The sequence below is a fragment of the Hyphomicrobiales bacterium genome (assembly GCA_039973685.1).
Classification (GTDB): Bacteria; Pseudomonadota; Alphaproteobacteria; order Rhizobiales; family JACESI01; genus JACESI01.
The window spans coordinates 1-55,693 of record JBDWKL010000003.1 but is presented as its reverse complement, the minus strand read 5'-3'; the positions used below and the strand labels follow the sequence as shown (position 1 = coordinate 55,693).

Annotated in this window: 49 protein-coding genes and 1 tRNA gene; 16 read left to right on the top strand and 34 right to left on the bottom strand. The window is 49.7% G+C overall.

Annotated elements, in window-relative coordinates:
• Positions 1–60 precede the first annotated feature (60 nt).
• Positions 61–136 (bottom strand) — tRNA-Trp (locus ABJO30_00615).
• Positions 137–519: 383 nt separating this feature from the next.
• Between ABJO30_00615 and ABJO30_00610 the strand changes: the two genes are divergently transcribed.
• The gene (locus tag ABJO30_00610; protein ID MEP3231309.1) at positions 520–1,860 is read left to right on the top strand and encodes a porin; all 1,341 of its coding nucleotides are present in this window, start codon (positions 520–522) and stop codon (positions 1,858–1,860) included.
• A 183-nt stretch (positions 1,861–2,043) separates the two neighbouring features.
• Here ABJO30_00610 and ABJO30_00605 read toward each other — a convergent pair whose 3' ends face one another.
• Positions 2,044–2,691 carry a peptidoglycan-binding protein gene (locus tag ABJO30_00605; GenBank protein ID MEP3231308.1) on the bottom strand — a complete coding sequence of 216 codons (648 nt, stop codon included), beginning with the start codon at positions 2,689–2,691 and terminating at the stop codon, positions 2,044–2,046.
• A 223-nt stretch (positions 2,692–2,914) separates the two neighbouring features.
• Here ABJO30_00605 and ABJO30_00600 point away from each other — a divergent pair, with 223 nt between their 5' ends.
• Positions 2,915–4,141 (top strand): Tm-1-like ATP-binding domain-containing protein, encoded by a 1,227-nt coding sequence (locus tag ABJO30_00600; GenBank protein MEP3231307.1) that lies wholly within the window; start codon positions 2,915–2,917, stop codon positions 4,139–4,141.
• 26 nt (positions 4,142–4,167) lie between these two features.
• Here ABJO30_00600 and ABJO30_00595 read toward each other — a convergent pair whose 3' ends face one another.
• The 7 genes from ABJO30_00595 to ABJO30_00565 all read right to left on the bottom strand — a co-directional run bounded on the left by ABJO30_00595 (position 4,168) and on the right by ABJO30_00565 (position 10,342).
• Entirely contained in the window at positions 4,168–4,836 is a 669-nt protein-coding gene (locus ABJO30_00595; protein ID MEP3231306.1) for a fumarate hydratase C-terminal domain-containing protein, read from the bottom strand.
• Positions 4,833–5,795 (bottom strand): fumarate hydratase, encoded by a 963-nt coding sequence (locus ABJO30_00590; protein ID MEP3231305.1) that lies wholly within the window; start codon positions 5,793–5,795, stop codon positions 4,833–4,835. Before ABJO30_00590 ends, ABJO30_00595 begins: the two co-directional genes overlap by 4 nt.
• Positions 5,792–7,552, bottom strand: coding sequence for an FAD-binding protein (locus ABJO30_00585; GenBank protein ID MEP3231304.1), 1,761 nt, complete (start codon positions 7,550–7,552; stop codon positions 5,792–5,794). Before ABJO30_00585 ends, ABJO30_00590 begins: the two co-directional genes overlap by 4 nt.
• 9 nt (positions 7,553–7,561) lie before the next feature.
• Positions 7,562–7,903 carry a succinate dehydrogenase, cytochrome b556 subunit gene (sdhC, locus tag ABJO30_00580; GenBank protein MEP3231303.1) on the bottom strand — a complete coding sequence of 114 codons (342 nt, stop codon included), beginning with the start codon at positions 7,901–7,903 and terminating at the stop codon, positions 7,562–7,564.
• Positions 7,900–8,232 (bottom strand): succinate dehydrogenase, encoded by a 333-nt coding sequence (locus ABJO30_00575; protein ID MEP3231302.1) that lies wholly within the window; start codon positions 8,230–8,232, stop codon positions 7,900–7,902. Before ABJO30_00575 ends, sdhC begins: the two co-directional genes overlap by 4 nt.
• Positions 8,232–8,945: a 2Fe-2S iron-sulfur cluster-binding protein gene (locus ABJO30_00570; protein MEP3231301.1), complete on the bottom strand. Its 714-nt coding sequence runs from the start codon at positions 8,943–8,945 to the stop codon at positions 8,232–8,234. The genes ABJO30_00575 and ABJO30_00570 overlap by 1 nt, the downstream gene beginning before the upstream one ends.
• A 104-nt stretch (positions 8,946–9,049) precedes the next feature.
• Complete coding sequence (locus tag ABJO30_00565) at positions 9,050–10,342, bottom strand: FAD-binding oxidoreductase (GenBank protein ID MEP3231300.1); 1,293 nt, start codon at positions 10,340–10,342, stop codon at positions 9,050–9,052.
• 39 nt (positions 10,343–10,381) lie between these two features.
• Between ABJO30_00565 and ABJO30_00560 the strand changes: the two genes are divergently transcribed.
• The 3 genes from ABJO30_00560 (at position 10,382) to ABJO30_00550 (ending at position 11,606) form a co-directional block, all read left to right on the top strand.
• On the top strand, positions 10,382–10,594 hold the full coding sequence (locus tag ABJO30_00560) for a hypothetical protein (protein ID MEP3231299.1): 213 nt from the start codon (positions 10,382–10,384) through the stop codon (positions 10,592–10,594).
• A gap of 11 nt (positions 10,595–10,605) precedes the next feature.
• Positions 10,606–10,791 (top strand): hypothetical protein, encoded by a 186-nt coding sequence (locus ABJO30_00555; protein MEP3231298.1) that lies wholly within the window; start codon positions 10,606–10,608, stop codon positions 10,789–10,791.
• A gap of 134 nt (positions 10,792–10,925) precedes the next feature.
• Positions 10,926–11,606 (top strand): hypothetical protein, encoded by a 681-nt coding sequence (locus ABJO30_00550; protein ID MEP3231297.1) that lies wholly within the window; start codon positions 10,926–10,928, stop codon positions 11,604–11,606.
• A gap of 163 nt (positions 11,607–11,769) precedes the next feature.
• On the opposite strand, the gene ABJO30_00545 is transcribed toward ABJO30_00550, so the two are convergent.
• The 7 genes from ABJO30_00545 to ABJO30_00515 form a co-directional block, all read right to left on the bottom strand.
• Positions 11,770–12,837, bottom strand: coding sequence for an ATP-binding cassette domain-containing protein (locus tag ABJO30_00545; protein ID MEP3231296.1), 1,068 nt, complete (start codon positions 12,835–12,837; stop codon positions 11,770–11,772).
• An 11-nt stretch (positions 12,838–12,848) separates the two neighbouring features.
• Positions 12,849–13,877 carry an ABC transporter permease subunit gene (locus ABJO30_00540; GenBank protein ID MEP3231295.1) on the bottom strand — a complete coding sequence of 343 codons (1,029 nt, stop codon included), beginning with the start codon at positions 13,875–13,877 and terminating at the stop codon, positions 12,849–12,851.
• Positions 13,878–13,951: 74 nt separating this feature from the next.
• Positions 13,952–14,941 (bottom strand): ABC transporter substrate-binding protein, encoded by a 990-nt coding sequence (locus ABJO30_00535; GenBank protein MEP3231294.1) that lies wholly within the window; start codon positions 14,939–14,941, stop codon positions 13,952–13,954.
• A gap of 284 nt (positions 14,942–15,225) precedes the next feature.
• Positions 15,226–16,569, bottom strand: a complete 1,344-nt coding sequence (locus ABJO30_00530) for an ABC transporter permease subunit (GenBank protein ID MEP3231293.1) — start codon at positions 16,567–16,569, stop codon at positions 15,226–15,228.
• A gap of 9 nt (positions 16,570–16,578) precedes the next feature.
• Positions 16,579–17,385, bottom strand: a complete 807-nt coding sequence (locus ABJO30_00525; GenBank protein ID MEP3231292.1) for an ABC transporter ATP-binding protein — start codon at positions 17,383–17,385, stop codon at positions 16,579–16,581.
• 71 nt (positions 17,386–17,456) lie between these two features.
• Positions 17,457–18,461, bottom strand: a complete 1,005-nt coding sequence (locus tag ABJO30_00520) for an ABC transporter substrate-binding protein (protein ID MEP3231291.1) — start codon at positions 18,459–18,461, stop codon at positions 17,457–17,459.
• 212 nt (positions 18,462–18,673) lie between these two features.
• Positions 18,674–20,164, bottom strand: a complete 1,491-nt coding sequence (locus ABJO30_00515; protein ID MEP3231290.1) for a PLP-dependent aminotransferase family protein — start codon at positions 20,162–20,164, stop codon at positions 18,674–18,676.
• A gap of 198 nt (positions 20,165–20,362) precedes the next feature.
• On the opposite strand from ABJO30_00515, the gene ABJO30_00510 reads away from it, so the two are divergent.
• The 7 genes from ABJO30_00510 (at position 20,363) to ABJO30_00480 (ending at position 30,445) form a co-directional block, all read left to right on the top strand.
• Positions 20,363–20,944, top strand: coding sequence for an XRE family transcriptional regulator (locus ABJO30_00510; protein MEP3231289.1), 582 nt, complete (start codon positions 20,363–20,365; stop codon positions 20,942–20,944).
• Positions 20,945–20,983: 39 nt separating this feature from the next.
• Entirely contained in the window at positions 20,984–23,434 is a 2,451-nt protein-coding gene (locus tag ABJO30_00505; GenBank protein MEP3231288.1) for an FAD-dependent oxidoreductase, read from the top strand.
• 3 nt (positions 23,435–23,437) lie between these two features.
• Positions 23,438–24,340, top strand: coding sequence for a homocysteine S-methyltransferase family protein (locus ABJO30_00500; protein MEP3231287.1), 903 nt, complete (start codon positions 23,438–23,440; stop codon positions 24,338–24,340).
• 2 nt (positions 24,341–24,342) lie between these two features.
• Entirely contained in the window at positions 24,343–24,804 is a 462-nt protein-coding gene (locus ABJO30_00495) for a pyridoxamine 5'-phosphate oxidase family protein (GenBank protein ID MEP3231286.1), read from the top strand.
• Positions 24,801–27,248: an FAD-dependent oxidoreductase gene (locus tag ABJO30_00490; protein ID MEP3231285.1), complete on the top strand. Its 2,448-nt coding sequence runs from the start codon at positions 24,801–24,803 to the stop codon at positions 27,246–27,248. Before ABJO30_00495 ends, ABJO30_00490 begins: the two co-directional genes overlap by 4 nt.
• Before the next feature lie 31 nt (positions 27,249–27,279).
• Entirely contained in the window at positions 27,280–28,812 is a 1,533-nt protein-coding gene (locus ABJO30_00485; GenBank protein ID MEP3231284.1) for a trimethylamine methyltransferase family protein, read from the top strand.
• 157 nt (positions 28,813–28,969) lie between these two features.
• Positions 28,970–30,445 (top strand): PAS domain-containing methyl-accepting chemotaxis protein, encoded by a 1,476-nt coding sequence (locus ABJO30_00480; GenBank protein MEP3231283.1) that lies wholly within the window; start codon positions 28,970–28,972, stop codon positions 30,443–30,445.
• On the opposite strand, the gene pta is transcribed toward ABJO30_00480, so the two are convergent.
• The 3 genes from pta to ABJO30_00465 all read right to left on the bottom strand — a co-directional run bounded on the left by pta (position 30,442) and on the right by ABJO30_00465 (position 34,330).
• Positions 30,442–31,437, bottom strand: coding sequence for a phosphate acetyltransferase (pta, locus tag ABJO30_00475; GenBank protein MEP3231282.1), 996 nt, complete (start codon positions 31,435–31,437; stop codon positions 30,442–30,444). The genes ABJO30_00480 and pta overlap by 4 nt on opposite strands.
• Positions 31,438–31,442: 5 nt before the next feature.
• On the bottom strand, positions 31,443–33,221 hold the full coding sequence (gene xsc, locus ABJO30_00470) for a sulfoacetaldehyde acetyltransferase (protein MEP3231281.1): 1,779 nt from the start codon (positions 33,219–33,221) through the stop codon (positions 31,443–31,445).
• A 140-nt stretch (positions 33,222–33,361) separates the two neighbouring features.
• Positions 33,362–34,330 (bottom strand): alpha/beta hydrolase, encoded by a 969-nt coding sequence (locus ABJO30_00465; GenBank protein ID MEP3231280.1) that lies wholly within the window; start codon positions 34,328–34,330, stop codon positions 33,362–33,364.
• A gap of 113 nt (positions 34,331–34,443) precedes the next feature.
• Here ABJO30_00465 and ABJO30_00460 point away from each other — a divergent pair, with 113 nt between their 5' ends.
• Positions 34,444–35,208: an SDR family NAD(P)-dependent oxidoreductase gene (locus tag ABJO30_00460; protein ID MEP3231279.1), complete on the top strand. Its 765-nt coding sequence runs from the start codon at positions 34,444–34,446 to the stop codon at positions 35,206–35,208.
• Positions 35,209–35,220: 12 nt separating this feature from the next.
• On the opposite strand, the gene ABJO30_00455 is transcribed toward ABJO30_00460, so the two are convergent.
• Positions 35,221–36,078: a LysR family transcriptional regulator gene (locus ABJO30_00455; GenBank protein ID MEP3231278.1), complete on the bottom strand. Its 858-nt coding sequence runs from the start codon at positions 36,076–36,078 to the stop codon at positions 35,221–35,223.
• Positions 36,079–36,192: 114 nt separating this feature from the next.
• On the opposite strand from ABJO30_00455, the gene acdA reads away from it, so the two are divergent.
• Positions 36,193–37,419: a 3-sulfinopropanoyl-CoA desulfinase gene (gene acdA, locus ABJO30_00450; GenBank protein ID MEP3231277.1), complete on the top strand. Its 1,227-nt coding sequence runs from the start codon at positions 36,193–36,195 to the stop codon at positions 37,417–37,419.
• Positions 37,420–37,657: 238 nt separating this feature from the next.
• Positions 37,658–38,017 (top strand): hypothetical protein, encoded by a 360-nt coding sequence (locus tag ABJO30_00445; protein ID MEP3231276.1) that lies wholly within the window; start codon positions 37,658–37,660, stop codon positions 38,015–38,017.
• A 123-nt stretch (positions 38,018–38,140) separates the two neighbouring features.
• On the opposite strand, the gene ABJO30_00440 is transcribed toward ABJO30_00445, so the two are convergent.
• From ABJO30_00440 to ABJO30_00385, 12 genes are all read right to left on the bottom strand, one after another.
• Entirely contained in the window at positions 38,141–39,103 is a 963-nt protein-coding gene (locus tag ABJO30_00440) for an arginase family protein (GenBank protein MEP3231275.1), read from the bottom strand.
• Positions 39,104–39,184: 81 nt separating this feature from the next.
• Positions 39,185–40,492: a branched-chain amino acid ABC transporter permease gene (locus tag ABJO30_00435; GenBank protein MEP3231274.1), complete on the bottom strand. Its 1,308-nt coding sequence runs from the start codon at positions 40,490–40,492 to the stop codon at positions 39,185–39,187.
• Complete coding sequence (locus tag ABJO30_00430) at positions 40,489–41,499, bottom strand: branched-chain amino acid ABC transporter permease (protein ID MEP3231273.1); 1,011 nt, start codon at positions 41,497–41,499, stop codon at positions 40,489–40,491. The genes ABJO30_00435 and ABJO30_00430 overlap by 4 nt, the downstream gene beginning before the upstream one ends.
• A 4-nt stretch (positions 41,500–41,503) precedes the next feature.
• Complete coding sequence (locus tag ABJO30_00425) at positions 41,504–42,208, bottom strand: ABC transporter ATP-binding protein (GenBank protein MEP3231272.1); 705 nt, start codon at positions 42,206–42,208, stop codon at positions 41,504–41,506.
• Positions 42,205–43,011 carry an ABC transporter ATP-binding protein gene (locus tag ABJO30_00420; GenBank protein ID MEP3231271.1) on the bottom strand — a complete coding sequence of 269 codons (807 nt, stop codon included), beginning with the start codon at positions 43,009–43,011 and terminating at the stop codon, positions 42,205–42,207. The genes ABJO30_00425 and ABJO30_00420 overlap by 4 nt, the downstream gene beginning before the upstream one ends.
• Before the next feature lie 63 nt (positions 43,012–43,074).
• On the bottom strand, positions 43,075–44,268 hold the full coding sequence (locus ABJO30_00415) for an ABC transporter substrate-binding protein (GenBank protein ID MEP3231270.1): 1,194 nt from the start codon (positions 44,266–44,268) through the stop codon (positions 43,075–43,077).
• Positions 44,269–44,534: 266 nt separating this feature from the next.
• The gene (locus ABJO30_00410) at positions 44,535–45,764 is read right to left on the bottom strand and encodes a TIGR03862 family flavoprotein (GenBank protein MEP3231269.1); all 1,230 of its coding nucleotides are present in this window, start codon (positions 45,762–45,764) and stop codon (positions 44,535–44,537) included.
• On the bottom strand, positions 45,757–47,568 hold the full coding sequence (recJ, locus tag ABJO30_00405) for a single-stranded-DNA-specific exonuclease RecJ (protein MEP3231268.1): 1,812 nt from the start codon (positions 47,566–47,568) through the stop codon (positions 45,757–45,759). Before recJ ends, ABJO30_00410 begins: the two co-directional genes overlap by 8 nt.
• A gap of 17 nt (positions 47,569–47,585) precedes the next feature.
• Positions 47,586–48,575, bottom strand: a complete 990-nt coding sequence (glpX, locus tag ABJO30_00400; protein ID MEP3231267.1) for a class II fructose-bisphosphatase — start codon at positions 48,573–48,575, stop codon at positions 47,586–47,588.
• Positions 48,576–48,620: 45 nt separating this feature from the next.
• Entirely contained in the window at positions 48,621–49,937 is a 1,317-nt protein-coding gene (locus ABJO30_00395) for a homoserine dehydrogenase (GenBank protein ID MEP3231266.1), read from the bottom strand.
• A 71-nt stretch (positions 49,938–50,008) separates the two neighbouring features.
• On the bottom strand, positions 50,009–51,181 hold the full coding sequence (locus ABJO30_00390) for an LL-diaminopimelate aminotransferase (GenBank protein ID MEP3231265.1): 1,173 nt from the start codon (positions 51,179–51,181) through the stop codon (positions 50,009–50,011).
• A gap of 72 nt (positions 51,182–51,253) precedes the next feature.
• Entirely contained in the window at positions 51,254–51,673 is a 420-nt protein-coding gene (locus ABJO30_00385; GenBank protein MEP3231264.1) for a hypothetical protein, read from the bottom strand.
• Between the two features lie 296 nt (positions 51,674–51,969).
• Between ABJO30_00385 and phaC the strand changes: the two genes are divergently transcribed.
• Positions 51,970–53,877 (top strand): class I poly(R)-hydroxyalkanoic acid synthase, encoded by a 1,908-nt coding sequence (phaC, locus tag ABJO30_00380; protein ID MEP3231263.1) that lies wholly within the window; start codon positions 51,970–51,972, stop codon positions 53,875–53,877.
• 10 nt (positions 53,878–53,887) lie between these two features.
• Here phaC and ABJO30_00375 read toward each other — a convergent pair whose 3' ends face one another.
• Together ABJO30_00375 and ABJO30_00370 are read right to left on the bottom strand one after the other, a co-directional pair.
• On the bottom strand, positions 53,888–55,474 hold the full coding sequence (locus ABJO30_00375; GenBank protein MEP3231262.1) for a DUF4166 domain-containing protein: 1,587 nt from the start codon (positions 55,472–55,474) through the stop codon (positions 53,888–53,890).
• A partial coding sequence (locus ABJO30_00370; GenBank protein MEP3231261.1) for a DCC1-like thiol-disulfide oxidoreductase family protein occupies positions 55,471–55,693 on the bottom strand: 223 nt, incomplete at its 5' end. The genes ABJO30_00370 and ABJO30_00375, both read right to left, overlap by 4 nt.

Sequence of the window (55,693 nt, the reverse complement as noted above, 5' to 3'; positions counted from 1 at the left end):
CGTTACTAAACGCCCAACTTTCGCTGATTAAAGCCAAAACTATGATTTTAATGGAAGTCTTGGCAGGGGCAGCAGGATTCGAACCCGCGACCTACGGTTTTGGAGACCGTCGCTCTACCAACTGAGCTATACCCCTTCAAGACGACCGACCTGATACACGATGCGATTCTCTATTTCCAGTATTATTTCTATTTTGACGCAAGATTTCTGACGAATAATGATTTGGAGCGAATCTAATTGCTCCTGAAATGCTTCTGGTCATCACGAAAAACGTGAACACCGCCGTGATCTGCCCCCAGAAACCCACAATTGCGGCAACGAACAGGTAAGTTTTGTACCAGTTATCCAGTAATGTAACCCATGGGTTTCTGCCATTTTGCTCATTTGGACTGATATTTTGTTGCTTTTTTGCACCTACTAATCAGCAACTGCACCTCCTGAGCGTTTTTAGGTTTGCGTCACAGCAATCATCTGTCATGTATGTTTTGTGTTCGATTTCTTTTCTAACTGGAGAAACAAGTGAAAAAATCATCTCTCAAAGCTCTACTCGCCGGCACAGTTGCTGCTGGTGTAATGAGCACATCAGCGTTCGCGGCCGATTTGGACGTAGAACCAGCTAAAGAATACGTAGAAGTAGGTTCATTCAAAGGTTCTATCCTTCTTCCAGGTACTGGCGTTTCATTCAAAGTGGGCGGCTATGCTAAAGGCGACGTAATCTTCCGCTTCAACGATTTTGGTTCAGGCTTCGGCGACCTTAACGAAACTGCCCTAACAGGCGGCGGTGCATTCGCTGGCGTTGGTGGTGACCAAACGCGTTTCCACGCAGCTCAAACTCGCATCAACTTCGACGCTCGTACAACAACTGATCTCGGTTCTGCACGTGCATTCATCGAAGGCGATTTCTTCAGCTTTGACGATGGCGCTGGTGTTAACGAATCTGTATCAAACAGTGAACGTTTCCGTCTTCGTCACGCTTTTGCTGAACTCGGCGTTGAAAGCCTTGGCGGTACACTTTTGATTGGTCAAACTTGGACAAACTTTGGTGACCTTGGTTCATACGCAAACACACTCGACTTTAACGGTCCAAACGCTCAAGTGTTTATCCGTCAAGCTCAGGTTCGTTGGACACAGCCAATCAGTGACTCAGTGACACTTTCTATTGCTGCAGAAAACCCAGAAATCAGCACTGGTTTGAGTGCTGCGATTACTAACCCAGGCGGAACTGGCCTTGGTGGTTTGCTTGCAGAAGATAGTGACTCAGACGGTCTTGATACTTTCCCTGATTTCACAGCACGTCTAGCAGCTAAAACTGCATTCGGTAACTTCAGTGTAGCTGGTTTGGTTCGTTTCCTCGAACTTGACACAAATGCTGCAAGAGCTGCGAATGCTAATGGTGCTAACGTTCCGGTTACTGACGACTCAACAATTGGTTTCGGTATCCAAGTAGCTGGTACAATTAATGTCGGTGAAAAAGACAAGTTCCGTTTCCAAGCTAACTACGGTCAAGGTATTGGTCGTTACTTGCAGTTTGGTCCAAACGCAATTCAAATCGATGCAGATGGCGATCTTTCTACTGACGACGCTTTCGGTATCACAGCTTCATACCAGCACTTCTGGTCTGACCAACTTCAGTCAAACTTGGTTGGTGGCTACACATTCGTTGACAACAACACAACAAGCACGCTTGCACCAGTTGAAAACGAAGAAATCTATGCTGCGATCAACTTGATCTACTCACCACGTAGCAACATAAACCTAGGTATCGAAGGCAACTACCAGCGCTTTGAATCAGACAATGGCGTTACAGATACTTCAGTTGATGGTTTCTCACTACAAACATCACTACAGTTCTCATTCTAATATCTTAGAATATAGAATTTCTGAAACCGCCGGCCTTTTGGTCGGCGGTTTTTTTATGTCTTAAGCTAAGCTTCGTTTTTAGAAACGCGCCCATCACTCGCAATGATCGGCAAAGTGGAAAGGCCCTGTTTCTTGGGCGCCTCATGAGTTGCAGGCCAGTGATAGGATAAAACGCGATTTCGATTAAACGGGCGAATGCTCACGCGATTTCCCTGATTGCCGCCAATAACCATCAAGTTGCCGAAACGATCTTTCCCAACCACAAAGCCCACATGACCATAAGCGCCCTTCTTTGAACCGCGCCACATGCTGACAACGCAACCAACCGCTGGCCCTGACAAGACGCGCCCCCAGCCCTTCCAATAAAAAGACCGCGCCGCCGCAGAACGTGGCGAGCGAATACCAGCCTCTTCCAGAGGCACCACAAGCATATCCCGCACACCACGGCGTCTCATCATTGCGGAACGGCAGTCCAAGCTTAATCCACCATTCCAAGATTTTTGGATTATGCTTGCTACCGCGATACTCACGAAGACCTAGATAACTGGTCGCAAGTTTGAGCCATACTGGGTAGGCGCTTTTATCCGGCTTGCCCTCAGATTTACCTGAATTAGAGCTGCGCTCCATGTTGGGTTGAACAGCCATCCGCCCCTCATACAAAGCAGCCTTCGTCAGCGGACCAACATAAGAGCGGGCACGAAGTCCAGCACTTTTCTTAAACTGAATAACAGCTCGTTCCGTCTTCGAACCCCATCTTCCATCAATGGGACCGGGATTAAATCCCTTATGTAGCAATGCTTTTTGTAATTTCTTCACTTCAGATCGTCGCATATCGTCTACCTTTCGTTTTCACAAAAGGTAAGTGGAAAAGGAGCCTTGAGTGTTTGTTTCAATATATCCCCGCTTTGTCGGCTCATTCGGTGTTGGCTGGATAGATCGATCAATCCCTGCCTAAACAACAAAAACTTCAGGCAAATACAAAAAATCCATTTGCAAGACCGAAAGTTTGCGTAAACTGACAGGCGATAAGTCCAGCGCTTTTAGGGGGAAAAAAATGGCTAATACAGGATTTAACGCAGGCGGAAGCGTGCTGGTTGCAGGCACTTTCGACACGAAATCACGGGAACTGAATTTCATTGCTGACCGCATGAAATCATTGGGTATTTCCGTCACACGCGTAGACCTTTCAACATCTGGGAATGCATCTGATTGTGACGTTAGTGCCCCAGATGTTGGAGCCTTCCATCCAGATGGCGTCGGTGCTGTACAAACCGGCGATCGCGGCACCTCTGTTGCAGGCATGAGCCAAGCATTTGAGGCGTGGATCCAAGCAGCAAGCAATGTCGGCGGCATCATCTCAGCTGGTGGCACAGGCGGCACAGCCCTTTCAACACCTGCCATGCGCGCCCTTCCTCTCGGCATTCCAAAGATCATGATTTCAACCGTCGCCTCTGGTGATGTTTCAGCCTATGTTGGCGCAAGCGACATAATGATGTTGCCGTCAATCAGCGACGTTCAGGGGCTCCACTCGATCTCTCGCCAGATCTTCTCAAATGCAGCTGATGCCATGGTCGGCCTTGTTCAAAACAAGCAAAGCCAACAAATTTCGGGCGGTGACGACAAGCCAAACCTCGGCATGACCATGTTTGGCGTGACCACAACCGCCATCCAGCAAATCTCTGCCCATGTCTCAGACGATTTCGAATGCCTCGTCTTCCACGCAACGGGCATCGGTGGCCGCTCTATGGAGAAGCTTGCTGATGATGGTTTCTTATCTGCCGTGCTGGACCTTACAACCACGGAAGTCTGCGATTTACTGTTTGGCGGCGTATTTGCTGCGACCGAAGATCGTTTTGGTGCCGTCATCCGCAAAGGCTTGCCTTATGTTGGGTCCGTCGGTGCGCTTGATATGGTGAACTTTGGTGCGCCAGACACAGTGCCTGCAAAATATGAAGGCCGCACCTTCTATGAGCATAACCCGCAGGTAACTTTGATGCGCACAACCGCAGAAGAAAACACCCAGATGGGCCACTGGATCGCAGATCGCTTGAACCAAATGACTGGCCCCGTCCGCTTCTTCCTGCCTGAAGGTGGTGTCTCAGCCATTGACGCACCGGGCGCACCGTTTGAAGATAAAGCCGCCCGCAAAGCATTGTTTGATGCGATTAAAGAACGGGTTCAAGAAACGGAAAACCGCAAGCTAATCACAAGCCCGCATCACATCAATGATGAAGCATTCGCACAAGAATGTGTGGCGGCACTAAGAGAAGTAACGGCTTAGAAAAAAGCTACAACTATCTGATTAAATTACCCAATAATCTCGTCGGTACGGTCATCTGTTTCACCGTATCGACGCATGGTCGCGGGCTTCGTTCCCTCATAAGCGCGTTCAATATTGTCTTTGATCTTTGCGTTTTCACGCTCAAACAGGCAATTACCTTGAAGGTCTGAGGCGACCAAAAACGGCCCCATCTTATTGCAGCGGATCACCCACATGGCTTGCGCAATACCAAGCTCTTCATGCCAGTGCACCGCCTCAACATTTTCGACCCCACGGCCAAGCAACGCGCCCGTGCCGTAACCAACTGTGGTCAGATAGATCGCGCCATTTGGCACGAAATGCTCAAGATAGGTGTCATGGCTCATGCCGCCTTTGCCTACCACCAGCTTTGCACCAGATTTTGCAAGCCATTCGCCAATCCATTTGGCAAACCGGAAGGATGCAGTCGCCGTTACGGCGCCCAACTCAAAGGTGCCATCTTCGTTGATGCGAGCAGCGGGCGAACAATGGAAGTTCGCCGCACTTTGCTGCGGTAGCTCCATCGGAATATTGGCTTTTTCTTCTATGGCCCGCATATAAACGCCTTCGCGAGCCGTATACATTAAGCCATCCAGATAAACGATATCGCCAAGCCGAAGGTCTGCAAGTGCTTCAGCTGTTGGTGTTGTAGAAAGCCTTACCTCACGCGGTTTCATTCGGCGGCCTCCACGCTCTCAGGCATTTCCCAATCAACCGTTTCGCGGCGCTGATAATCCGTGAACCAGTCAGGGTCCGTGCGATATTCAACCCGCCCATCGCTATAAACGCGAGCAACAGCACGGCGTGACGATAGACAAAAAGCGTGGACGCTCATCTGCATCCCACCCGTGTGGCAATAACCAACCTCGATATTACAATCGACAACCATGGATTTACCCACAAAACCCATCGCACCCATGCCGATGGAATTGCCAAGTTCTTTGAGCTCGTCTTCCATCTCAGCAATGCGCGGATCGCTGTTTCGGTCGCCCACCGTGCGCAGGCACGCGGCCCGTTTGCCAAGCACCATGCAAGTGTCTTTCGAACCACCAAGACCAATCCCAATAATCGCGGGCTGGCACGCAAGGCCGCGTTTGCCAAAGGCAACAAGGCAATCGAGATAAAACCGCTTAATCCCCTCAATACCGTCAGACGGGAAAAGCATGCGGTAATCGGTTCCGAACAGCCCGCCCTTATGGACAGTAATCAGATCAACCCAATTGCCGCCAGGTTCATAGCCATATTCAATTTCAGGCGCGCCGATGCCCACATTGTTGTTATGATCTGTGCGCCATAATGGATGCACGCGGTTCGGGCGAAGTGGCACGCCGTTGGTGGCGTTGGCTGTGGCACGCCGCAGAGCTGTCTCCAGCGCTATCGGGCCGCCTTCAATCTGCGCTTCATTACCCATTTTTACATACCAACGCGGGCAGCCCGTGTCCCCACACATGGCGCGACGATCTTCTTTGGCTGCTTTATAATTTTCCAGCATGGCTTGCAGCACGAAGGATGATAAGTCCCCATCTTCAACACTTGCCGTCGCTTTCAACCCATCAAGATAATCTTGCGGTATCTCAATGGCCGCTTTGTCCATCAAGGTTTCTGCGGTTTTCTGGATCAAATCGATTGAAATCATTGCGCGGCCTCCACGAGCGTTTCAGGCTCCCCATCTGGCAGAATGGTCTCACCCGGTTTGACGATTGTAAAGCGCACAGCCTCGCGATGAACACTCAATTTATCGCCATCTTTCTTTGCAACCGTGAAATAACTCTCTTCAAGTGAACCTTGATCTGGGAAATCTTCGCGAAAATGCGCACCACGAGAGTTTTCGCGCTCTAAAGCGGCAAGACCAATAACCCGCGATACTTCGCAAAGGCTCGCCATATTGAGCCAGTCATGCCATGTGAGATTAAAGGCGAGATTGTCGCTGGCAATGCCCACATCATTAAGCTCTGCATGAATATCACCAACGCTATTCACACCGCGCTCCATCGCCGTCTTATTGCGCATCACGCCAACATCATCCCACATCGTTTCTTGCAATCGGTTTCTCAACGGCTGAACTAGCTGCGCAGCTTTAGATAATGGATGAATAGCGCGGGCAATCTCGGCATCAAGCACCCTCTCATCAGGGTCGCGCAAAGCGCCCATGCTTTGAATGTCTTGCGCCATCACATCACCCGCAACACCACCATAAACCGTGGAGTTTGCAACGCCATTGCCGCCAAGTCGGTTGGAACCATGGGCACCACCTGCATCTTCACCAGCGACATAAAGCCCTTCCATCGCCGTGCGCGTGTCCGCATCAACCACCACACCGCCCATAAAGTAATGCGCAGTCGGCACCACTTCTACCTTGCCAGCAGCAAGGTCAAACCCGCAATCAGCACAGCGCTTCACCATGCCTTTAAACTTTGAGGCGACAAAGTCTGGCCCCAAATGGCTCATGGAAATATATACGCCACCGTTTTCCGTCGTGTTGGATTTGCGCATCTCTTCAAAGATGCCACGGCTCACCACATCACGGGTCGCGCGTTCGCCTTTGTCGTCGTAATCATACATGAAGCGATTATCGTGACCGTTGAGCAAAATACCGCCCGCCCCGCGCAATCCTTCCTCTAGCACGGTACCCGTCATTTTCGTGCCCTCACCGGCTAATAAGCCCGTTGGGTGGAATTGCACCATCTCCATATCGCGAAGCGGCAAACCGGCTCTGAGCGCCATTGCAAGGCCGTCCATGGTCTTATCACCGGAGGGTGTGTGATATTTATACATAGTCGGCCCGCCGCCTGTTGCCATAAGCACAGTTTTGGCCCGCACAAAGCGGAAAACACCGCGCCGCATGTCAATCATAAGAACGCCAGAAAGCGCCGCGGCGTCCTTTGTCGGGATCAATCCAATCGCGCGGTGTTCTTGCATCTTCTCAATGCCAGATGTGAGCGCCTTTTCCATCAAGCGGTTGATAATCTCAATGCCCGTCAAATCGCCCTTGTGCACCGTGCGGTCTGCTGTTTGTCCTGCAAAGGCTTTTTGGTGCAACGAGCCATCACTGTTGCGGTCAAAGAAACAACCAAGCTCATTCTCAAGCTCTCGAATGCGCACCACGGCTTGCTCGCAAAGCTTCCATGCCATATCCTGATCTGGCAACCATTTGCCGCCGATGATCGTATCCATGAAATGACGTTCAACCGTATCACCGCCACCAAGCGCCACATTGTAACCACCCTGCACCATGCGCGTACAACCGCACTTACCGATCAACCCTTTGACTGCCATGGTGATCTTGGTGCCTACGGGCGCTGATTGCTTGGCGTGGAGTGCGGCAAACAGGCCTGCGCCACCTGAACCGAGGATCAGTATGTCAGTCTCATGATGTTCAACGGCTGGTTTCATGACTTAAGCCTACACCGCCTGCAAGAAAAAGAGGCCAGAAATAAACAACGACACCCCAACGCTAAAGGCGGCCAAGGTTTTCTGTCTGGGCGACCAAGGTAAAAATTCAAACGCCATCAAACGAAGCCCGCCGAAGATGTGAACGGCGAGCAAGAAGACCAAGCCGAACTCTGCGAACTTGACCAAGGGCAGTTCTGCCCAAGATAGAAACCCATCAAGTTTTTCAGGTGACGTGAGCGCATAAGAAAGCACCCAGAAATGAAACGGCAAAAACAGCGCTAAGGCGACACCAGAAATGCGGTGCAATAGAAAAGCCAGATAAAGCGGTTGTTGGCGGTGTGGTCTGATCATAACGCCGTCACCGCATAAACGGCGTTGATGCCAAGCGAGAACAGCAATAACCCGAGTGCGCCCGTCAATATATCGAGCGGTCGCCCCTTAAGGCCAAGATATTCATGGATGACCACCCGCAGGCCAATCGCTGCATGGATGGAGACGGCAACGACGAAGGTGCCGTAAAAGATCGCCCATGCCATGCTGCCCTGTGTTCTCGACAATATTTCGCCAGCCGATAAACCGCCCTGCACCGCATAGATCATCACTGCTATATGACCAAGAACCAGCGGTGCCATGATCAGAGCTGAGAGGCGTTGCAGCATGTAAAGACGCACGCCAAGCATTAATCCCGCCCCCGTTTAAAGAACGATGAAACAGTCGCCCGCTTGAGGCCAGCAATCGCCGCCATTGGGTCTAGCTCATTGGGACAGTAGTGCGTGCAATTACCGTGTGAATGGCAGGTGTGGCACCCTCCACTCTTTGACACGGCCTCCAAGATTGCTGATTGGTCAGCATCTTTGGCATCGTTATAAAGCGTCCATGCCCGTTGTAGCGCTGCTGGTCCTAGATAGTCAGGGTTATTCGTCACTGTATCGCAAGCAGCATAACAGACCGCGCAGTTGATGCACTCAATCCCTTTACTCGCCTCTTCGCGCGCGCTTGACGTTGGGTCGATCGGATCAATCGGATCATGGCGGGTGGTTGAAGCATGAAACACCGCTTCGGCCTCACCCCATTTGTCAAAGAACGGGTCGAGATCAGCGGCGAGGTCTTTGATCACAGGCAGGTTGCGCAAAGGGGCTATTTCTAAGTGACCAGCCTTGGCGACCTTGTCCACATGGGTGCGACACGTCCAGCGTGGTTCGCCGTTCACCATCATGGCGCAAGAGCCGCACATGCCGACACGGCAGGCATAGCGATAGGAAAGCGACGGCTCAACGTTTTGTTGCACCCACGCCACCACATCTAAGATAGTCTGGCTTGCCTGCTTCGGCACCTCATAAGCAACCAGCGCCCCGCCCTTAGGGCCACCGCGCCAAATTTTGACTGACAACATGTTCTGTTCGTTCGCCAAAGCTTACTGCTTACCTCGATTTACAATAGGCCGATGGTTTCAGGAAGTCCGCCGAGTTACAAGGGCAGAAATAATAAAGCGCTCTGTCAAAACCGTTCAAAACGAAACGGACTTGCATCAACACACGGCGTTTCATCGCAGACAATTTCAGCCATAAGCTTACCCGCCGCTGGACCAAGACCGAAGCCGTGACCTGAAAAGCCTGTCGCCATATAGAAATTCGGTTCGCTTTCAACGGCTGAAATTACGGGAACAGCATCTGGCACTACATCAATGCCACCTGCCCAGCGTTCCGCGATTGTCGCTTGTTTAAACGCTGGTATCGCCTGACATAGCGAAGCGAACGCCTCATCAAGCAAAGCGTTATTGGGCTTGGGGTCATAGGTGCGGCACGCCTCAAAGGGAGACATTTCATCCACGCCCCAATGTTTTGGCGCCTTAAATTCTTCAATAAAGCGCCGCCCAAACCGCAACTTTAAATCTTGAATATCCGTTTTCATCAAATCAAAGAAATCTGGCAGTAGCTTGAAACTATCTGGAACGATGTCAGCGACGGAGTAGGTTTTGTGCGCAATGGTAAAGCCGCCGTCCAATCGTTTTCTTACGGCAAACTTCTTTCCCCCCATAGAATGAGGAACATCAACGTCCAGCTCGTTCGTGCGCATTACGGAATTGACGACCGTTAGTTGTGGCAGGCGCAAGCCGATATTGGTGCAAAATTTTCGCGACCACATGCCACCAGCAAGCACCACTTTGTCGCAAGCAATTTCGCCGCGCTCCGTTATCACCCCGCTGATTTTACCAGCAGTCCGATCAATACCTCTTACCGCGCATTGTTGGAAGATTTGAACACCCAATCGCTGTGCGGCCCTTGCCATTGCCGGAACAGCCAGTTGTGGCTCTGCACGGCCATCGTCTGGCGTATATAGCCCGCCACGCCAATTTGCATTTGTGATATTAGCGCGCCTGCCCGCCTCTTCGCCGTCAATTAGACTAGAGGAAAGGCCGTAAAGATCGCCGTTTTTCTGCATCCAATCAGATCGTGCAGCTAACTCTTTCTCGCTCTCGCACAAATACAATATGCCACATTCGCGAAAACCAACCTCTTCACCAAGGCGCTGTCGCATTTGCCGCCAAAGGTTCAGCGATACCTGTATCAGGGGTAACTCACGCGGATCACGCCCCATCTGTCGGCACCAGCCCCAGTTACGGCTCGACTGCTCGCCCGCAACTATGCCTTTTTCGCAGATAACAACGTGAAGACCACGCTCCGCTAATTCCAGCGCCGTCGTCACACCCGCAATACCCGCGCCAATCACCACCACATCGCAGCGCTGGGGCAGATCAAGATCACTTTGAACCGCAGTTGGTTGAGGCATAATTTCGAACTCAATTGTTTTGCAAGCAAATCAGCGCTCGTGGCTGATAAGCGTGCAATGCGCCATTTTCCTAAATCTATTGAACAACTTAAAAACCCATTCGCCAAGCGCTATCGCCTGCAACAAGGACTGGTAAACAAAAAGCCAATTTCAGTTCACCGATTTGAGCGTTTGTTTCAGTCAAATATTGAAGTGTTGCTGTTATTGTCTTCTCAGATAAGCGCTGGGCTTATTAAATTGGGCAAATATTGAAGGTGGCACTCATGCAAGAATTCTTGGCTTACAATTTCAACGGCATTCCTCTTGTTTTTTGGGGCTTCATGGTAGCACTCATTCTTGCTATGCATTGCATGGCTCGCGCCTCGCTGAAAGAACAAACTCCTGCTATCGATAGCAATGAAGAAGCGATTGCAATTCCTCAACCAACCAGCGATGTCGCGATTGGATAACTTGCTGACGCAACTTACGTTTATCTCGTTTAAATAAGTAAATTAGAGGCAATTGAATTTGCCACCTCTCCCTACGCAAGCTAGTGTTTCCAAGAAATATTGGATGGCCGTGATAGAACTGGGGGGTAGCAATCATGGAAGATATACTTGGGCTTTTTGCTCAACCAGGCTCTCTGGTTATTGGCGCTGGCGCTTGTTATGTACTTGGCTTACTTTTTAAAAATCAAATCATTCTTCGGATTCTAATTCTCATAGGTACCGGCCTTTACATTGGCTATTACTACCTTGCCGCCGCTGAACCTCTTTGGGGTGCAATTTACACATCTGTTTTGATTGGCATTGCCAATATCATCGGCTTTATCAACCTACTTATCAGCCAATCGCCAAGGTTCATTGCTGCTGGACAAATGGACCTTTATAATATGTTGGGCGGTATGGAGCCGGGCAATTTTCGCAAGCTCATGAAAACGGGGCACCGCCGTATATTAGACAGCGACGAACAATTAACCGTCCAAGGCACGGTGCCCGAAAAGCTATTTTATATTCTTTCTGGAGAAGTCATCATCGATAAAGATGGCAATAAGTTCAACGCTGGTCCGCGCATCTTTGTCGGCGAAATTTCGATAATTCTAGGCACTGCTGCCTCTGCAAGTGCCTTTCTCGCAAAGGGCGCAGAAATTGTCGAATGGGATAGAAATGCGCTGTTTAAGGAAATGGCTGCTAAAGATAGTTTTCGTGTCGCGGTAGAGGCGATAATCGGCAAAGACATGGCGCAAAAAGTGGCGGCTAGCTCTATCACCACTCACAAAGTTTAGCCTTAGTCGATTTGTTTAGCTCAGTTTCATAAAATTTCGCACGTCGCTGAATGCCAGAGTAGGCAAATACTATTCAATAAAAAAGGGGCTTTCAGTACAACACTGAAAGCCCCTTTTCTTTGCAATAGATGAGACGGCGAAACAGGTCTTCGCCACCTTTAGCTTAGGACGTCACAGTCCCGCGAACACCAGATTCAGAGGCCACACGCGGCACGAGCGCTTTAACCAGCACCTTCATATCGAGCAAACCAACTGCTTCTCCATCTCTGGTAACAAGATAGGTTTTGGTTGTATCACCTTCAGACATGCCAATTAGCGTTTCTAGGCTTTCATTAAAGTCGACCTCACCCGCAGTCTTCGGCATTTTGCCTTCAAGCGGCTTCATCACTGAACGAACCTTCAACACACGTGCGCGGTTAATATCGCTCACGAAATCCTCGATGTATGGATCATTCGGATTAAGTAGAATGTGCTGCGGCTCACCTTGCTGTACCACATAACCATCTTTCAAAATCACCAGATGATCAGCAAGCTTCAAGGCTTCGTCCAAATCGTGCGTAATGAAGACGATGGTTTTGTTGAGCTCTTGTTGAAGCTCCAACAACAGGTCTTGCATGTCCGTGCGGATCAACGGATCAAGCGCGGAAAACGCCTCATCCATCAACATAACTTCAGAGTTTGACGTCAACGCACGGGCGATACCCACGCGCTGTTGCATACCACCAGAAAGCTGATGCGGGTAATGGCCCGCAAAGCCGTTAAGCCCCACGCGGTTAAGCCACTTATTGCCTTCTGTGTCTGCAAGCTCTTCACTTTCACCACGCACCCGCAACGCCGTACCAGCGTTTTGAAGCACAGTGCGGTGTGGCAAAAGCGCGAATTTTTGAAACACCATCGACATGCGCGTTTGGCGCATATCACGCAGCGTTTCAGAATCGTACTTCAGCACATCATCATCACCAAAGATGACCTCACCTGCAGTCGGGTCGATCAGGCGATTAAGGTGGCGGATCAAGGTTGATTTACCAGAGCCAGAAAGCCCCATAATCACCGTGATTTCGCCTTCTCGCATATCAACATTGATGTCTTGAAGACCAAGAACATGGCCTGTTTTATCAAGCAGCTCCGGTTTACCCATACCATTTTTCACATGGGCAAGCGCAGACTGAGGGTCGTTACCAAAAATCTTATAAAGATTTTTGATCGAGATTTTGATTGGATTATCACTCATTACTCTATCCCTTAACCCTGAGCTGCATTGATACGGCTCAATGATGCTTTACTGACGCGATCAAGGATCACAGCCAACAACACGATACAGAAACCAGCAATCAGACCGACGCCCAATTCAAGGTTGCGAATACCGCGAAGAACCAGAACGCCCAGACCAGGTGCAGAAACGAGTGACGCAATCACCACCATCGCAAGCGACATCATAATTGTCTGGTTGATACCAGCCATGATGTTTGGAAGCGCGAGTGGGATTTCAACACCGAATAGCTTTTGACGGCTCGACATGCCGAACGCGTCAGCAGCCTCAATCACGTCTTTATCGACCAATCGAATACCCAAATCCGTCAAGCGGATCACTGGCACAATGGCATAAAGAATAATCGCAATACCGTAGAGCTTGGATTCTGTTACTGAGAACAGGAAGATCAACGGGATCAAATACACGAAAGTCGGTAGCGTTTGCAGCATATCCAAAACGGGGATATTAGCGCGCTGGAACCAATCATATTTAGACATTGCAATACCAATCGGCACGCCAAGTAGCACGCTGATGAAAGTACAGACCGCAATAATCGAGAGGGTTTGCACCGCGAATGAGTAGTGATCAATGAAACCAAAAAAGAGGAAGCAGATCGCAACAAAGGCAGTCACAAGCACAGAACGCGACGCATAATAGCTAAGCGCGAGAATGAGAATGATCAGGAGCCACCAAGGCATCCCGACGAAGAAAGACAGCGAATAATCGAGAATAAAGCTGAGCGGTTGAGTCAGCGGGTCAAGCACGAATTTCAGCTTGTCTTTAATATCAAGAAAGGCGTTCGCAACGCCTTCAGTCATATCGCGCGTACGCGGTATCGCACCGCATGCTTTATTCAAATTATCAAGCGAAGGGAATGGAACATCCCACCAAGGTGTTTCTTCAACGCCACCTTTTGCTTTTGCGAGTAGCTCGGCCATCGTCATCGGGCCGTCTGTTTTTCCTGCGCCACACCAGCCGCGAAGTCCAAAGGTGTCAAAAAAACCATCAAATGTTGCCATTTGGTCTTATCCCCCAAGTTTGAGTTACAAAAAAAACGGGCATCCAAAGGGATGCCCGTTTAATATCTAGGTTATTAGCCGTTCAATAGAGCAGCCAATTTACCTTTAGCTTCATCATTGAGCCAACCGCTCCAAGCATCTTTGTACTTGTTGAGGAAGTATACAGCTGCTTCGTCAGCAGAAGCTTTGTTGTCTTCTTGCCATGCAAGCACTTCACCCATTTGAGCGTTTGTGAATGAAACATTAGACATCAAAGCTGCGATGTCTGGGTTTGATTCTTTAAACGCTGTTGTTGTGAATGTGATCACTTCAGATGGTGGGTAAGCAGAAGCACCAGGTGTTGCACAATCGTCTTTGGTGTTACAAGTGTGTGCGTCTGCTACGTGTGGGCCAATGTCCACAGCTGTCATTGGGTATTTACCAAGAACAGATGTTGGCGCCCAGTAGTAACCAAACCAAGGAGCTTTATCTGAGTAAGCAGCAGCGATTGAAGTCGCCATTGTTTCACCAGAACCGTGGTCAAAAATTTCAAGACCTTTTACGTCACGCAAGCCACGTGCTGTGATGTTGTTATCATTGATAACACGACAACCCCAACCAACTGGACAGTTGTGGAATTTACCACCAACAAGCTCAGGGTTCGCCAAAATACCTTCTAGCGTTGCAAGCTCTGGGTGCTTTTCGATTAGGTAATCTGGAACGAACCAAGCTTCTACGCCACCGTCAGAAAGAACGTCAGCAAGTTTAACAACTTTGCCTTCTGCTTCTAGCTCTTTGTAGACAGGAGCTGAGTTGATCCAAAGCTCTGTTACGATGTCTGGCTTGCCAGTTTCAGCAACTGAAGTTACTGCCGGAAGCGTTGCAGACGGAACTTTAGTCACTGCACAGCCGTAGCCTTGTTCCATGATGAACTTTGACACAGCTGTTACAACAGCTGATGAAGCCCAGTTCATTTCAGTGATTGTTACCTCACCACAAGCAGCTTCCGCTGATGTAGTTGAGACTGAGGTCATAAGCATTGCGCCAAAAGTAGCACCTGCAAGACCGAGAAGTGTTTTATGCATGTTGTTCTCCCAATTTAATGCACGACACATTGATGGTTTATACCAGCACCTACGCGCCATAAACACAAGGGTGCGACATCCAAAAATACGGTAATAGTTAAGTTTACACTAGGTTCCCGACTTTCAATGTCGCAAATGAAACATTGCCAACATTCACAATGGGATGATTAAAAACGACCTATAAAATCCATGGCCGAAATAGTTTCTCGGCCTTGTCTCCAAGCAGCCGACACCCATTAAAAAACAGGTCTCTCAGGCTTCATGTCTTTTTAAAAACGGGCGTCTTAGCCTTTGCCTTTCCAAGGGATCAAGCGCTTTTCAATGATACGCATCAGCACTTCGATACCAAAACCGATGATGCCGATAATCACGATACCGACGATGACAATGTCAGTAAGTTGGAACTTTGAAGCCGCGATAATCATCTTTCCGATACCCTTTTCAGCAGCCACCAATTCAGCCGCCACAACCGTGCCCCAACACACACCCATTGCAACACGGGCGCCTGTAAAAATATCTGGTAATGAATTTGGAATGATCACTCGAGATAATATCTGAGGCTTACTCGCTCCGAGTGAATAGGCCGCGTGCACCTTCGAAATATTGACACCCGACACACCCGAACGTGCAGCAATCGTCATGATCCACAAAGCCGCAAGGAAGAGCAGTGAGATTTTGCCCTGCTCGCCAATGCCAAACCAGATGATAACCAAAGGAATCAAGGCCAAAGGCGGCACTGGACGCATGAATTCAACAATCGGGTCGAACCACCCACGAAGCCAACCGTTAAGGCCCATGGCATAACCCAGCGGGATACCAAATAGACACCCAAGGCCAAAACCAATAAACACGCGCGCCAATGACCAGAATACATTCTCCCACAGTGAGACGTCCTGATAGCCTTCTGCATTCAACTGAAGGAAGGTCGACCACACTTTTTCAGGCGGAGGCAAAAACAACGCTTCCATTGTCATGCCTTCCCCAGGACGGATGGATAAGCTCCCACGTCTGGTAATGAATATCTCGCCAGCCTCAAAAGGAATAACCGTTTCACTCGTGACGGCGATGCCGTTGATCTCAGTGAGATGGTAGCCGTCTTCTTTGCCACCGTCATCATTGTTTTGAGCACGCAAAATCTTAGAACGACGCTCAATCATCATCACGGCGTCATCTTTGGCAAAACCTGCTGACGTATCATCCACCGTCAGTTTTTCAACCGGATCGCCTTGTTTGGAAACACGAATGGTAACCGTTGCTTTGTCTGTTTCACCAGCCGCATTTTTTGCGACATACTCAAACTGTGCGTCCCCTGTAAAAGGACCGGGCAAGCTAAACGGAAGAAGCTTTGATTCTGTGGCCAAGCCCCAAATGAAGAAGATCGCCAACACACCAAAGACAGAAGCTATGCGGTTTGCAACAACGGCACTTTCATCGCCAAAGGTGACAGTTTTTAAGCTACCAAACCCTTTTGCTTCTTTACCTTTTTTATAAAGGCCAAAGAGGAAAGAAAACACGGCGCTAAAAGCCAAAAAGATGATGAAAATCATCGCAATGCCTAAAATCATCCATAAAGACGTTCCTAGGGCACTTTGAACCTCGGAGATGAAGTCAGCTTCTAAAAAAAACATAAAAGTCCCCTAACCTGCACCTTCGGTGCGGCCCATGATTTCTTCTTCCATATCCCAGATCATGCCGAGAATTTCATCGCGCACTTCACCGAATTTCTCATGCTTTTTCACTTCACGAAGATCCGCATCGACCCCCATCTCAGCAAAAGGAAGATTGTATTCTTTGTGAACCCTGCCCGGACGTGGTGCCATCACCAACAGCCGTTCGCCAAGTAACAATGCTTCTTCTACCGAGTGCGTGATCAAGATGATGGTTTTGCCTGTCTCTTTCCAGAGTTTCAGCACCAGCCCTTGCATCTTCTCCCGCGTCAATGCGTCGAGCGCACCAAGCGGTTCATCCATCAAAATAACATCTGGCTCATTGGCAAGACAGCGGGCTAAAGCCACGCGCTGCTGCATTCCGCCTGAAAGCTCATAGATCGCTTTATCTTTAAAGTCTTGGAGGCCAACAACATTGAGCAGGTGATCAACGATCTCATTTGTCTCACGCTGGGGCATACCCTTCATTGAAGGACCAAAAGCAACATTTTTGCGCACGCTCATCCACTCAAACAGCGCCCCTTTTTGAAACACCATACCGCGTTCAGGACCTGGGCCAGAAACCTGCTGGCTGTTTAAGGAAATTGTCCCACTTGTCGGCGCTAAAAAGCCTGCCACAATATTCAAGAGCGTCGTCTTACCGCACCCTGACGGGCCAAGGACAGAAAGCAACTCACCTTCTTTGATGTTGAGGTTTATGTCTTGCAAAGCTTGAACGGCATCACCATTCGGCAATTCAAAACGCATGGAAATATCTTCGATAAGTAATCCGGACATTGCGTCCCCCGCATCAAGATAAGAAAACAGCCCGAACTACAGGTAATTCGGGCTGTGATTTAGTTTTTAACTTAGAGCTTTGAAGCAGCTTCAAGGTAGCTTGAGTTTACAAGTGCATTGTAATCACTAAGCGCTTTGATTTTGCCGCCTTCTTCCAAAGACTTTGCACCTGCAGCCAAGAATGTAGCAACACCGCCGCCCATCCATTTGTCAGATAGCTGCTCTTCAACTGTTGGGAAGACGAATGTACCGATCACAGCTTTCGTACCTTCAGCATCCATACCAGCAGCTTTACCAATCGCTGCCATCATCGGCGCTGAATCTTTTGCGTATTTTGCATTCATGTCAGCAGTGATTTTTAGGAACTTAGCAAGGATCTCTGGGTTTTCTTCACCAAAAGACGTTGGAACAGATGTTACGTCGAACACTTTGCCAACAACTGCTTCTTTTTCAGCACCTTCGATAATTGGGTTACCATGCTGCTTCATTGTACGAAGCGCGCCACCCCAACCACAGGCCATTGCAAGGTCTGAGTTTGGTTGTGAGAAAGCTGCAGCTGAGTCAGATGGAGCCATATCAACGATTGTCAAATCTGATTCTGAAATGCCGAAATGCTTCATTTGAGCCAAGAAGCCAGAATGAGCAGCAGTACCAAGCGGCACAGCAACGCGCTTGCCTTTAAGGTCAGCTACATTGTCTTTTGAAATTTCAAGCTCTGAACGAACAACACAGTTATCATTGTCTGAGTAAGACACAGCAACGTCGACAACCTGTAGGTCTTGACCAGCAGCAGTTGCAACGAGGAACGGTGTAACACCTTGTGAGAATGAAATGTGTACGTCACCTGATGCCATCGCAGCAGACATGGCTGTACCAGCGTCGAAAGATACCCAGTTCACTTTTACACCAAGTTCTTTTTCATAAATTTTGTTTGCCTGTGCGAACTGGTTTGGTGTTGGCCACTCCAAGAAGTAAGCAACAGTCAGTTCATCAAGCGCTTTTGCTGGGTTTGCTGCAAGCATCATTGTTGCAGAAACGCCCATCGCCAAAGTCGCGGCTAATTTTTTGAAATTCATAGGATTTCCCTCTGTTCCCGATTGTCAATTCTCCCTGCCAAAGCGCGGCAAATATGATCCTGCGCTCTAGTCTGAATAAACAACACAACTATTTATAGGAAGTCGGTAGGTCCAAAAAGGCGAACCGCATGATACCAGTACGCTTTAAATCGCAAATATTTAATGCAGACGTTGTGCTCAACTGTGCCGCATATTGTTGAATTATCAGGAAGTTAGATTTCTGATGGGTTTTTACCAAGCATCTCTGCAGCAACTTCAGCAAGGATTGCAATGCCTGCGTCGATCTTGTCTTCGGGTATAGAGGAAAAGCCTAGCCTGAAATAATTTTTATGAGCTTCACCATCCCTAAAAAACACATCACCCCGCTCAATCACAACACCACGTTTTAACGCGGCCTCACTAAAGGCTCCAGCATCAAACCCTTCAGGTCCGCGACACCAAAACGATGTGCCGCCAAACACGGGTGCTTCTGCCCAACCAGAAAAATACGTATCAAGCGCCAAGGCCATTGCCTGCCAACGTTTATGATAGGCACGGTGCAAGCGGTTGATCAAAGCGTCATGCCCACCAAGCGCCAAGAACAGTGCGACCACCCGCTGATTGTTGCCGGGAGGATGACGCAAGACAAGACGACGAAGCGCGCGCAGTTCTGCGATCAGCTCAGCAGATGCCACCATAAAACCCATCCGCAAACCCGGCATGATAGATTTCGACAAGCTGCCCACATAGATCACACGACCAGATTGATCGAGTGACTTCAAAGCCGGTGTTGGTTCACCGCGATAATTGGTCTCATATTCATAGTCATCTTCAATAACAATGGCATCGGTCGCATTGGCCCACTCCAACAATTCCAACCGTCGCTCCATGCTCATGGTGATATTGGTCGGGAACTGATGGCTTGGTGTGGTGAAGACGATTTTGGAATCGCTCAATTGATCAACACGAATACCATGATTATCGATACCCACCGCCCGCACATCATTGGAACGCAACTCAAACATATTACGCTGATCAGGATAGCCGGGGTCTTCAAGAGCAACGGCTGTGTCTTCTTTAACAAGCAGACTGCACAGCAAAAACAAAGCGTTTTGCGCGCCCATTGTCACCAGAATTTCCTCTGGCTTGGCCATAACACCACGGCGCGTGAGAATGCGTTGTTGGATTTGTTCAAGCAGCATCGGGTCATCCGCATTAAACAGATCGTCTGTCCAAGCATCCAACCATTTCACGCTCATAGATTGGCGCATACAATCGCGCCATGAGCTGATCGGGAAAAGGCTTGAATCCACCTGCCCATAAATGAACGGATAAGGATAATCGTGCCAGTTTTTCGGCTTTACGATATTGGTTTGTGTTGCGGGAGAAATGCGAAGTTTGTTCGACCAATCAACCTTGGTCGGTGCTTCCGCAGGCATTACTGGTTTTGCGGTTTGCTGAACAACAGCAGCCCTTGCCTCCTCAGACACATAAAACCCAGAGCGCTCCTTGGCCACCAAATACCCATCGGCGGCAAGCGCTTGATAAGCAAGCATAACCGTGTTGCGAGACACTTTGAGCCGCTTCGCCATAACGCGAGTGGATGGAACGGGTGTGCGTGGCGGCAATTGGTCAGCAATCATCGCATCAACCAACATTTCCCTGATTTGCGCTTGGAGCGTCATCGGCTTTTCACGCTCAATGTGAAAAAGACTGTATCTCATGGCATCCCCTGACCGACCACTTAAATCACCACAACTACTTGCCACTATGTCACGAATTAGACGTTGGCACCATAGCGTTTTTATACTGGCACCAAGGACTACTCACTCATCGTGCGATGCGCTCTATGCGACAATTGGGCCTGTAAAGAGTCGCTTATATGAAATTATGCCCAAAAATTTCATTTTATACTCGTTTTCATGGAAGATATTCAAACCATTGCAAGCGAACGTCAGGCTGGTGTCGGCAAAGACATTCGCGCCCTACGCAAATCGCGCAATGTTACCCTTGCAGATATGGCTGAAACGCTGGACCGCTCAATTGGTTGGTTGAGCCAAGTAGAGCGCGGCCAAACAGAACCCGCCATTCCCGATCTTCGTAAAATAGCCCGTATTTTCGAAATTCCGATAAGCTTTTTCTTTCGCAATGAATTAGCCGACGAAAGCGAAAGCGGCTTAATTGTTCGTGCTCATTCGCGAGCAAAACTTGGATCGCGACAAGATGGATTGATCGAGGAGTTATTGTCTCCCAATCTATCTGGTGATTTTGAAATGATCCGTTCAGAATTCGAACCGCATTCAAAAAGCGAGCTGATAGCAGCACGGCCAACGCAAGAAGGTGGTTATTTGGTCTCAGGCGCCCTCACCTTATGGATTGGCGACAAGGCACATCACCTCTCAGGCGGTGACAGTTTTCAATTTCAAAATGAACAATACCGCTGGGAAAACAGCGGTGACGAACCGGCCATCGCTCTTTGGGTGATTTCCCCCCCTGTCTATTAAGGGGTTTATTAAAAGAAATACGTTGTTGGAGGAGTAACAATGGCAGATTTACCAACTCAAGCACGCGTCGTCATCATCGGTGGCGGTGTTGTCGGTGTGTCCAGTCTTTATCATTTGGCAAAAGCAGGTTGGACAGATTGCGTCTTACTGGAAAAGAACGAGCTAACGGCTGGTTCCACATGGCATGCTGCTGGTAACTGCCCGAACTTCTCTAATTCATGGGCTGTGTTGAACATGCAGCGTTACGGTCTGGAGATGTATCGCACACTCGCCGATGACGTTAATTATCCAATGAACTACCACGTCACAGGCTCAGTCCGCCTCGCCCACTCTATGGAGCGTATGCAGGAATTTGAACGTGTTGCAGGCATGGGCCGCGCTCAAGGGCTTGATCTTAAAGTTTGCACGCCGCAAGAGCTTAAAGGAATCAATCCATTCATCGAGCTTCATGACCTTGAAGGTGGCCTTTGGGATCCGCTTGATGGTGACATTGACCCCGCGCAGCTAACGCAAGCAATGGCTAAAGGCGCCCGCGACATGGGCCAGAAAATCATTCGTTTTTGTCCATCAACAGGCGTCTCGCGTGATGGTGACGAATGGGTCGTCCATACAGACAAAGGCGATATTCGTTGTGAGTTTGTTGTCAATGCAGCAGGCTATTATGCGCAGCGCGTTGGCGAATGGTTCAAACCCTTTGGCGGGCGCACAGTACCGATGGTCACTATGAGCCACCAATATATGCTCTCAGGTGAAATTCCCGAATTGGAAGCATGGACCAAGGAACAAGGCCACAAAATGCCTTTGATCCGCGATGTCGATATTTCTTATTACTTGCGCCAAGATAAAAATGGCCTCAACCTCGGCCCTTATGAGCGCAACTGTAAGGCCCATTGGGTAAGCCCAGAAGATCCGCTGCCCGATGACTTCTCCTTCCAACTTTACCCAGATGATCTCGATCGCCTAGAATTCTACATGGAAGACGCTATGGCGCGTTGCCCGCTTCTGGGGACACAAGGCATTGAGCGCGTTATCAACGGCCCAATCCCTTACGCGCCCGATGGCCTGCCACTTATTGGCCCAATGCCGGGTGTTAAAAATGCATTTGAAGCTCATTGCTTTACATTCGGCATCGCCCAAGGTGGCGGCGCGGGTAAGGTCTTGGCTGAGTGGATCACTGAAGGTGCGACCGAATGGGATATGTGGGCCGTCGACCCTCGTCGCTACACAGATTACTGTGATCATGATCACTGCACGCAAAAAGCAATGGAAACTTATGGCCACGAATATGCCATGCATTTCCCGCACCATGAATGGCCAGCAGGACGCGATAAGAAGCTCTCAGCTAATCACGCAAAGCTCTTAGAGCTTGGCGGCCAAATGGGCGCTTACAATGGTTGGGAACGTGCCAACTGGTTTGCCAAAGATGGCGATGATACATCTGAAGAAGCAACGCAAACATGGAACCGCAAAGGCCCGTGGGAACCACGTATTCGCGAAGAATGCGAAGCCGTGCGTGATCATTGCGGCGTGCTCGATATGCCGGGCTTCTCTCGCTATGTGTTAAAAGGCGAAGGCGCGGCGGAATGGTTGCGCGGTATGGTAACAGGTGGCCTGCCAAAAGTGGGTCGACTAAACCTTGGCTACTTCGCAGACCATCGCGGGCGCATCGTGACGGAAATGTCCGTTATGCGCCACGGCGATGACCTCTTCACCTTGATGACGGCAGCGGTTGCGCAATGGCACGACCTTGAGTGGTTGCAGAAGCATTTGCCCGATGATGGCTCCCTGTCCCTCACAGATCACACACTCGATTATGCGGTGCTTCTGGTCACAGGGCCAAAAGCACGCGATATCCTTGCACCGCTCACCGATGGTGATTTGTCCCTACCGTGGCTCACCCATCAAAAAGCAACCATCAACGGCATCACCGTCTTGCTGGCGCGAGTTTCCTTTGCTGGTGAACTCGGCTGGGAAATTCATGGTGCAACGGCAGATATGCCAGAGCTTTATGAGGCTGTGCTCGGTGCAGGTGCCACGCCATTTGGCATGTACGCCCTTAATTCCTTGCGCCTTGAAAAAGGCTACCGCACGTGGAAGGGCGACCTTTCAACGGATTACACCATGTTTGAAGGCGGCTTAGATCGGTTCATTAAGCTGGATAAAGAACAAGATTATCCAGGCAAACAAGCCTTGATGAGCGAGAAGCAGCAAGGGGCGAAGAAGCGCTTTGTTACGATGACCGTTGATCTTGAAGAATTCGACGCACCTTATATGTCGACCGTTTGGAGCGGCGATGAGGTTGTGGGCGAGATAACATCTGGTGGCTACGGTTATCGTGTTGATAAAGCGATTGCCTTGGGTATTGTCCGCAGTGATCTGGCAGAATCTGGCAACACTCTTGAAATCGAAGTTTACGGCAAGCGCCACAAAGCAGAAATTCAAGCTGATGAGCCGCTTTGGGATGCTGGCAACGAACGAATTAAAGGGTAACTAATGACGCGAAATATTGTTCTACTAGACGGCGGTATGGGCCAAGAGTTGCAGGCAAGAAGTGACGTTAAACCGACGCCGCTGTGGTCCGCTCAATTCCTGCTTGATAAACCAGACATCGTAGAAGGCGTCCATCGCGACTTTATCGAAGCTGGTGCAAAGGTTCTAACCCTAAGCTCTTATTCTGTGACACCAGAACGGCTTGAACGTGATGGCGATATTGCAGATTTCGAGCCGATGCAAAAACGCGCGCTCGATATTGCTGAGCGTGCCGTGTGTGGCAATAAAACCGTCACAGTTGCAGGTTGCTTACCGCCAATGATCGCAAGTTATCGGCCAGACCTCGCGCCCGCCTTTGACCAATGCGTTGCAACATACCAGAAAATCGTTGACGCCCAAAAAGAGCGCGTTGATATTTTCATCTGCGAAACAATGTCATCCATCAAAGAAGCTCGTTCTTCTTTAAAAGCAGCCAAGACCAGTAACAAGCCTGTTTGGGTTGCTCTCAGCGTTGACGATAAAAACCCCACGCTTCTGCGTTCAGGTGAAAAGCTTGCAGAAGCCCTCCTCGCCATGGAACAAGATAAAGCCGATGCCGTCCTAATAAATTGCTCAACACCAGAAGCAATCGATCAAGCCATGGAAACTTTGGCTGAAGGAATGCTACCGTTTGGCGCCTATGCCAATGGGTTCACAAAAATTGACGCCCTAAAACCTGGCGGGACAGTCGATACCCTCACCGCACGCGAAGACGTAACCCCAGATGCCTATGCCGACTTTGTCATGGGCTGGGTCGAAAAAGGCGCCACCATTGTTGGTGGCTGCTGCGAAGTTGGCCCCGCACATATCAGCGAAATTAACAACCGGCTCAAAGCGGCAGGTCACACCGTAACAGGGCAGTTCTAAACATGGCGAAAATTCCACAAAGCGCTCAGGACTTAATCGAAACCTTTCCGCTTGGCTTTGTGGCAACAGTCAACAAGGACGGGCATCCCAACTTGTCACCGAAAGGCACATTTATGGTGCTTGAAGATGACGTTATTGCCTTTGCAGAAATTCGCTCACCAAACACCATGGCGAACCTTGCCCATGAAGCTCATGTGGAAGTGAATTTCATCGACATTTGGAAGCGCAAAGGTGTTCGCATATTTGGGCCAGCAACTGTTGTTGAGAAAGATACAGAAGCCTTTGACATCCTTCTGCCGACTTGGGCAACACCCTTCCCCACACTGGCACCCCGCATAAACGCTATCGTTTTAATCAAGGCCGAGCGCGTCAAAGCCGTGACCACCCCGCCTTACGATGACGGGGCCACAGAACAAGAAATGATTGCCACCTACACAGCTAAATTCGCGGAGATATATTCATGAAGGCCCCGCCATCAAAAGCCCGTGTCGTCATTGTCGGCGGTGGCATTGCAGGATGTTCCGTTGCCTACCACCTTGCCAAACAAGGTTGGAAAGACATCGTTTTGTTAGAGCGCAAGCAACTGACATCAGGCACCACATGGCATGCCGCTGGTCTCATCGCACAGCTTCGCGCGTCCAAGAACATGACCAAGCTCGCTAAATATAGCCAAGAACTCTATGGCGAATTGGAAGCTGAAACGGGCGTTGCAACAGGGTTTCGCCGCTGTGGATCAATGACAGTCGCGCTGAACGACGAACGCAAAGAAGAAATTTTCCGCCAAGCCTCCATGGCCCGTGCGTTCGGTGTTGAAGTCGAAGAAATCTCACCAGCAGAAATCAAACAACGCTATGAGCATCTCAACATAGATGATGTGGTTGGCGGTGTTTATTTGCCAAAGGATGGCCAAGGCGACCCTGCGAATATCGCGCTCGCCCTTGCCAAAGGCGCACGGCTTAAAGGCGCTCAAGTGCTTGAAAACATCAAAGTCACCGCCATTCACAAAAAGGATGGACGGGTTACGGGTGTTGATTGGGCCAATGATAATGACCAAGGATCAATTGAAGCCGATTTTGTCGTCAATTGCGGCGGCATGTGGGGCCATGAAGTTGGCCGCATGGCGGGCGTCACCGTTCCCCTTCACGCTTGCGAGCATTTTTACATTGTAACGGAAAGCATTCCGGGCCTGACACAATTGCCAGTTCTGCGCGTTCCAGATGAATGTGCCTATTACAAAGAAGACGCTGGCAAAATTCTCGTTGGTGCCTTTGAACCTGTTTCCAAACCTTGGGGCATGAAGGGCATACCTGACGATTTCTGCTTTGATCAATTGCCGGAGGATTTCGACCACTTCGAGCCCATATTAGAAAAAGCCGTCAACCGTTTCCCGCAATTAGCTGAAACCGGCATTCATACGTTCTTCAATGGACCAGAAAGCTTCACGCCAGACGATGCCTACCACCTAGGCGAAGCGCCTAACCTCAAAAACTATTTCGTCTGTGCTGGCTTTAATTCAATCGGCATTCAATCATCTGGCGGTGCTGGCATGGCGTTGGCTTATTGGATGGAACACGGTCACCCACCGTTTGATGTGTCTGATGTGGACATTCGCCGGATGCAGCCGTTTCAGGGCAATAAGACATATTTGTTCGAACGCTCCAAGGAGACGCTCGGCCTACTCTACGCCGACCACTTCCCTTACCGCCAAATGGCAACCGCCCGTGGCGTGCGCCGTTCGCCCTTCTATCATTATTTGAAAGATGAAGGTGCAGTCTTCGGTGAAGTTGCTGGATGGGAGCGCGCGAATTGGTTTGCCAAAGAAGGGCAAAAGCCAGAATACGAATATTCATGGAAGCGCCAAAACTGGTTTGAAAATAACCGCGACGAGCACATGGCCGTGCGCACTAACGTCGGCATGTATGACATGAGTTCTTTCGGCAAAATCCACATTGAAGGACCAGACGCGGAAAAGTATCTCAATCATGTCTGCGGCAATGATGTTGCGGTTGAGACTGGCAAAATCGTCTACACACAATTCTTGAACGAGATGGGCGGCATTGAGGCTGATGTTACCGTCACACGCCTCTCTGACACTGCCTACATCATCGTCACGCCAGCAGCCACTGTCCAGCGTGAGCTTTATTGGTTGAACCGCCATAAGGGCGAACACAGCGTTGTTATTTTAGACGTCACATCGGGTGAAGGCGTTCTGGCCGTTATGGGGCCAAACGCGCGCAAGGTGCTCGAGATTGCCGCTCCCCATCATGATTGGTCAAATGACAACCATCCCTTCGGACAGGCCAGAGACATTGAGCTTGGCATGGGCCTCGCCCGTGCGCACCGTGTGACCTATGTGGGCGAACTTGGCTGGGAAATTTACGTCTCCACCGATATGGCAGCCCATGCTTATGAAACGTTGCGCGAAGCAGGCCGTGCCCACGACATAAAACTTTGCGGCATGCATATGATGGACAGCTGCCGGATTGAAAAAGGCTACCGCCACTTTGGTCACGACATTACAGGCGAAGATCATGTGACAGAAGCTGGTCTTGGTTTTGCAGCCAAAACGACCAAAGAGAACTTCATTGGTCGCGACGCGATCCTTCGCAAAAAGGAAGAAGGCCTCAACCTGCGTCTTGTGCAATTCATACTTCAAGACCCAGAGCCCCTGCTCTTCCATAACGAGCCTATCGTACGCGACGGAGAAATCGTCTCTTACATTACCTCAGGCAATTATGGTCACCATCTGGGTGCCGCAATTGGGATGGGATATGTCCCTTGTAAGGGCGAAACAATCGAACAAATGTTGTCATCTCACTATGAGATCGAAATTGCCGGAACACGGGTAAAGGCAACCGCATCATTGAAACCGCTTTATGATCCAAAATCAGAGCGGGTGAAAGTTTAAAGATACAGCTTGGCATTTCTGGGAGGAAACAATGGCGAGAGAATCTAGACGTTCAGGGGGGCGCTCAGCACGCATGGCAGCAAGGGCCGCAGCCTTGCCAGAAAATGTACGCCCAATCAGACCAGGCATGACAGGCGGCAATTATAAGCCCCTCACCGATGAAGGCATGAGCCGCATTAATGAGGCCGTTCTTGACGCGCTAGAGACCATCGGCCTTGCAGATGCTCCCCAATCTGGCATTGACGCCATGGTCGCAGCCGGAGCGATCTACGGTGATGATGGTCGCATCCGCTTTCCCCGTTCCCTCGTAGAAGACATGCTCGCCCTTACAAAACGCGATGTTGTGCTGCACGGGCGCGATCCAAAATATGATCTTGATCTATCAGGAAGCCGTGTTCATTTCGGCACAGCCGGTGCAGCCGTGAACATTGTCGATGTGGAAGGCAACACTTACCGTGACAGCACATCAAAAGATCTCCTAAACGCTGCTCAGCTGGTTGATGCGCTGGACAATATCCACTTCCTGCAACGCCCAATGGTTTGCCGCGATATTGAAGATAACTTTGAGATGGACATCAACACGCTTTATGCCTGCTGCGCTGGCACCAAAAAGCATGTAGGCACCAGCTTTTCTGACCCGTCACATGTTGAAGGTTGTATGGATCTTCTGCACACAATTGCGGGTGGTGAAGACAAATGGCGGGCTAAACCATTCGTTTCTAATTCTAATTGTTTCGTCGTTCCACCCATGAAGTTCGCAACGGAGAGTTGCGAAACAATGGAAAAATGCATCCGCGCCGGAATGCCTATGCTCTTGCTTTCTGCCGGACAAGCAGGCGCGACAGCCCCTGCTCCGCTTGCTGCAACCGTCGTTCAAGCCGTTGCCGAATGTTTGGCAGGGCTCGTTTACGTCAATGCTATTCAGCCAGGCTTTCCTGCTGTCTTCGGCACATGGCCATTTGTTGCTGATTTACGCTCAGGCTCTATGTCTGGCGGTTCTGGTGAACAAGCCCTATTAACGGCTGCTTGCGCTCAGATGCATCAATACTACGGCCTATGTGGTGGCGCAGCAGCTGGTATTTCAGACGCTAAGATGCCGGATATGCAAGCAGGTTGGGAACAAGCCATCTCCAACACGATGGCGGGCCTCTCAGGTCTTAACATGGTCTATGAATCTGTCGGCATGCACGCCTCGCTGCTTGGCTTTTGCTTGGAGTCACTCGTTCTCGGGGATGATATGCTTGGCCAAGTCATGCGCTGTGTTCGCGGCGTAGAAGTGACAGAAGACAACGTAAGCATTGAGACCATGAAGCAAGTCTGCCTTGATGGACCGGGCCATTACCTTGCCCACACCGAAACACTTTCTAAGATGCAAACAGAATACGTCTATCCAACGATTGCAGACCGCACTAGCCCGAAAGAATGGGCAGAAGTCGGCAAACCGAACCTCATTGAAGCAGCGTCAAACAAGGTTAGTCAAATATTGGAAGAAGCGAAAACTAAAAGATTAATTGATCCAGTAACCGATGTAAAAATACGTAAAGACTTCAAAATATATGTATAATTACTCATCAGCCAAATTATCGGCTTTAAAACATCAGAAATTCAATATTTTTTGCCGAATACTAGTAATCGCTATAATTGACCATCAATATTTAACCAAAAAGCAATAACTTCCACCCATCATCCTAATCACATAAACGTTATCAGGTGGCCCTTCTATGTTTACTCGGAACAAAAATTCAGACGCAAAGTTTGCGGCGATAAACCGATCAAAAGCAATAATCGAATTCAAAATTGATGGCACTATACTGGATGCCAACGAGAACTTCTTAAATACCGTCGGCTATGAAAAGTCGGAAATTGTGGGTAAACACCACAAGATCTTCGTGCGCGAAGAAGAACGGAACCACGCAGACTACCAGAAATTCTGGGATAGCCTGCGCAGCGGAGAGTTCAAATCAGATGAATATTGCCGCATAACAAAAGATGGCAGTGAGGTTTGGATCCAAGCAACTTACAACCCCCTTATGGGTTCTAATGGCAAAGTTTTTGGCATAATCAAATTTGCGACCGATATCACCGAGCAAAAAATGCGCGCAGCTGATTTCGAAGGCCAAGTCGAAGCAATCAACCGCTCACAGGCTGTTATCGAATTCAACCCTGAGGGCATTGTACAAAATGCAAACCAGAACTTCTTGGATGCAACAGGCTACAGGCTAGATGAGATTGCTGGTCAACACCACCGCAAGTTCATTATTGAAGAAGAAACAGATCCAAAAGAATATGAGCAGTTTTGGCTAGATCTCAATGATGGGAAATACCAATCTTCTGAATTTAAACGTCGTTCAAAATCTGGCGAACCTATCTGGATCCAAGCTTCTTACAATCCGATTTTTGATCCAACAGGAAAACTCCAAAAAATCGTCAAATATGCGACTGATATTACTGAACGAGTAAAAAATAGAATGCGTTTGCTCGAAGCGCAGAAGGTCATTAATTCAGAATTGAACAGCATTACCTCTGCGGTAAATATTACAAATGACCAGGCAAATTCAGCCTCTGCTGCATCCAACCAAGCGTCTCAAAACGTTCAATCTGTAGCCACAGGCACAGAAGAGCTATCCGCTTCCGTTGGTGAAATTGCAAATCAAGCTAAATCTGCGTTGAACATTTCTTCAAGCGCTGTTGATCAAGCAAAATCAACAAACAAAATCGTCTCTAGCCTTGCTGATGCAGGCAACCAAATTGGGGAAGTCGTCGAGCTTATCAATAGCATCGCAGAAAAAACCAACTTGCTTGCTTTGAACGCAACAATTGAAGCAGCACGTGCTGGTGAATCTGGTCGCGGCTTTGCGGTTGTTGCTTCTGAGGTGAAAACACTCGCAACTCAAACATCAAAAGCAACCGACGAAATTAGTTCTCAAATCACAAGTGTCCAAGACAGCACAAAGAATGCCGTGAGTGCAATTGAGACGATTACAGAAACGATCACTCAAATCAGTGATATTTCAATGACGATTGCGACAGCTGTTGATCAACAACAAGATGTGACGAACGAGATTTCGGCAAACATGTTGCAGGCATCTCAAGGTGTTGAAACAATTGCTGAAAGCATTCTAGAGATTGCTCAATCAGCGCGCGAAGCATCCAATGCAACTGAGAAAGCAGCAAAAACCTCAGCGTCTATTGCTTAAGATTGGCTTTGAACAGCCGTTACAGCAATTAAATCATAAACATCCTGTGCAGAGCAGCCGCGAGAAAGATCATTCGCGGGCTTTGCGAGGCCCTGCAAAAATGGGCCAACAGCCTTAGCCCCGCCAATGCGCTGGGCGATTTTATAACCAATATTGCCCGCTTCTAAGCTTGGAAAAACAAAAACATTTGCATCCCCTTGGATTGCACTGTCTTTCGCTTTGGATGCTGCAATGGATGGAACAAAGGCAGTGTCAAACTGCATATCATCAGAGATGATCACGTCTGGTGCAGCCGCTCTAACAATGCCGGTAGCCTCCCTCACCTTATCAACCCGTTCATGCGATGCACTGCCAGACGTTGAAAAGCTCAACATGGCAACACGCGGTTCCGCATTCAAGAACTGCTCGCAAGACTTGGCTGAGGCGATTGCAATATCTGCGAGCTCTTCGGCAGATGGGTCGACGATCAAAGCGCAGTCACCGAACAAATAGGCGCCCTTCTTCTGGAAATGGTCATCTTCGCAGATCATCAAGAACACACTGGATACAACCCGCGCGCCTTTTGCCTTACCGATAACTTGAAAGGCTGCCCGCACTGTATCCGCAGTAGTCGCAACAGCGCCCGCTACCGTGCCATCGGCATCACCATTACGCACCATCATCGCCGCATAATTGAGCGGATTGCGTATCGCGTCTGTGGCATCACGCTCGCTGATACCCTTGTGCTTGCGCAGATCATGATAAAGGCCAGCATAGGCGCTAACATCTGCAGTTGCAGGATCAACAATATTGAAATCACTGGCTGAATAGCCTGAAACCGAAAGTGCGGCGGAAATTTTACGCTCATCGCCCAAAAACGTAATGGTTGCCAAACCATCCGCCTGCGCCTTCGCGCCACCTTCTAATATGCGAGGGTCTTCACCCTCCGCTAAAACCACATGACGACGGCTATTTTTAGCCGCCGCTTTGATTGTATCTAATACCGAAGGCATCCGTCTTATGCACCAGCCTGTGGGCGCATATCTGCTGGATCAATGCCCGCAACGGAAACAGGTTTCTTCATCGCATCACGACGGAATGGCTCACCGAGCTCTTGGTTCAACACACATTCAATGAATGTCGTCACACCGTCTTTCATTTGCGCTTCAACTGCATCATTGATCGCATCTGTCAGCGCAGACATAGAGCGCACTTGCACGCCTTTAAGGCCACATGCATCCGCCACCTTTGCATATTCAACACCGAGGTTCAGTTCTGTGCCGACGAAATTATCTTCAAACCACAAAGTCGTGTTGCGCTTTTCAGCACCCCATTGATAGTTACGGAAGATCACCATTGTGATTGGCGGCCAATCGTTACGACCAACTGCCGTCATCTCGTTCATTGAGATACCGAAAGCGCCGTCACCAGCAAAACCAACCACTGGCACGTCTTCGCGGCCAATTTTCGCGCCACAGATCGCAGGAAGGCCATAGCCACACGGGCCAAACAAGCCCGGTGCCAAATATTTGCGGCCTTCTTCAAAGGTTGGGTAAGCATTGCCAATCGCGCAGTTGTTGCCAATGTCAGACGAAATGATCGCCTCTTTTGGAAGTGCTGCTTGAATTGCGCGCCAAGCCATACGAGGAGACATCCGATCTGGCTCACGGTCACGCGCGCGTTCGTTCCAGTCTGTGCCTGGGTCATCATCTTCGTGGTCCATGGAGGATAGAAGCTGAAGCCATGCTGACTTGGTTTGATGGACCAAAGCTTCACGCTCATCACGACCTTTATCGCCCGCACTTGGTGAAAGCTTAGCAAGCAATTGCTCAGCCACCATCTTCGCGTCACCTTGAATACCAACTGTTACTTTCTTGGTCAGGCCAATGCGGTCTGAGTTGATATCAACTTGAATGATCTTCGCGTCTTTCGGCCAATAGTCGATGCCATAGCCCGGTAAGGTCGAAAATGGATTGAGGCGCGTGCCAAGACAAAGCACCACATCGGCTTTCGCAATCAACTCCATCGCAGCCTTAGAGCCGTTGTAGCCGAGAGGGCCTACGGATAACGGGTGACTACCTGGGAAAGCGTCATTGTGCTGATAGCCGCAGCATACAGGCGCGGATAATTTCTCAGCCAGTTTAGCAGATTCAGGAATAGCACCACCGATCACTACACCCGCACCGTTTAAGATGACGGGGAATTCAGCTTCTGACAAAAGGTCAGCTGCTTGTTGGATCGCAGTCAAACCACCACTTGGAAGTTCTAGGCGCACGATTTGTGGAAGCTCCACATCAATTACTTGCGTCCAATAGTCACGCGGCACATTGATTTGAGCTGGACCGCAACCACGAAATGCTTTTTCGATCACACGGTTGAGCACTTCCGCCATACGAGACGGGTCACGCACTTCTTCTTGATAGCAAACCATGTCTTCGAACAATTTCATCTGCTCGATTTCTTGGAAGCCACCCTGCCCGATTGTCTTGTTCGCAGCCTGTGGTGTCACCAGCAAAAGCGGTGTGTGGTTCCAGTAAGCGGTTTTTACAGGCGTCACGAAATTGGTAATGCCCGGACCGTTTTGCGCGATCATCATAGACATTTTGCCAGAGGCACGCGTGTAGCCATCTGCCATCATGCCTGCATTGGTTTCATGGGCGCAATCCCAGAACTTGATGCCAGCTTTTGGGAACAGATCGGAAATAGGCATCATAGCAGAGCCAATAATCCCGAAAGCGTGTTCAATACCATGCATTTGCAGGACTTTTACAAAGGCCTCTTCAGTGGTCATTTTCATTGGACCATGTCTCCCAAAATTTCTCTATAAGCTAAGCGAAAGGCATCCGTTTCGCGGGCAAGTTTCCATGTAGCACGAAAACGGTATCTGACCAATTTTCGATAGGACCAAAACAAACGATTGGATAGTCCACTCTGGTTCTATTTTAGACGTTTTATCCATTCAACGGTTGTGGTGGTCACAAGGCCGTTTGTTCGCGGGCTTACAGCATCACCAGCAAGCACATGATGGTTACGGTGGCCTGATTGATCAATCAAGACTTGCTCAACCGTTCCGCCTATCCGATTGATCGCACTTGCTGTCGCCTTTGGGCTTACGGTTTTGTCCTGTAATGAGCGAAAAACCAACGTTGGCACATCAATATTTTCAAGCGGCGCCTCGTTGGCTTCATTGGTAATACGGGCAAGCGGCATAAGAGCCGATGTTGCATGAGGTATAGTCCATACATGTTGAACCAACCTATTGCTTGATGCTCTTCCGCGCATCGGCCCAAGGATCAGTGGCACAAATTGCCGTGCAAAAGGAAAACTTAACAAAGCACTGGTTGGATCAGCGAGGCCAAAATTGGGTGAGATCATCACATGGCCCGCAATCATATCGCCCCATTCAGGCTTATGGGCATGAAGGTAAGCGGCCAGCGAACCACCTGTCGAGGTAGAAACCACAATCAACTTCTTACCCAACCGCGCACCAATGGCAAGCGCTTCTGCTGCATCATTCAACCAGTCATCAGCGTTGGCCTCAGCCATCGCCTCCGCCGTGCGCCCATGGCCCTTCAGCCTTGTGTAATAAAGATTAGCACCAAGCGCTTTCGCCACTTGATCAGGCACTGGCTGCACTTCAGCGGATGAGGCTGAAAATCCGTGCAGATAGACAATCGCAATGTCCGTTTGCGCACCGCGTTCGCCATGCCAAATAATTTGCTTGTTCAAACCCTGCCGAATGTCGCTAAACTTGTTCTCTTGTTGGACGAGATATTGATCAAGGTCATCACCGATAGACGCTTGATCAAAGGTCACCTCACCGTCAAACGGTTCACGCGGGCCAAAAACAAAGGCAAGCCCTAGTGCCAAACACAAAAGCCCAACAAATTTCAAAAATATCTGCATCGCTACGTTCACTTTAAAACCAAATCAGTCCCAGCACGTTAGCATACTCTAGGCTATTGATTACCCCTTAGAATGCAGTCAAATTAAACTCACAAAATTCGGGAGAAGATTCAATGCAGGCAGATTGTTTTGATGGTCGCTATGAAGGCCAACGCGTGATCATTACGGGCGGCGCTGGAGGTATTGGCAAAGCCATCGCTGAACGCATGCACAACGAAGGCGCGACCGTCGTTTTATGGGATCATGATCAAGAAGCGTTGAATGCCGTTAAAGGTGAGCTTGGCGACCGCACCCATGCCATGCAAGTCGACATAACCGACGCTGACGCCGTGCAGGAGGCAGCAGACCGCGTTGCTAAGGATTTAGGCGGTATTGATGGTCTCATTTGCAGCGCTGGCATAACTGGCCCCAACACGACCACATGGACCTATGGCGTTGATGATTGGAAGCAGGTGTTTGATGTGAATGTCCACGGCCTGTTTTATTGCAACCGCGCCTGTGTCCCCCACATGATCAACGGCGGCTATGGCCGTATCGTCAATATCGCGTCTGTGGCTGGTAAAGAAGGCAACCCCAACGCGCCCGCTTACAGCGCTTCAAAATCAGCCGTCATCGGGCTAACAAAATCACTCGGCAAAGAATTGGCCGTGGCAAAGCACGACATCATGGTGAACTGCGTAACACCAGCCGCTGCACGCACCGCAATATTCGATCAAATGAGCGAAGAGCACATTGCGTTTATGCTGTCAAAAGTACCCATGGGCCGTTTTGCCTTGGTTGAGGAGATCGCAGCCCTCGTTTGCTTTTTAACCAGCAAAGAATGTTCGTTCTCAACAGGCTCAGCTTTTGACATCTCAGGCGGTCGCTCAACCTATTAGCGCAGCCAATGCTCAGCAATCAAAGAAGCTGAGTATCTCATCCACATTGTCCGCGATTACACCGCGACGTTGATGGACAAAAACCAATTGCCTCGTCACAGCTTTAGGCGCAAGCGGGCGAAGAGAAATGCCCTCATTCGCATGGCGTTCCACGTCTGGTTTTGGCAAAATACCAAAGCCCGCGCCCGCTAGAACGCATTCGGCCACCGCTTCCACACTATCAAGAACAATCACCTCTTTGGGTGCCAACCGTTGTTCGCTTAAATGATCTGCGATGAGTTGGCCAATACCCGTTTTGGGCATGAAATGGATAAAGGGCAATTCCATCATACAGCGCTCAATCGACCATTCACCCGCTTGCTCTGGCAGGCAGAAGAGCAATTCTTCAGTCGCCAAAACATGGGATTTAATAGAACGCGGCAAACTGGCGCTTGTTACAACGGCGGCATCAAGATCACCGTGGCTTATTCGCTCCACCAAATCATCAGAAAGGCCTGTTTGAACGGCAAAAGATGCTTGTGGCGCGTGAGCACGGGCATTCATCATGAAGCGAGGCAGCAGCCGCACACTTGAGGTTCCAACAAAGCCGATACGAAAATCACCAGTCAGCCCCTCTCCCTGTTTGCACACAGCAAAAAGCTCAGCACTCGTGCGCGATACAGCGCGGGCTTGCTCAACAACGCGCCGCCCCATCGGCGTGAGTTTCGGTGGCCGATGCGTGCGGTCAAAAAGCAGCACTTCAAGCTCCTCCTCCAAACCTTTCATCTGCATACTAACAGCGGAAAGCGTCATGTTCAGCTGGAGAGCTGTTTGCTGAAACGATCCATTGTCCGCAATGGCAATCAAAGTATTGAGGTTTTTCAAGTTCATCGCAGGATTATATTCAAAATTAATGAAGATATGATACACATTAATTCGATTGCTTAAAATTTGCAAATCCTCGACACTTAGCCCTTAGGGCAAATTTCATCGAGAGTATTCACCATGCAGCCAGTCGTCACTGAAGCACAAGAATTCGCACGCGACCTTGCAACGACCAAATTTGCTGCCCGCGCTGCTGAATACGATCAAGAACGCCGCTATTGCTGGGAAAATGTCAAAGACATGGTAGACGCTCGCCTCATGGGCATGAGCATCCCAACCCGTTACGGCGGCAAAGGCGCGACCCCCTTTGAAGTAACCCTCGTCGCTGAAGAAATTGCCCGCCATTGCACGCTCACCGCTCGCGTTTTCGTTGAAGCCAATATGGGCGGTATTGGCGCTATCATGCATTACGGTACTGAAGAGCAAAAGAAGCTCTGTGCCCCCCTCGTTTTAGCAGGCGACAAACCCGCCATTTGCATTACCGAACCAGATGTTGGCAGTGCTGCCACCTCTATGAAGACCACAGCGAAGCGTTCTGGTGATGGCTACATCCTCAATGGTGCCAAACATTGGATCACGGGTGGCGGCGTTTCAAAAATTCATCTCATCTTTGCACGCGTGCTTGATGAAAGAGGTCGCAGCGAAGGCATTGGCGCGTTTATCGTCGTGATCGATCATAACAACCCGACCCAAGGCTTTCATGTGGCTGGCCGTGAACGGACCATGGGTCTTTGCGGCATGCCGGAAGCTCACCTAGAATTTGACGACCTTTTTGTGGACGCCTCCATGCGTCTTGAAACGCCATCAGGACCGCAAGGTTGTTTTGGTGATTTGATGACAGCTTATAATGCCCAACGTGTTGGTGCAGGCACCATTGCTCTTGGGGTCGCCGCTGGTGCCCTTGATGAAGCAAAACGCTACATGAAAGAGCGCGAGCAATTTGGCCGCCCCATCGCAGAATTTCAGGGTCTCCAGTGGAAAATCGCGGATATGGAAACACAAACCAACGCCGCCCGCCTCATGCTGCATGACGCTGCGAAAAGCACACTGGACCTCATTCCCTTCCCTGATATGGCAAAGTCAGCACAAGCGAAGCTCTTCGCCTCCGAAGCCGCGATCAAGGTCGTCAACGAAGCCCTACAAATCTTCGGCGCACGCGGTTATGGATCGAATGAAAAAATCGAACGCATGTACCGCGATGTCCGCATGTTCACCATCGGCGGCGGCACGGCAGAAATCCTCCGCAACCAAATCGCAGGCGACGCACTGGGTATGAAAACCCCGCAGACACGCAACGGCTACATGATGAACAATGCTATTGGTGGGTTTGTGCAAGCGGCTGAGTGATAGAGTTTGTTTGCATCGACACCGAAGTGCAAACAGTTTCGGGCGCAGCTAATGTCAGCAATGCGGACAAAGCTACCATGTTTGGATTAGTGGTAATGCCTCTTGAGGGAGAATTCCAAGGTTGCAAAACCTTCTGAGAGGGCCATGAAAACAATTGGTGGAAAGTTAGCAACATTTACAATGTAAAATAGGACCGATAAACTCAGAAAAGCCCAGTACCCGTGAAGGTGTGAAACTGATGAGTAGAGGAAATGATCTTGGTGATCTTGGTGCTGCACTGACAGACCTCAATGGTGCTAAGTCAGGGATGTCTCAAGGCGAAGCTTTGGCGAAACACCATAAGATGGGCGTCAGTCTCCTTAATGATCGTATCATCGCTTTGGTTCTTATTATGACAACCGTTGGAAGTTTCGTCTTTGTGAACGTAGCATTAGGCTGGTTTATGCTGTTCTTTTGGATAATCACTATTCCCACATACTACTGGATAAGGAAAAGGCGATTGAACCGAATTCGTGAGCAGCACATCGAAGAACTTCGGTCATCTGCTGAAGATATTAGCGAGCCTTTCAAAACCCACGATATTCTTATCAGTCTATGAAATAGGTCAATTCTGCAGGCTATTCATAATGTTATTCCACTTGAAAAGGTACAGATAAAAGAGATTGGTGTGCCGAGATCACACTCACAGCAAACCAATTACTTACGTCCTCAACGTTCTAGCTCACCGCCCCGCCTCATGCTGCCGAGCAATCAGACCCATGGTCGTTGCAACCAACCGAGAAACCGTTAGTCCGCCGATACCATCGACATCGACCTCCGGCATGATTTCCACGAAATCGACGGCGGCAATTCGGCCTTGGTCTTTGGCGGCAGAGATCAATTCTAGAACTTGATAATAGCTCAAGCCCCCAGGTGCGCGGCCAATGGTGTTGGGGGCGATTGAGGGGTCCATGGCGTCGACGTCGATACACAGGATAATATTGTCCCCCGCCCCTAATTCTTCAATCACTGGCTGAAGGCCGTGGCGATGCACATCTGGCCCTGTGAAAAACTTCACGCCCCATGCAACTGCGTCATCAAAATCTGAGGAATGGCCAGAGCCAATGCCACGGGCGCCAACCTGAATGATCTTCTTTATATGATCCATTTCAGACGCACGCCGCATTGTGGATGACAGCCCAAGCGTTTCGCCCATATGGCTCTCGCGCCAATCAATATGCGCATCAATCTGTAAAATCGTGTAGCTCTCGCCCGTATCTCCCAGCGCATCAAGCATGGGGATTGGGATGGAATCGTCACCACCCACCAAAATTGGAACCACCCCACGACTGACGACAGTGGAAATGGCGTTTCGTATGGTTTGCCTGTTCTTAGCAAAATCACTGTCACTCCAAGGCAGATCACCACAATCAACCGCACGTTTCATGCCCTCAGCGAAGGTCGGCCCGCCAAGGTCAAAGTTGTGACGATCAATATTTGCCGTGAGTGAGCTGATGGCTTTGCGCAATGACGCCGGACCATTTTGAGCATAGGCACCAACTGATCCGTAAGGTGTTGCACAGGGTGCGCCGATAAAGGCCGATGATGCGTCAATTGTCTCTAAGTCTTCGCAGGCTTCTAGGCCGAGAAACGTTTTCGCTTCCGTCGCGCCAAACAAGGCCGCAAGATCTGGCTTATTGCTCATGATAACCCCCATTTTGAATGCAGGCCAAATGCGGCCTGCACTTCCATCAACGAACGCTACTTTAGGCAATTAAGCGGTTTGCTACCGCTTCGCCTCCGGTATCAACCCACGCGGGCTGAACCTCAGCACCAGTAGCAATATCAGCCCCATGGTCATCAGTCGCATATGGGCAGCACTTTCAATCAGGTGAGCGCGCAAGGTGCTTTCTTCGGCAAGGCCCGACGTGATGATGCTCATCAGCCAATGGCCGAGCGGTTCAGCTTCGACCCATGCAAACCAGATCAAGAACCCGCCCAATATCGCACCAAAGTTATTGCCAGAACCGCCAACGATCACCATCACCCAAATCAAGAAGGTGAAGCGCAATGGTTGGTAGGAGGTCGGGGTGAATTGCCCATCAAGCGTTGTTAGCATTGCGCCTGCAAGACCGATCACCGCGGAACCAAGAACGAAGATTTGTAGGTGACGACCCGTCACGTCCTTGCCCATCGCGTTGGCAGATACTTCGTTATCTCGGATAGCGCGCATCATACGGCCCCACGGGGAGCGCAGTGCTTTTTCGCAGAGATAAAGCACCACAAGCATCACAATCAGATAAAGCCCTGCATAGCTGAGCTTCACGAACAAAGACGAGAATTCAACGATGTTAAAACCAAGATCAGCGGCCAATTCCTGATAGTAAGGCGACTTTTGAATATCCACCTCATAGGCAACCGGACGCGGCAGACCGACAACATTTTTAACGCCTCTCGTCAGCCAATCTTCGTTCTTCAAAAATGACACGATGATTTCAGAAATACCAAGTGTTGCAATCGCCAGATAATCAGAGCGCAGGCCCAACGAAATTTTGCCGACAACAAAAGCAGCACCCGCCGCCAACACACCGCCGAAAATCCACGAGATGATGATTGGCAGACCAAGACCACCCAGATAGCCCGTTCGTGCTGGTTCGACCAGCTCGATCGCTTTAACCGCTGGATCAAAGAAGGTGCGACCAGCGATATAACCAATGGCCACGATAACAGCGACAAGGAACAAACCTGGCGGGCCATATATCTTCAACCGCTTATAGCTATAAACGCCTGCGACAATGGTGAGGATGAATAGAACGATCGCAATCCAAATGTCACTACCGCCCGCTTGAATAGCCTCAGGTACAGGTGACACTGAAAACAGCACAGCCGCAACGCCACCAAGAGCTGCAAAGCCCATGACGCCCGCGTTAAACAGTCCAGCATAGCCCCATTGCATGTTCACACCCATGGACATGACAGCTGAGATTAAACACAGATTGAGGATGGCGAAAGCAACCGACCAACTTTGTAACAGGCCGACTAAAACAAGCAGGCCAATCATTGCACCGTAAAGAAGGAGAATACGTGTCGTCATAATGTCTTCCCACTAAAGATACCGGTTGGTTTCACGAGTAGAACCACCACCAAAATGACAAAGGAAACGGAGAATTTGTAATCCGTCGACAAAAGCTGAACCAAGCCTTCCGGCGCCCAGTCTTCGGGCACGAGGTAGGTGATGACGCGCTTATAAGCGTAAGTCACGGTGACTTCCGAAAACGCGATGACATAGCCACCGACCACGGCACCAACAGGGTTCCCCACCCCACCAACAATTGCGGCAGCAAAGATTGGTAGCAAGAGCTGCTGGAAGGTGAACGGTTTATAACTCTTATCAAGGCCGTAAAGCGTGCCAGCAATGGTTGCAAGAGTTGCAGCCAGTATCCAAGCAATCATCACAACGCGGTCAGGATTGATGCCTGAAAGCAACGCCAAATCTTCGTTATCTGAATAAGCGCGCATGGATTTACCAGAGCGCGTTTTATTCAAGAACCAAAACAGCAGCGTTACACAAATGATGGTGGTGATTACTGTAATCCCCTGCGAGGTCTTAATAGCAAGCCCCTCGTCCAGCCCTGTCATCTGCTTGAAATCACGCGCCTTGATAATAAAGCGTGCGCCATCAGACACCCGCTGATCATCTGGCCCAATAATAAAGCGGATCATACCGTTCATGAAGAACATGATACCGACTGAGGCAATGAGGAAGATAACCGGCAGTGAGCGTTTTTTGCGGTAGAAGCGATAAACAAAGCGGTCTGAAATCAGCACCATGATAATCGTGGCGCCAATACCAAAAGGCAAAGCCAATAGAACGGTTGGCAAAACGCCTGCCGTAATACCCCACGATTTAAACAGCCACATGAACAGGATCGAGAACATCGCACCAAATGACATGGTTTCGCCGTGGGCAAAATTTGAAAAGCGCAAAATGGCGTAGACGATTGTGATACCGAGCGCACCCAACGCCAATTGACTGCCATAAGCAAGCCCTGGCACGAAGACGAAATTGGTAAAGACAATGAGGGCGTTTAAAATTTCCATTTGATCAGCCCCCCAAGAACGCTTTGCGGACTTCAGGGTCAGCCATTAGCGCCTCACCCGTGTCCGTATATCGATTGCGCCCTTGCACCAACACATAGCCTTTGTCGGCAATGTTCAATGCTTGCTTGGCGTTTTGCTCAACCATCAAAATCGCGATACCCGTGCGGGCAATTTCGATAATGCGGTCGAAAAGTTCGTCCATCACGATGGGTGATACACCCGCCGTCGGTTCATCCAACATCAAAACCTTTGGTTGGGTCATAAGTGCCCGCCCTACGGCCACTTGTTGGCGTTGACCACCAGAAAGTTCACCAGCCGGTTGGCGGCGTTTTTCTTTCAAAATCGGGAACAGCTCAAACACTTGTTCCATCGTGGTCGCAAAATCATCCTCACGAATGAAGGCCCCCATTTCGAGGTTTTCTTCAACGCTCATAGACGTAAACACATTGGAAGTTTGCGGCACAAAGGCCATACCTTTATAAACGCGATCTTGTGGTGACAGCTTGGTGATGTCCTCGCCGTCCATTTTCACAGCACCCGTGTGAATATCAAGCATACCAAACACGGCTTTCATCGCCGTGGACTTGCCCGCACCATTAGGACCAACGATCACAGCAATCTCGCCCTTCTCAACACCGATTGTGCAATCGTGGAGAATGTCAGCGCCACCGTATCCGCCCGTCATATTTTCACCGATTAGGAAGCTCATGACTTGGCTCCCTTCTTTGCCGGTTTATTTTTAAGGCCAGTCCCGAGATAGGCTTCGATCACCTCCTCGTTAGATTTGACCTCTTCCGCGCTGCCCTCAGCCAGCACTTTCCCCTCAGCCATGACGATCACGGGATCGCAAAGACGGGAGATAAATTCCATATCGTGCTCAATCATACAGAACGTGTAACCACGCTCTTTATTAAGCCTCAAAATCGCATCACCAATGGTATTAAGCAGCGTACGGTTTACGCCTGCGCCAACCTCATCAAGAAACACAATTTTCGCGTCGACCATCATAGTGCGGCCAAGTTCAAGCAGCTTTTTCTGACCGCCGGATAGATTTCCAGCAAGTTCGTCGGCTACATGAGAAATCTCGAGAAACTCTATGACATCGTTTGCTTTTTCACGCACACGCTCTTCAGCATCGCGCACCTTGGCCGGACGTATCCATGTATCAATCAAGCTTTCGCCCGGTTGATCACCCGGAACCATCATAAGGTTCTCGCGCACGGAGAGTGTGGAAAATTCATGGGCAATTTGGAACGTCCGCAACATGCCCTTGGAAAACAGTTCATGCGGCTTCAAACCGGTGATGTCTTCACCGTCCAAATAGACCTTGCCAGAGGTCGGTTGATAAGCCCCCGCGATCACATTGAACAGGGTTGTTTTGCCCGCACCATTCGGCCCGATCAATCCGGTGATTGATCCAGTTTCAATACTGATTGATGCACCATCGACCGCTCTAATGCCGCCAAAATGCATGTGCACGTCGTCGACAACGATCTTCGCTGTTTGCGTCATTAAAGTAGTCTTCTTGTAAAATGGGAATGGTTCGGGGACAAAGCCCCGAACCAAAAGGGTTGCTTAGCGGTAGCCAACAGTTGAGAGTTTTTGAGCTTTAATCTCAATCTCTTTGTAGTTACCAGCACTTTCGCCTGGGCCAATCAGCTCAACAGCAGAAGCACCAACATAGTCGATGTCTTTGCCTTCTTTGATAAGCTTAAGCGCTTTAGCAAGTTCGCCAGGGAAGATTTTCTCGCCTGGTGCATTTGCAACTTCAAACACTTTTTCTTTGAGCTTAGCACTGTCTGAAGAACCAGCAGCTTGCATTGCAAGCATGATCAAGGCTGCAGCGTCATATGATTCACCAGCAAATGGACTTGCGCCATCAAAACCAGCAGCTTTACCCATTTCAGCAAATTTCGCAGCACCTGGGCTATCTGTACCTGGTGCAGCACCGTATGAACCGTTCAAGTCATCACCGATTGCTGTTGGAAGCGCATCGCCAACCATGCCGTCTGGCAAGTAGAATGTGTCGAACGCACCTGAATCAAGTGAACCTTGGATGATGCCTTTGCCGCCTTGGTCAAGGTAGCCAGCAACAACAAGCACTTCACCGCCAGCAGCTGCAAGAGCGCCAACTTCAGCGCCGTAGTCGCCTTTGCCATCTTCGTGGGCTGCAACGATTGTTACTTCGCCGCCTGCTGCCTTAAAGTTTGCAGCAATAGCGTCTGAAAGACCTTTACCGTAGTCATTGTTGGTGTAAGTCAACGCGATTTTCTTCACGCCTTTACCAGTCAAAATGTCTGATACGATTTGACCCTGACGTGCATCAGATGGGGCTGTACGGAAGAACAAGCCATCATCTTCAGCTGTTGTAAGGCCTGGTGATGTTGCAGATGGAGAAATCATTACAACGCCATTTGGACGCGCAACGTTTTGAAGGGCTGCACCGGTTACACCTGAACAGTCACCACCAACAAGTGCTTTAACACCGTCAGATGTGATCAAACGCTCAGCAGCAGCAGTCGCCGCAGCAGCATCCGTACATGTTGTGTCACCACGAACAGCCGTTACTGTTGAGCCATCAAGCAAAGCACCACTGTCTGATACTTCTTTGATTGCAAGCTCAGCACCTGGGCCCATGTTTGCTACAAGCGATTCAATTGGACCAGTAAAGCCCAAGAATACACCAAGCTTAATGTCTTCAGCTGCAGCCGTTGCCACGGAACCTGCAAGCATTGTTGTTGCCAAAGCGGCAAGCGCTAATTTTCTCATATTACTCTCTCCCTATTGCAGCCATTGGACTGCCTTTAAAGTTGGTCGAAATGCTCAATCTTGATGGAGTTAGCAATTCGACTTCCCTGAACACTGCTCCTCCGCAGTGTGGCTAACAAAACATGAAAGCCGATCAGATGATTAGCCACACTAACGAATTTTATTGAATGAACAAGTCTTTAGAACCTGCTTCGAGTTAAAAAGAAAATAGTTTTACTTCTTAATTAATACGACGGCGCCTCAAGGCCAGTGCACCAACCAAGCAGTCACTTTTCGCCACCCTCGTTTGATAGCCATTCCAAAGCTCCACGCCCTGCCCGTCGCCCTGTCGCCAAACAAGCCGTGATCAAGTACCCGCCTGTTGGCGCATCCCAATCCAGCATTTCACCTGCAACAAAGGTGCCTTCACGTGTTTTCAGCATCAAATGCTCATCGAGCGCATCAAACATCACACCGCCAGCAGTACTGATTGCTTCATCAATGGGACGCGCAGCCGTCACAGGCAGCTTAAGTGCCTTTAGCTGGCTTGCCACATCCTCAGCGTTGTTAACATCAAGATCAGGCGCACAAAGCCTTAGAAGACCTAACTTAACACCCTTCAAGCGAGCTACCTTGCGGGCATGGTTTGAAAACGAATTCTTGCCACGGTCACGGGCAAAAGCATTGGTTAGCTTGCCATGCTTTACATCAGGCAGAAGATCAAGCGTGATCTCCCCTTGCCCGCTGAGTAGACGATCTCGAATGGCGGCACTTTGCGTATAAACAACACCACCTTCAATACCCGTCTTCGTCACCACAAAATCGCCGCGCGCAGATTTACCATCGACAGTGAGGGTAACATTCTTCACTGGCTCGCCTTCAAAGCGCGACGAAAAGTGCTCATCCCAAGCACAATCAAAGCCGCAATTTGATGGTTGAAAATCTGCAAGCTCAACGCCCTGCCCGTTGAACGGCTCAGCCCACGCCCCATCAGAACCAAGCCGCGACCAACTCTTGCCGCCGAGTGCAAAGATGGTCGCTTTCGGCTCAACGCGCAAAGGACCGTCCGGCGCTTCAAACAACAACGCAGCGCCATCAAAGCCAGCCCACCGATGTCTTGCATGGAAAGTCACACCAAGCTCTGTGAGCCTTTGAAGCCACGCGCGAAGCAGTGGTGAAGCCTTCATAGATTTAGGAAAAACGCGGCCCGACGTGCCGACAAATGTTTCCTGTCCCAATCCTTCGCACCATTCAACGACACTGGATGACTCAAAATCTAAAAGAGATGACTCAAGCTCTTTATTGCGACCAACAAATCGTCTCAATAAATCAACATAATGATCTGATTTTGTTATATTTAATCCGCTTTTTCCAGCCATCAAAAATTTACGGCCAAATGTCGGTTTCGCATCAAACAGATGCACGTCGACACCTTTAAGTGCGAGGGTTTCTGCCGCCATCAAACCAGCAGGTCCGCCACCAATAATGGCGCAGGTGGGTGTGAGAACATCAACCATTAGACGGTAACGCCGCATCAATGAGGCGGAGTTGAACGCTTGAGCGCCCCTGCCATGTATTCTTAGAAAGTGTACCTGCTAAATGCATTTGTTGTTGCCGTCCTTCTAGCAATGCTTTGCCGAGTGGTTGATCGGCGCTCCTAAATGCGATGGCCGCGAGGGTCGCGCCATCCGCCGACTTCGCCGAAACTTTTACATGCCCATTCCCCACCACATCCGCGTAGGTGATACGGTGCGAGGGAAAGGCAAACACGGGGGCTGGATGCCCTGCCCCATAAGGGCCAGCACGATCTATCTCGCCCAGCAAATCCAAAGTTGCAGCACGGGCCGTCAAAGCCGCATCAATAGTGAGCGAACTACCTGCACGCGCTGCCTCAACATCAGCAGTCAAGCGCTCGTCAAAGAAAGCACGAAGATCACCAAGCTTGTCTTTGGCCACAGTCAATCCAGCTGCCATCGCGTGACCACCGCCTTTTTCCAAGATACCTTGCGCCACTGCCTCACGCACAGCACCGCCAAGATCAACGCCGCTTATAGAGCGACCCGATCCCGTACCCTTGCCATTCTTATCAAAGGCGAGTGCGAAAGCTGGACGGCGATAGCGGTCTTTTAGACGGGAAGCAACAATGCCAAGCACACCGGGGTGCCAGTCATCGCCTGACGTAATCACCAAACTTGGCCCGCCAGAGATGTCACTATCAGCACCAACCTCGGCATAAGCTTGTGCGTCTGCTTGCTCCAGCATCAGCTTTTCATAGGCTTGGCGCTCAGTGTTCAACACATCAAGGCGTTGCGCCACCTCTTCAGCCGCGTATGCATCATCCATGGTCAAAAGCCGCGCGCCAAGGCTGGCATCACCAACGCGCCCACCTGCATTAATACGAGGACCAAGCAGAAAGCCTAGATGGTAAGCTGCCAGCGGACCTTCGACCCGCGCAACCTGAGAAAGAGCGGCAAGCCCCACATTACCAAGCTTGCGAGCCGCAATTAGACCCTTTGTGACAAATGCCCTGTTCAACGTCTTAAGCGGCACCACATCGCAAACGGTTCCCAACGCCACAAGATCAAGCAAATTCAATAGATTAAAAGATTTAGCTGAATCAGAATATTCAGCCATTTCTCGCATTAAACGATGGGTTGCCACCACCGTCATAAAGGTCGTGCCAACGGCTGCCATATGGCCAAGGCCAGAAGTATCGTCATGCCGATTGGCATTGACCACAGCCGTTGCAAAAGGCAGTTCATCACCCACTTGGTGATGGTCCAGAACGACAACATCAACGCCGCGCTCTTTCGCTGTTTCCAAGGCATCGAAACTCGTAACACCACAATCAACTGTCACGATAAGCTGTGCACCCTCATCAATCAGCGTGCCGATTGCCGTTGGGTTCGGGCCATAACCTTCGATGATACGGTCTGGGATATAGATGCGCGCGTCCACCCCGAAATGGGTCAAGAAACGATAAAGCACCGCAGACGAGGTCGCACCGTCAACATCATAGTCACCAAAGATCGCAACCTTCTCACCAGCTTTAATAGCTGCAGCCAACCGCTCCGCCGCTGGCTCCATGTCTTTCATAACATAGGGGTCAGGCATCAAGTCTTTTATGGTTGGGTTGAGAAAGCCCGCTGCTTCATCAGCAGCAATATCGCGCCCTGCTAAAATACGAGCAACCAGATCAACGGTTCCCGTCTTTTGCGAAATATCGAGCGCCACGTTGTCGAGGGCGGGCGTTAAACGATCAACCCAGCGTTTACCACCAATTGATCGACTAACATTAAGGAACGTCCGCCCTTCGAGCATGGTTTTTGTCCGCCAAGCTACATCTGAAACTTTGAGACGTCGCTGTGAACACCTTTGATATAGCGCACAGTGCCCGTAGATGACCGCATCACGACCGTATCAGTCACGATACTATCACGGTTCATTTTCACGCCTTTCAGCATATTCCCGTCGGTCACACCCGTTGCAGCAAACAACACATCACCTTTGGCCATTTCTTCCATAGAGAAGATTTGATTCACATCAGAAATGCCCATAGATAGGGTACGCTCACGCTGTTCTTCATTCTTGATGACAAGACGACCAAGCATTTGACCACCCGTACAACGCAATGCAGCAGCAGCAAGAACACCTTCAGGTGCACCACCCTGCCCGATGTAAATGTCGATACCAGTTTCCTCTGGGTCTGTTGTATGAATGATACCAGCAACATCACCATCGCCGATCAAACGAACAGAGGCGCCTGTGCTTCTAATTTCTTCGATAATTTTAGCATGGCGAGGACGATCCAACACACAAGCACGAATATGTTCGGGCTTTACGTCTTTTTCTTTGGCCAAAGCACGAATGTTATCAGAAGCTGGTGCTTCAAGATCGATAACGCCAGCACTATACCCTGGACCAATCGCAATTTTATCCATGTAAACATCTGGTGCATAAAGCAAATTGCCAGTGCGTGCCAATGCAATAACAGCCAGTGAGTTTGGCGTGTTCTTCGCACAAATCGTGGTGCCTTCGAGCGGATCAAGAGCAACATCGAGCTTTGGACCAGTGCCTGTGCCAACTTCTTCGCCGATATAAAGCATAGGCGCTTCATCACGTTCCCCTTCACCAATGCGCACAACGCCTTGGATTGGAAGTAGGTTGAGTTCGCGGCGCATCGCATCAACGGCAGCTTGGTCGGCGGCTTTTTCATCACCCCGTCCAACCCAAGCATGCGCAGCAACGGCAGCAGCTTCGGTTACTCGCCCAAGTTCCATCGTCAACTGACGGTTGAGGCTTTCCATTCCATCAATGTCTTTACCCATTTTGTATTCTCCTGAATTCCATACCTAAGCTTACAAGCTTGGCACTTAAGATAGCTTTTCAATACGGATCATTTTCGGCTCACCAACAACATTTCCATCTTGTTTGATGAATGTCAGAGCATCCGCAATCGCTTTTTCGTTTGTTTCATGGGTAATGATGATCACAGGCATAGCTTTGTTGCCCGCATCAGTTCTCGCTCCATCTGAATTTTCGCGCTGAACCACACTTTGCAGTGAAATTTCACATTCAGCCATACGGTTTGCAATGCTTGCAAACGCACCTGGGCGATCATAAAGATTGAGAGCAATGTAATAACCACCTTCATGGCGGCGCATGCGTGCCTGCTCATAAGGTGCAAGACTGCTTGCAGGTTTGCCAAAAACTGGAAGTGCTATACCGCGCGCGATATCGGCAATGTCACCAGCAACAGCAGATGCCGTCGCATCCCCGCCAGCACCCGGCCCGCTAAGCATAATGGATCCAAGTAGATCAGTTTCAACGGTCACAGCATTGGTAACGCCATCAATCTGTGCAATCGCAGACGCAGCTGGAACCATAGCAGGGTGAACACGCTGCTCTATCCCGCTATCGGTTGCTTGAGCAACGCCCAGAAGTTTAATGCGATACCCCAGCTTGTCAGCTGCTTTAATATCTTCAAGCGTAATTTCTTGGATACCTTCAAGATAGATTGTATCGAATGAAACCTGTGTGCCAAAAGCCAAACTGGTCAAGATCGAAAGCTTATGCGCTGTATCATGGCCGCCAATGTCAAATGTCGGGTCAGCCTCAGCGTAACCAAGCTTTTGCGCATCAGCCAAGCAATCTTCAAACGAGATTTCATCAGCTTCCATGCGGGTTAAAATATAGTTGCATGTACCGTTCATAATGCCGAACACGCGGCGAATTTCATTGCCAGCTAGAGATTCACGCATTGCCTTGATAATCGGAATACCGCCAGCAACAGCGGCCTCATAGTTGAGGCTCACATTGTTTGCTTCTGCCAGTTCTGCCAATTCAACGCCGTGTTTAGCCAGCAATGCTTTGTTCGCCGTCACAACAGACTTGCCAGCCTTAAGCGCTGCAACAACGCTTTCCCGTGCTGAGCCCTCATCACCACCGATAAGCTCTACGAACAAATCAACATCATCACTTTGTGCAAGGGCAACCGGATCATCAAACCACGTCATGCCATCCATCGAAAACCCACGATCCTTATCGCGCGAGCGAGCGCTCACAGCGGAGATTGAAAGCTCAACATCACTTCCTGCAATCATCTGATTGGCTTTGCTTTGAATAATATGGACAAGGGCTGCGCCAACCGTACCAAGGCCAGCGATCCCAAGACGAACGGTATTAGACATAGTTTCTCTACTTTCTTGAAGCAAACACGCGTTGGTGTTGCAAAACGTTATTTCTTCTGCACTGTCAAACGCTATTGCGCAAGAAAGCGCTTCACGTTTCTCGCCGCTTGGCGAATTCGTTGTTCATTTTCCACAAGCGCGAGCCTGACGTGTTTGTCACCATACTCACCAAAGCCAATTCCAGGAGCGACAGCAACGCCTGCTTCTTCAACAAGCAACTTGGAAAACTCCAGTGATCCAATATCTTGATAAGCATCAGGGATCGGCGCCCAAGCAAACATTGTCGCTGGCGGTGATGGAATATCCCATCCCGCTTGAGCGAAGGCATCAACCATCACATCGCGTCGGTCTTTGTAGATTTTCCGCGCATCTGCAATACAAGCATCATCTCCATTAAGGGCTGCCGTTGCGGCCACCTGAATGGGTGTAAATGCGCCATAATCTAGATAAGATTTCACCCGTGCTAGCGCTGAAATCAACCGCTCATTACCCACCGCAAAACCCATGCGCCAACCAGGCATTGAATAGGTTTTGGACATGGAGGTAAATTCAACGGCGACATCCTTCGCGCCCTCAATCTGCAAGATAGAAGGTGGCGGGTTATCGTCGAAATAGATTTCTGAATAGGCCAAGTCTGAAAGAATGAAGATGTCGTGCCTTTTCGCAAACGTCACACAGTCTTTATAAAAATCCAAATCTGTCACATAGGCGGTCGGATTGGATGGGTAATTCAAAATCAGCGCCAATGGTTTCGGAATTGAGTGACGCACGGCTCTCTCGCACGCATAAAAGAACTCTTCGTTTGGCGTTGCAGGCACAGAACGAATAACACCGCCTGAAATGATAAAGCCGAAAGCGTGGATTGGATAAGTTGGGTTAGGCACCAAAACCACATCGCCCGGTGCCGTAATGGCCTGCGCCATATTGGCAAAGCCCTCTTTCGAACCAAGGGTCGCAACAATTTCAGTTTCTGGGTCCAGCTTTACGTCAAAACGTCGCTCATAATACGCAGCCTGCGCTTTACGCAATCCATTAATACCCTTGGAAACCGAATAACGGTGTGTCTCCGGGCGCTGCACCGTTTCCACAAGTTTCTCAACAATATGCGGCGGCGTCGGCAAATCAGGGTTACCCATGCCAAGGTCAATAATATCTTCTCCATTGGCGCGGGCTTTGGCCTTTAGTTTATTGACCGGTTCAAAAACATAAGGGGGTAAGCGTCGTACCGAATGAAAAGTATCCATTATTATCTCGAATTCTTTAGGCGTTTGGGAGGAATTGCGACTTTAAGGGAATTGTTTGATGATTTAACGAGTTTAGTCGCCTTTGCAAACAATTTCCCCATCTTCCTGCTCTTTACAAGCAGCAGCAATTTCAGCGCGCGCTTCGTCACCATGAGTTCGGGCTATCGTTTGAAGGCGTTGTTGGGAAAGCTCAGCTCGTTGGGCCTCAATATCACTTCCCGTTCTTTTGCGAGAATCACCAAGCGCCTGCAATTCGGCATCAAGGCGGGCTCGTTCAATTGTGGGTTTTAAGGGAACCTTGCGGTCATATTTCCCACCGACGAAAACTGGAAAGCCCTTTTTATCAACAGAACCGGTGCGTTGCGTTTCAAAGTCAAACGCGCCCTGCTCCGTTGTGGCCGTACACCCTGCCAAAGCAACAAGCAACAATCCAACAAGCACTTTCACAAAGTGCCTTCCAATCGCAATTGCCATTTGTTCAAAGTTAAACATCGATGAGCCGTACACTTTCTAGAATCACTACCGCGGATTTTGCGACAAGAACTTTTTAAACGTCATAACGTCATAACGCCATAAACTCAATAAACAAGCATATCAGTCAAATCGCCACCAATTTAGACAAACCAACAACCAGCCTGTCCAGTTATTAAGCTCTACAAGACGTTATTTCAACAATAGCTGCAAACCTGCTATGCATGAGGACTAAATAACAACTATTTGCGAGACATTTTTGTCAAAAATAAGTAGTTAATATAACAGCGACATAAATACTGGAGCCCGCAGGCACGATGACGGCTAAAAGTGATCAACCAATCGACAAGAACACAAGCAAAAAATCTAAGGTAGCTGATGAGAAAATCAGTGGGGACGAAAATACGGGAGCTTTCAATTTAAACAATCTGTTGGATGATCCTGAAAGTTTCGCTCGCAATGCCAGCGAAGCAATGAGCGAAATTGGTAATGTTGCTGCTGCCATCATGAAGCCAATTGAACAGCGCGGTAATGACCTGGATACGTCAGATCGCTTTCAAGATTTCTTCTCATCCATCGCAGCCGTCGGCAAGCATTGGGTTGAAACACCAGAAAAAGCGCTAGAAGCTCAAACCCGCATCACTCAGCAATATATGGAGCTTTGGGCCAGCTCAATGAAACGCTTTTCCGGTGAAGAAGCCGAGAATACAGTCGAGCCAGCCGCAGATGATCGCCGCTTTAAAGATGAGCAATGGGAAGAAAACCCACTGTTTGATTTTCTAAAACAGGCCTACCTCATTACAGCAAATTGGGCCGATGATCTGGTCACAGAAGCCGATACATTAGACGATCACACGCGCCTCAAAGCCAAGTTCTACGTCAAACAATTGATGAATGCGGCCTCACCCTCAAACTTTGCTGGCACCAACCCTGAAATTCTGCGCGAGACCCTAGAAAGCAAGGGAAAAAACCTTGCTAAGGGCATGAAAATGCTTGCTGAAGACATGAAGGCTGGTGATGGTGGAATACGTCTGCGGCAATCCCCGCCAACTGCTTTTGAAGTCGGTAAAAACCTCGCAACAACCAAGGGTGATGTGGTTTTTCAAAATGAAATTTGCCAAATCATCCAATATGCGCCGACCACTGAGAACGTTAGAAAACAACCAATCCTCGTGGTGCCACCTTGGATCAATAAATATTATATTCTCGATTTGAATGAACAAAAGTCACTCATCAAATGGATGGTCGACCAAGGCAACACTGTGTTCGTTCTGTCTTGGGTGAACCCAGGGCCTGAGCTTGCCGATGCAGGATGGGACACCTACATGCAACGCGGCATTTTTGATGCGTTGGATGTGGTGACATCCATCTGCCCGAAAACGAAAGTTGATCTGGTTGCTTATTGTGTGGGCGGCACCCTCGCCTCCATCGCACTTGCCCATATGGCGAAAACAGGCGACGAGCGGATTGCCTCTGCAACCTTCTTCACAACACAAGTTGATTTCACCCATGCAGGTGAGCTTTTGGTGTTCATTGATGAAGGACAAATTGAGGCGCTTGAAAAGGTGATGGAAAACCGCGGCTTTCTTGAATCAGGCCGCATGTCGACAACCTTCAACCTTTTGCGCTCCAACGATCTGTTCTGGTCTTATGCCGTCAACAACTACCTCAAAGGCAAAGAACCCCGCGCGTTTGATCTGTTGCACTGGAATTCAGACAGCACCCGCATGACGCCGAAGAACCACGCGTTTTATCTGCGTCATCTTTATATGCTGAACGATATCACCGAGGGCCGCGTGCACTTGGCGGGAGAAGACATTGATCTTTCAAACATCAAAATCCCCATCTTCACCCTTGCCACAAAAGATGACCATATCGCACCAGCAAAATCTGTCCTACGTGGTTCAGCCTTCTACGGCGGCCCCGTTGAGTTCGTACTTGCCGGCTCAGGCCACATTGCAGGCGTCGTGAACCCACCAGCGAAAAAGAAATATGGCTTCATGACAAGTGGTGAGACCATTGAAGAGGGCAACAATCTCGACCACTGGAAAGAGACTGCAACCGAGCACGAAGGCTCATGGTGGCCCCACTGGGACAAATGGATCCGCAGCCTTGATGATGCACAGGTAAAAGCGCGCGCTATTGGGAACAAAAAGCACCCAGCGATTGAAGCTGCACCAGGCTCTTATGTTAAGGCGCAGAGTGTTGGGGTGGATGGGGAGTGAAAGGCATTTATCACGCCCCCGCCTCTAAATATCCTTGATAATGAACCATCAACCCGCCAGTCAGCGGCGCGCGTAATTCTACGTCGAAGTGAAAACGCCCATCCACCGCAGTCTCTTTCGCAACGGAGATCGGCAGCAGCCATTTTGGTAAAGGTATCGGGCCAAGTCGCCCAGATTTTACTGGGAAATGAAGCGCACCGTCTGCCACCTTTAAGCCCAGTAGAAAAGTAAAGGGAAAGAAGCTTTCGCTCATCCCTTCATCCGTTGCCTTCAAATGCGACTTAAAGGTTGAGCCACCAAAACGGCGGTTCCATGTTTCACCTTGGGGTGTAACGGCCTTTGTGACCGCCACCTCGATATCGTCGCTTGCTGCGGGAAAGCGGAACAATAGCGCAAGAAGACGAGGCCATAAGCCAGCCCCTCGGCGCACAGAGGCCCGTCCCTTCCATTGGCTAATATGCATCGTTTTATGGGTTGCCTGTACTTCGGCTGGAAGATCACCAAAGCTTGCTTGCAACACCTTTAGAAACAAAGGTTCGACAGGCTCAATAATCTGCTCTGTGATAACCCCAAGGTCTTCCAACGCCGCCTCCACTTCATCAAGAGAAATAACATCCAGGGCAGCACCTGCACCGATTGGAAGCTCAGCCCGACGCAACAGCGCACGGATTGCGACCGCTGGAATATACGGGCCCTTGCCACCCTCAATGAGCAAACGCCAAGAGCGCCGTTCATTCCCAACAAGAATCATAACCGACATCCCGCCAATGCCCGTGCCAAATGATTGCAAGAGATCTGCAGAAAACTTAGCAACGTGCAAAACCACCCCATCAACGCCGAATGGCCAGATCATGCGTATTTTGGAAATTACCGCCAAACCCCATCGCATAACACCAAGTTCTAGCCCCGCACGAAAAACCACCGTTTCAGCGTTGAAATATTTAGGAAAAATATGGCTATCAGGCACTTCAACCTGCCATGCTTGCCGCTTAAAACCATGGGGCAACTCATACGTTTGAGGATTGGACCAGCCAACAGCATCGACCCATTTATTGCCACGCCAATATGAAATGGGCTGTCCTGTTTGCTGCAAAATAGACGCCATAACAGACAAGCCTCTTGGACTTTTATTACCGGGCAAAATTGCACAATCAATCAGCGTTGGCGTTTCGTCATTTGCAAGGGCTGCCACAGCAGCACTCGATATTGCTGGCGCGGTCGACAAACCAGAAAGCACACAAACACCTGCCGCCTGCGCACGTTCATCAAGCTTATCGATGCCGGCGCAAAATTCGGCGTTGTCTGAAAAATCTAAGTAGTGAACACCCAGTTCAATGGCCTCACTTGCAAGCCTATAAGGCGTGTCACCATAGCCATGAAATGGACCAGCAGCATCAACCACAACGTCGAATGCGGCAAGGGCAGAAAGGTCACCAGACCGGTCGATCCGCAATGCTTCACAACCGACCCGTTTCGCAGCAGCTTCAGCTGATTTGAGATTTCGACCAGCAATGCAAACATCATGTTTATCGGTGGTCAAAAGTTCAGCCAATCGAACACCGAACACCCCATAACCACCGACGATTAAAATCTTCATAGCATCAACCGTTTTTGGAAATCTGGATCAGGTAGCGCGCACATATCTTTTTTGCCAAACAGGGCATATCGGTTCCGTGCCAAGCGGATATAGAGCCAGTTACGGATGGGTTTTGGCAAAATCCAAAGCACACTCATCAACCTCCCCCAACCACCAAACAGGCGACATGCATAAAGCACGCCCTCAAAATCTGAGTGAGCAACACCTTGATCGACAAAC

Bases quoted from the DNA above. Each gene is read 5' to 3' on its own strand.
- ABJO30_00605 (MEP3231308.1), bottom strand. From the start codon at position 2,691: ATGCGACGATCTGAAGTGAAGAAATTACAAAAAGCATTGCTACATAAG.
- ABJO30_00600 (MEP3231307.1), top strand. From the start codon at position 2,915: ATGGCTAATACAGGATTTAACGCAGGCGGAAGCGTGCTGGTTGCAGGC.
- ABJO30_00595 (MEP3231306.1), bottom strand. From the start codon at position 4,836: ATGAAACCGCGTGAGGTAAGGCTTTCTACAACACCAACAGCTGAAGCA.
- ABJO30_00590 (MEP3231305.1), bottom strand. From the start codon at position 5,795: ATGATTTCAATCGATTTGATCCAGAAAACCGCAGAAACCTTGATGGAC.
- ABJO30_00585 (MEP3231304.1), bottom strand. From the start codon at position 7,552: ATGAAACCAGCCGTTGAACATCATGAGACTGACATACTGATCCTCGGT.
- sdhC (MEP3231303.1), bottom strand. From the start codon at position 7,903: ATGATCAGACCACACCGCCAACAACCGCTTTATCTGGCTTTTCTATTG.
- ABJO30_00575 (MEP3231302.1), bottom strand. From the start codon at position 8,232: ATGCTTGGCGTGCGTCTTTACATGCTGCAACGCCTCTCAGCTCTGATC.
- ABJO30_00570 (MEP3231301.1), bottom strand. From the start codon at position 8,945: ATGTTGTCAGTCAAAATTTGGCGCGGTGGCCCTAAGGGCGGGGCGCTG.
- ABJO30_00565 (MEP3231300.1), bottom strand. From the start codon at position 10,342: ATGCCTCAACCAACTGCGGTTCAAAGTGATCTTGATCTGCCCCAGCGC.
- ABJO30_00555 (MEP3231298.1), top strand. From the start codon at position 10,606: ATGCAAGAATTCTTGGCTTACAATTTCAACGGCATTCCTCTTGTTTTT.
- ABJO30_00550 (MEP3231297.1), top strand. From the start codon at position 10,926: ATGGAAGATATACTTGGGCTTTTTGCTCAACCAGGCTCTCTGGTTATT.
- ABJO30_00545 (MEP3231296.1), bottom strand. From the start codon at position 12,837: ATGAGTGATAATCCAATCAAAATCTCGATCAAAAATCTTTATAAGATT.
- ABJO30_00540 (MEP3231295.1), bottom strand. From the start codon at position 13,877: ATGGCAACATTTGATGGTTTTTTTGACACCTTTGGACTTCGCGGCTGG.
- ABJO30_00535 (MEP3231294.1), bottom strand. From the start codon at position 14,941: ATGCATAAAACACTTCTCGGTCTTGCAGGTGCTACTTTTGGCGCAATG.
- ABJO30_00530 (MEP3231293.1), bottom strand. From the start codon at position 16,569: ATGTTTTTTTTAGAAGCTGACTTCATCTCCGAGGTTCAAAGTGCCCTA.
- ABJO30_00525 (MEP3231292.1), bottom strand. From the start codon at position 17,385: ATGTCCGGATTACTTATCGAAGATATTTCCATGCGTTTTGAATTGCCG.
- ABJO30_00520 (MEP3231291.1), bottom strand. From the start codon at position 18,461: ATGAATTTCAAAAAATTAGCCGCGACTTTGGCGATGGGCGTTTCTGCA.
- ABJO30_00515 (MEP3231290.1), bottom strand. From the start codon at position 20,164: ATGAGATACAGTCTTTTTCACATTGAGCGTGAAAAGCCGATGACGCTC.
- ABJO30_00510 (MEP3231289.1), top strand. From the start codon at position 20,363: ATGGAAGATATTCAAACCATTGCAAGCGAACGTCAGGCTGGTGTCGGC.
- ABJO30_00505 (MEP3231288.1), top strand. From the start codon at position 20,984: ATGGCAGATTTACCAACTCAAGCACGCGTCGTCATCATCGGTGGCGGT.
- ABJO30_00500 (MEP3231287.1), top strand. From the start codon at position 23,438: ATGACGCGAAATATTGTTCTACTAGACGGCGGTATGGGCCAAGAGTTG.
- ABJO30_00495 (MEP3231286.1), top strand. From the start codon at position 24,343: ATGGCGAAAATTCCACAAAGCGCTCAGGACTTAATCGAAACCTTTCCG.
- ABJO30_00490 (MEP3231285.1), top strand. From the start codon at position 24,801: ATGAAGGCCCCGCCATCAAAAGCCCGTGTCGTCATTGTCGGCGGTGGC.
- ABJO30_00485 (MEP3231284.1), top strand. From the start codon at position 27,280: ATGGCGAGAGAATCTAGACGTTCAGGGGGGCGCTCAGCACGCATGGCA.
- ABJO30_00480 (MEP3231283.1), top strand. From the start codon at position 28,970: ATGTTTACTCGGAACAAAAATTCAGACGCAAAGTTTGCGGCGATAAAC.
- pta (MEP3231282.1), bottom strand. From the start codon at position 31,437: ATGCCTTCGGTATTAGATACAATCAAAGCGGCGGCTAAAAATAGCCGT.
- xsc (MEP3231281.1), bottom strand. From the start codon at position 33,221: ATGAAAATGACCACTGAAGAGGCCTTTGTAAAAGTCCTGCAAATGCAT.
- ABJO30_00465 (MEP3231280.1), bottom strand. From the start codon at position 34,330: ATGCAGATATTTTTGAAATTTGTTGGGCTTTTGTGTTTGGCACTAGGG.
- ABJO30_00460 (MEP3231279.1), top strand. From the start codon at position 34,444: ATGCAGGCAGATTGTTTTGATGGTCGCTATGAAGGCCAACGCGTGATC.
- ABJO30_00455 (MEP3231278.1), bottom strand. From the start codon at position 36,078: ATGAACTTGAAAAACCTCAATACTTTGATTGCCATTGCGGACAATGGA.
- acdA (MEP3231277.1), top strand. From the start codon at position 36,193: ATGCAGCCAGTCGTCACTGAAGCACAAGAATTCGCACGCGACCTTGCA.
- ABJO30_00445 (MEP3231276.1), top strand. From the start codon at position 37,658: ATGAGTAGAGGAAATGATCTTGGTGATCTTGGTGCTGCACTGACAGAC.
- ABJO30_00440 (MEP3231275.1), bottom strand. From the start codon at position 39,103: ATGAGCAATAAGCCAGATCTTGCGGCCTTGTTTGGCGCGACGGAAGCG.
- ABJO30_00435 (MEP3231274.1), bottom strand. From the start codon at position 40,492: ATGACGACACGTATTCTCCTTCTTTACGGTGCAATGATTGGCCTGCTT.
- ABJO30_00430 (MEP3231273.1), bottom strand. From the start codon at position 41,499: ATGGAAATTTTAAACGCCCTCATTGTCTTTACCAATTTCGTCTTCGTG.
- ABJO30_00425 (MEP3231272.1), bottom strand. From the start codon at position 42,208: ATGAGCTTCCTAATCGGTGAAAATATGACGGGCGGATACGGTGGCGCT.
- ABJO30_00420 (MEP3231271.1), bottom strand. From the start codon at position 43,011: ATGACGCAAACAGCGAAGATCGTTGTCGACGACGTGCACATGCATTTT.
- ABJO30_00415 (MEP3231270.1), bottom strand. From the start codon at position 44,268: ATGAGAAAATTAGCGCTTGCCGCTTTGGCAACAACAATGCTTGCAGGT.
- ABJO30_00410 (MEP3231269.1), bottom strand. From the start codon at position 45,764: ATGGTTGATGTTCTCACACCCACCTGCGCCATTATTGGTGGCGGACCT.
- recJ (MEP3231268.1), bottom strand. From the start codon at position 47,568: ATGCTCGAAGGGCGGACGTTCCTTAATGTTAGTCGATCAATTGGTGGT.
- glpX (MEP3231267.1), bottom strand. From the start codon at position 48,575: ATGGGTAAAGACATTGATGGAATGGAAAGCCTCAACCGTCAGTTGACG.
- ABJO30_00395 (MEP3231266.1), bottom strand. From the start codon at position 49,937: ATGTCTAATACCGTTCGTCTTGGGATCGCTGGCCTTGGTACGGTTGGC.
- ABJO30_00390 (MEP3231265.1), bottom strand. From the start codon at position 51,181: ATGGATACTTTTCATTCGGTACGACGCTTACCCCCTTATGTTTTTGAA.
- ABJO30_00385 (MEP3231264.1), bottom strand. From the start codon at position 51,673: ATGTTTAACTTTGAACAAATGGCAATTGCGATTGGAAGGCACTTTGTG.
- phaC (MEP3231263.1), top strand. From the start codon at position 51,970: ATGACGGCTAAAAGTGATCAACCAATCGACAAGAACACAAGCAAAAAA.
- ABJO30_00375 (MEP3231262.1), bottom strand. From the start codon at position 55,474: ATGAAGATTTTAATCGTCGGTGGTTATGGGGTGTTCGGTGTTCGATTG.